This is a genomic window from Desulfococcus sp., assembly GCF_041737845.1.
In the GTDB taxonomy this organism is placed as follows: Bacteria; Desulfobacterota; Desulfobacteria; order Desulfobacterales; family Desulfococcaceae; genus Desulfococcus.
The window spans coordinates 57,672-113,250 of the sequence record NZ_JBGSQX010000147.1; the positions used below are offsets into that span (position 1 = coordinate 57,672).

At 61.4% G+C, this 55,579-nt stretch carries 53 protein-coding genes (1 of these 53 running past the window's edge); 31 read left to right on the forward strand and 22 right to left on the reverse strand.

Annotated features, from left to right (window positions below; all coding sequences use genetic code 11):
* Window positions 1-275: 275 nt before the first annotated feature.
* Both ACEW8N_RS18115 and ACEW8N_RS18120 read left to right on the forward strand, forming a co-directional pair.
* A complete protein-coding gene (locus ACEW8N_RS18115; RefSeq protein WP_373501263.1) occupies window positions 276-1,484 on the forward strand; it encodes a type II secretion system F family protein in 1,209 nt (402 codons plus the stop codon).
* A 24-nt stretch (window positions 1,485-1,508) separates the two neighbouring features.
* On the forward strand, window positions 1,509-2,837 hold the full coding sequence (locus tag ACEW8N_RS18120) for a nitrogen regulation protein NR(II) (RefSeq protein WP_373501264.1): 1,329 nt from the start codon (window positions 1,509-1,511) through the stop codon (window positions 2,835-2,837).
* A gap of 4 nt (window positions 2,838-2,841) precedes the next feature.
* Here the strand turns inward: ACEW8N_RS18120 and ACEW8N_RS18125 are convergent, their stop codons facing one another.
* Window positions 2,842-3,645, reverse strand: a complete 804-nt coding sequence (locus ACEW8N_RS18125; protein WP_373501265.1) for a hypothetical protein — start codon at window positions 3,643-3,645, stop codon at window positions 2,842-2,844.
* Window positions 3,646-3,915: 270 nt separating this feature from the next.
* On the opposite strand from ACEW8N_RS18125, the gene ACEW8N_RS18130 reads away from it, so the two are divergent.
* Window positions 3,916-4,548 carry a TetR/AcrR family transcriptional regulator gene (locus ACEW8N_RS18130; RefSeq protein WP_373501266.1) on the forward strand — a complete coding sequence of 211 codons (633 nt, stop codon included), beginning with the start codon at window positions 3,916-3,918 and terminating at the stop codon, window positions 4,546-4,548.
* A gap of 55 nt (window positions 4,549-4,603) precedes the next feature.
* On the opposite strand, the gene ACEW8N_RS18135 is transcribed toward ACEW8N_RS18130, so the two are convergent.
* The 10 genes from ACEW8N_RS18135 to ACEW8N_RS18180 all read right to left on the reverse strand — a co-directional run bounded on the left by ACEW8N_RS18135 (window position 4,604) and on the right by ACEW8N_RS18180 (window position 15,777).
* Window positions 4,604-6,253, reverse strand: a complete 1,650-nt coding sequence (locus ACEW8N_RS18135) for an AMP-binding protein (RefSeq protein ID WP_373501267.1) — start codon at window positions 6,251-6,253, stop codon at window positions 4,604-4,606.
* A 19-nt stretch (window positions 6,254-6,272) separates the two neighbouring features.
* On the reverse strand, window positions 6,273-6,842 hold the full coding sequence (locus ACEW8N_RS18140; protein WP_373501268.1) for a helix-turn-helix domain-containing protein: 570 nt from the start codon (window positions 6,840-6,842) through the stop codon (window positions 6,273-6,275).
* Window positions 6,843-7,153: 311 nt separating this feature from the next.
* Complete coding sequence (locus ACEW8N_RS18145; protein WP_373501269.1) at window positions 7,154-8,413, reverse strand: diaminopimelate decarboxylase; 1,260 nt, start codon at window positions 8,411-8,413, stop codon at window positions 7,154-7,156.
* Between the two features lie 38 nt (window positions 8,414-8,451).
* Window positions 8,452-8,928, reverse strand: a complete 477-nt coding sequence (locus ACEW8N_RS18150) for an Lrp/AsnC family transcriptional regulator (RefSeq protein WP_373501270.1) — start codon at window positions 8,926-8,928, stop codon at window positions 8,452-8,454.
* A gap of 148 nt (window positions 8,929-9,076) precedes the next feature.
* Entirely contained in the window at window positions 9,077-10,096 is a 1,020-nt protein-coding gene (locus ACEW8N_RS18155) for an HD domain-containing phosphohydrolase (RefSeq protein WP_373501271.1), read from the reverse strand.
* 45 nt (window positions 10,097-10,141) lie between these two features.
* On the reverse strand, window positions 10,142-11,299 hold the full coding sequence (locus tag ACEW8N_RS18160) for a S49 family peptidase (protein WP_373501272.1): 1,158 nt from the start codon (window positions 11,297-11,299) through the stop codon (window positions 10,142-10,144).
* A 25-nt stretch (window positions 11,300-11,324) separates the two neighbouring features.
* The gene (locus ACEW8N_RS18165) at window positions 11,325-11,828 is read right to left on the reverse strand and encodes a dihydrofolate reductase family protein (protein WP_373501273.1); all 504 of its coding nucleotides are present in this window, start codon (window positions 11,826-11,828) and stop codon (window positions 11,325-11,327) included.
* A gap of 16 nt (window positions 11,829-11,844) precedes the next feature.
* Window positions 11,845-13,302 carry a GTPase/DUF3482 domain-containing protein gene (locus tag ACEW8N_RS18170; protein ID WP_373501274.1) on the reverse strand — a complete coding sequence of 486 codons (1,458 nt, stop codon included), beginning with the start codon at window positions 13,300-13,302 and terminating at the stop codon, window positions 11,845-11,847.
* The gene (locus ACEW8N_RS18175) at window positions 13,292-14,890 is read right to left on the reverse strand and encodes a DUF2868 domain-containing protein (RefSeq protein WP_373501275.1); all 1,599 of its coding nucleotides are present in this window, start codon (window positions 14,888-14,890) and stop codon (window positions 13,292-13,294) included. Before ACEW8N_RS18175 ends, ACEW8N_RS18170 begins: the two co-directional genes overlap by 11 nt.
* Window positions 14,891-14,994: 104 nt before the next feature.
* Entirely contained in the window at window positions 14,995-15,777 is a 783-nt protein-coding gene (locus tag ACEW8N_RS18180; RefSeq protein WP_373501276.1) for an exodeoxyribonuclease III, read from the reverse strand.
* A gap of 246 nt (window positions 15,778-16,023) precedes the next feature.
* Between ACEW8N_RS18180 and ACEW8N_RS18185 the strand changes: the two genes are divergently transcribed.
* From ACEW8N_RS18185 to ACEW8N_RS18205, 5 genes are all read left to right on the forward strand, one after another.
* The gene (locus ACEW8N_RS18185) at window positions 16,024-17,346 is read left to right on the forward strand and encodes a hypothetical protein (RefSeq protein ID WP_373501277.1); all 1,323 of its coding nucleotides are present in this window, start codon (window positions 16,024-16,026) and stop codon (window positions 17,344-17,346) included.
* A 26-nt stretch (window positions 17,347-17,372) separates the two neighbouring features.
* Window positions 17,373-18,020, forward strand: a complete 648-nt coding sequence (locus ACEW8N_RS18190) for a DUF4126 domain-containing protein (RefSeq protein WP_373501278.1) — start codon at window positions 17,373-17,375, stop codon at window positions 18,018-18,020.
* Between the two features lie 159 nt (window positions 18,021-18,179).
* Window positions 18,180-20,915, forward strand: coding sequence for a pyruvate, phosphate dikinase (gene ppdK, locus ACEW8N_RS18195; protein WP_373501279.1), 2,736 nt, complete (start codon window positions 18,180-18,182; stop codon window positions 20,913-20,915).
* The gene (locus ACEW8N_RS18200) at window positions 20,912-21,871 is read left to right on the forward strand and encodes an aldo/keto reductase (protein ID WP_373501280.1); all 960 of its coding nucleotides are present in this window, start codon (window positions 20,912-20,914) and stop codon (window positions 21,869-21,871) included. Before ppdK ends, ACEW8N_RS18200 begins: the two co-directional genes overlap by 4 nt.
* 109 nt (window positions 21,872-21,980) lie before the next feature.
* Complete coding sequence (locus ACEW8N_RS18205) at window positions 21,981-22,265, forward strand: helix-turn-helix domain-containing protein (RefSeq protein ID WP_373501281.1); 285 nt, start codon at window positions 21,981-21,983, stop codon at window positions 22,263-22,265.
* Window positions 22,266-22,395: 130 nt separating this feature from the next.
* On the opposite strand, the gene ACEW8N_RS18210 is transcribed toward ACEW8N_RS18205, so the two are convergent.
* Window positions 22,396-23,391 carry a 3'(2'),5'-bisphosphate nucleotidase gene (locus tag ACEW8N_RS18210; protein ID WP_373501282.1) on the reverse strand — a complete coding sequence of 332 codons (996 nt, stop codon included), beginning with the start codon at window positions 23,389-23,391 and terminating at the stop codon, window positions 22,396-22,398.
* Between the two features lie 164 nt (window positions 23,392-23,555).
* Between ACEW8N_RS18210 and ACEW8N_RS18215 the strand changes: the two genes are divergently transcribed.
* On the forward strand, window positions 23,556-25,292 hold the full coding sequence (locus ACEW8N_RS18215) for a hypothetical protein (RefSeq protein WP_373501283.1): 1,737 nt from the start codon (window positions 23,556-23,558) through the stop codon (window positions 25,290-25,292).
* A 126-nt stretch (window positions 25,293-25,418) separates the two neighbouring features.
* Entirely contained in the window at window positions 25,419-25,688 is a 270-nt protein-coding gene (locus ACEW8N_RS18220) for a hypothetical protein (RefSeq protein ID WP_373501284.1), read from the forward strand.
* Between the two features lie 118 nt (window positions 25,689-25,806).
* On the opposite strand, the gene ACEW8N_RS18225 is transcribed toward ACEW8N_RS18220, so the two are convergent.
* Window positions 25,807-27,507, reverse strand: a complete 1,701-nt coding sequence (locus tag ACEW8N_RS18225) for an FAD-dependent oxidoreductase (RefSeq protein WP_373501285.1) — start codon at window positions 27,505-27,507, stop codon at window positions 25,807-25,809.
* A 320-nt stretch (window positions 27,508-27,827) separates the two neighbouring features.
* On the opposite strand from ACEW8N_RS18225, the gene ACEW8N_RS18230 reads away from it, so the two are divergent.
* Window positions 27,828-28,667: a cyclopropane-fatty-acyl-phospholipid synthase family protein gene (locus tag ACEW8N_RS18230; RefSeq protein ID WP_373501286.1), complete on the forward strand. Its 840-nt coding sequence runs from the start codon at window positions 27,828-27,830 to the stop codon at window positions 28,665-28,667.
* Window positions 28,668-28,678: 11 nt separating this feature from the next.
* Here ACEW8N_RS18230 and ACEW8N_RS18235 read toward each other — a convergent pair whose 3' ends face one another.
* Genes ACEW8N_RS18235 through ACEW8N_RS18245 form a run of 3 tightly spaced genes read right to left on the reverse strand, consistent with a single transcriptional unit; the run spans window position 28,679 to window position 32,105 of the window.
* Window positions 28,679-29,395, reverse strand: a complete 717-nt coding sequence (locus tag ACEW8N_RS18235) for a FadR/GntR family transcriptional regulator (RefSeq protein WP_373501287.1) — start codon at window positions 29,393-29,395, stop codon at window positions 28,679-28,681.
* Window positions 29,392-30,717, reverse strand: a complete 1,326-nt coding sequence (locus tag ACEW8N_RS18240) for a (Fe-S)-binding protein (protein WP_373501288.1) — start codon at window positions 30,715-30,717, stop codon at window positions 29,392-29,394. Before ACEW8N_RS18240 ends, ACEW8N_RS18235 begins: the two co-directional genes overlap by 4 nt.
* Window positions 30,718-30,719: 2 nt before the next feature.
* Window positions 30,720-32,105 carry an FAD-binding oxidoreductase gene (locus ACEW8N_RS18245; protein WP_373501289.1) on the reverse strand — a complete coding sequence of 462 codons (1,386 nt, stop codon included), beginning with the start codon at window positions 32,103-32,105 and terminating at the stop codon, window positions 30,720-30,722.
* A gap of 338 nt (window positions 32,106-32,443) precedes the next feature.
* Here ACEW8N_RS18245 and ACEW8N_RS18250 point away from each other — a divergent pair, with 338 nt between their 5' ends.
* From ACEW8N_RS18250 to rarD, 6 genes are all read left to right on the forward strand, one after another.
* On the forward strand, window positions 32,444-33,193 hold the full coding sequence (locus ACEW8N_RS18250) for a (Fe-S)-binding protein (RefSeq protein ID WP_373501290.1): 750 nt from the start codon (window positions 32,444-32,446) through the stop codon (window positions 33,191-33,193).
* The gene (locus ACEW8N_RS18255) at window positions 33,186-34,631 is read left to right on the forward strand and encodes a LutB/LldF family L-lactate oxidation iron-sulfur protein (RefSeq protein WP_373501291.1); all 1,446 of its coding nucleotides are present in this window, start codon (window positions 33,186-33,188) and stop codon (window positions 34,629-34,631) included. The genes ACEW8N_RS18250 and ACEW8N_RS18255 overlap by 8 nt, the downstream gene beginning before the upstream one ends.
* 19 nt (window positions 34,632-34,650) lie before the next feature.
* Window positions 34,651-35,298 carry a lactate utilization protein C gene (locus ACEW8N_RS18260; protein WP_373501292.1) on the forward strand — a complete coding sequence of 216 codons (648 nt, stop codon included), beginning with the start codon at window positions 34,651-34,653 and terminating at the stop codon, window positions 35,296-35,298.
* 77 nt (window positions 35,299-35,375) lie between these two features.
* Entirely contained in the window at window positions 35,376-35,867 is a 492-nt protein-coding gene (locus tag ACEW8N_RS18265; protein WP_373501293.1) for a universal stress protein, read from the forward strand.
* 92 nt (window positions 35,868-35,959) lie between these two features.
* On the forward strand, window positions 35,960-37,648 hold the full coding sequence (locus tag ACEW8N_RS18270; protein ID WP_373501294.1) for an L-lactate permease: 1,689 nt from the start codon (window positions 35,960-35,962) through the stop codon (window positions 37,646-37,648).
* Window positions 37,649-37,668: 20 nt separating this feature from the next.
* Window positions 37,669-38,568 carry an EamA family transporter RarD gene (gene rarD, locus ACEW8N_RS18275; RefSeq protein ID WP_373501295.1) on the forward strand — a complete coding sequence of 300 codons (900 nt, stop codon included), beginning with the start codon at window positions 37,669-37,671 and terminating at the stop codon, window positions 38,566-38,568.
* 18 nt (window positions 38,569-38,586) lie between these two features.
* Here rarD and ACEW8N_RS18280 read toward each other — a convergent pair whose 3' ends face one another.
* Window positions 38,587-38,988 (reverse strand): hypothetical protein, encoded by a 402-nt coding sequence (locus tag ACEW8N_RS18280; protein WP_373501296.1) that lies wholly within the window; start codon window positions 38,986-38,988, stop codon window positions 38,587-38,589.
* 148 nt (window positions 38,989-39,136) lie between these two features.
* Window positions 39,137-39,472 carry a thioredoxin family protein gene (locus ACEW8N_RS18285; protein WP_373501297.1) on the reverse strand — a complete coding sequence of 112 codons (336 nt, stop codon included), beginning with the start codon at window positions 39,470-39,472 and terminating at the stop codon, window positions 39,137-39,139.
* A 338-nt stretch (window positions 39,473-39,810) separates the two neighbouring features.
* Between ACEW8N_RS18285 and ACEW8N_RS18290 the strand changes: the two genes are divergently transcribed.
* From ACEW8N_RS18290 to ACEW8N_RS18325, 8 genes are all read left to right on the forward strand, one after another.
* Window positions 39,811-41,229 (forward strand): sigma-54 interaction domain-containing protein, encoded by a 1,419-nt coding sequence (locus ACEW8N_RS18290; RefSeq protein ID WP_373501298.1) that lies wholly within the window; start codon window positions 39,811-39,813, stop codon window positions 41,227-41,229.
* Window positions 41,230-41,425: 196 nt separating this feature from the next.
* Window positions 41,426-41,818, forward strand: a complete 393-nt coding sequence (locus ACEW8N_RS18295) for a response regulator transcription factor (protein WP_373501299.1) — start codon at window positions 41,426-41,428, stop codon at window positions 41,816-41,818.
* Window positions 41,815-42,666, forward strand: coding sequence for an ATP-binding protein (locus tag ACEW8N_RS18300; protein ID WP_373501300.1), 852 nt, complete (start codon window positions 41,815-41,817; stop codon window positions 42,664-42,666). The genes ACEW8N_RS18295 and ACEW8N_RS18300 overlap by 4 nt, the downstream gene beginning before the upstream one ends.
* Window positions 42,663-43,550 carry a 4Fe-4S binding protein gene (locus ACEW8N_RS18305; protein ID WP_373501301.1) on the forward strand — a complete coding sequence of 296 codons (888 nt, stop codon included), beginning with the start codon at window positions 42,663-42,665 and terminating at the stop codon, window positions 43,548-43,550. The genes ACEW8N_RS18300 and ACEW8N_RS18305 overlap by 4 nt, the downstream gene beginning before the upstream one ends.
* A 37-nt stretch (window positions 43,551-43,587) precedes the next feature.
* On the forward strand, window positions 43,588-43,971 hold the full coding sequence (locus ACEW8N_RS18310; RefSeq protein ID WP_373501332.1) for a NifB/NifX family molybdenum-iron cluster-binding protein: 384 nt from the start codon (window positions 43,588-43,590) through the stop codon (window positions 43,969-43,971).
* 16 nt (window positions 43,972-43,987) lie between these two features.
* Window positions 43,988-44,353, forward strand: coding sequence for a NifB/NifX family molybdenum-iron cluster-binding protein (locus ACEW8N_RS18315; protein WP_373501302.1), 366 nt, complete (start codon window positions 43,988-43,990; stop codon window positions 44,351-44,353).
* 115 nt (window positions 44,354-44,468) lie between these two features.
* On the forward strand, window positions 44,469-44,666 hold the full coding sequence (locus ACEW8N_RS18320; protein WP_373501303.1) for a DUF2892 domain-containing protein: 198 nt from the start codon (window positions 44,469-44,471) through the stop codon (window positions 44,664-44,666).
* Between the two features lie 123 nt (window positions 44,667-44,789).
* Window positions 44,790-44,981 carry a hypothetical protein gene (locus ACEW8N_RS18325; RefSeq protein ID WP_373501304.1) on the forward strand — a complete coding sequence of 64 codons (192 nt, stop codon included), beginning with the start codon at window positions 44,790-44,792 and terminating at the stop codon, window positions 44,979-44,981.
* 25 nt (window positions 44,982-45,006) lie between these two features.
* Here ACEW8N_RS18325 and ACEW8N_RS18330 read toward each other — a convergent pair whose 3' ends face one another.
* Both ACEW8N_RS18330 and ACEW8N_RS18335 read right to left on the reverse strand, forming a co-directional pair.
* Complete coding sequence (locus tag ACEW8N_RS18330) at window positions 45,007-45,852, reverse strand: ChaN family lipoprotein (protein WP_373501305.1); 846 nt, start codon at window positions 45,850-45,852, stop codon at window positions 45,007-45,009.
* Entirely contained in the window at window positions 45,849-47,969 is a 2,121-nt protein-coding gene (locus tag ACEW8N_RS18335) for a M1 family metallopeptidase (RefSeq protein ID WP_373501306.1), read from the reverse strand. The genes ACEW8N_RS18330 and ACEW8N_RS18335 overlap by 4 nt, the downstream gene beginning before the upstream one ends.
* Window positions 47,970-48,357: 388 nt before the next feature.
* Between ACEW8N_RS18335 and ACEW8N_RS18340 the strand changes: the two genes are divergently transcribed.
* From ACEW8N_RS18340 to ACEW8N_RS18350, 3 genes are all read left to right on the forward strand, one after another.
* The gene (locus tag ACEW8N_RS18340) at window positions 48,358-49,155 is read left to right on the forward strand and encodes a glycyl-radical enzyme activating protein (RefSeq protein WP_373501307.1); all 798 of its coding nucleotides are present in this window, start codon (window positions 48,358-48,360) and stop codon (window positions 49,153-49,155) included.
* A gap of 4 nt (window positions 49,156-49,159) precedes the next feature.
* Window positions 49,160-51,523 (forward strand): trans-4-hydroxy-L-proline dehydratase, encoded by a 2,364-nt coding sequence (hypD, locus tag ACEW8N_RS18345; RefSeq protein WP_373501308.1) that lies wholly within the window; start codon window positions 49,160-49,162, stop codon window positions 51,521-51,523.
* 95 nt (window positions 51,524-51,618) lie between these two features.
* Complete coding sequence (locus tag ACEW8N_RS18350; protein WP_373501309.1) at window positions 51,619-51,819, forward strand: FmdB family zinc ribbon protein; 201 nt, start codon at window positions 51,619-51,621, stop codon at window positions 51,817-51,819.
* A gap of 131 nt (window positions 51,820-51,950) precedes the next feature.
* Here ACEW8N_RS18350 and ACEW8N_RS18355 read toward each other — a convergent pair whose 3' ends face one another.
* The gene (locus ACEW8N_RS18355; RefSeq protein WP_373501310.1) at window positions 51,951-52,232 is read right to left on the reverse strand and encodes a transcriptional regulator; all 282 of its coding nucleotides are present in this window, start codon (window positions 52,230-52,232) and stop codon (window positions 51,951-51,953) included.
* Between the two features lie 246 nt (window positions 52,233-52,478).
* Here ACEW8N_RS18355 and nudC point away from each other — a divergent pair, with 246 nt between their 5' ends.
* From nudC to ACEW8N_RS18370, 3 genes are read left to right on the forward strand one after another with little or no spacing between them, the layout of a single operon-like run.
* On the forward strand, window positions 52,479-53,339 hold the full coding sequence (gene nudC / locus ACEW8N_RS18360; protein ID WP_373501311.1) for an NAD(+) diphosphatase: 861 nt from the start codon (window positions 52,479-52,481) through the stop codon (window positions 53,337-53,339).
* A gap of 52 nt (window positions 53,340-53,391) precedes the next feature.
* Complete coding sequence (locus ACEW8N_RS18365; protein WP_373501312.1) at window positions 53,392-53,679, forward strand: integration host factor subunit alpha; 288 nt, start codon at window positions 53,392-53,394, stop codon at window positions 53,677-53,679.
* Entirely contained in the window at window positions 53,676-54,398 is a 723-nt protein-coding gene (locus tag ACEW8N_RS18370) for a hypothetical protein (RefSeq protein WP_373501313.1), read from the forward strand. Before ACEW8N_RS18365 ends, ACEW8N_RS18370 begins: the two co-directional genes overlap by 4 nt.
* A gap of 15 nt (window positions 54,399-54,413) precedes the next feature.
* On the opposite strand, the gene ACEW8N_RS18375 is transcribed toward ACEW8N_RS18370, so the two are convergent.
* Window positions 54,414-55,579 carry the 3' portion of a sigma-54-dependent transcriptional regulator gene (locus tag ACEW8N_RS18375; protein ID WP_373501314.1) on the reverse strand. The gene runs 274 nt beyond the window's last position, so only the last 1,166 of its 1,440 coding nucleotides appear in the window; the start codon falls outside the window, past its right edge; the stop codon is at window positions 54,414-54,416.

The window sequence follows — 55,579 nt, forward strand, 5'->3', positions numbered from 1 at the left end:
TCTGCCCGCGGCGGCCGGGTGGAAACCGATGCCGGCGCCCCGCCGGTTGAAATTAAGGCTTCACGAATGCTAAAACTTATGTTATATGCAAAACGTCACAGAGTAATAATTGAGTTTATTTTAAAAATTTTAGCGACGACAACCCAACGCGCGACGGATTCCCCTAAAGGCACATGCATGCGGCGTGCCGCCCGCCGGGAACCGAGATCCACAACCCTATCGATCATCATCGATAATGGTGATTACCCATGTCGCCGTGGACACAAGGGGGCATTATGGCGAAATTTGTATGGACGGCCAGAAACCGGAGGGGCATCGCCCAAAATGGGCAGATTGATGCGGCGAGCCTTGAGGTGGCGAGGAGCCAGCTCATCAAAAAAGGGCTCAGCGATATCAAGATCAAGGAGAAGCCCAAGGATCTTCTTGATAATATTTCGTTTCTCCAGCCGAGCGTGACCAACAAGGACATTATCATCTTCTGTCGGCAGTTTTCGACCATGATCGACGCCGGCCTGCCGATCATTCAATGCCTGGAACTGCTGGCGGCCCAATCCGAAAACAAGACATTTGTCAACATTCTGAAGGAGGTCAAGGAGGATCTCGAAGGCGGGGCGACGCTTGCCGACGCCTTGAAAAAACACCCCAAAGAATTCAATGATCTGTTTGTCAACATGGTTGCCGCAGGCGAGGCGGGCGGTATCCTCGATGCCATTTTGAAGCGGCTCTCGGAGACCCTTGAAAAAGCCGAGCGGCTCAAAGCCAAGGTCAAGAGCGCCATGCTCTATCCCGCGATTACCCTGGCGGTTGCGGTCATCGTTGTCATCGTCATCATGATCTTCGTCATCCCCGTCTTTCAGAAGATGTTCGGTGAAATGGGGCAAGCCCTTCCCTCCATGACGATGATGGTGATCCACCTGAGTGAATTCACCAAGGACAACATCTTCTATATGGTTATCGCAGCCGGTCTTTTGGGTTTCATGTTCAGGAAATATTACGGAACGGACAAGGGGCGGCGAATCATCGACAGGTTTCTGCTGAAGCTTCCCGTGATGGGCAGCCTGATCCGAAAGGTCGCGGTGGCCAAGTTTACCCGGACCATGGGAACCATGCTGAGCAGCGGCGTCGCGATTCTGGACGGCCTGGACATCGTCGCCAAGACCGCGGGAAACAAAATCGTTGAGACGGCTATCTACGGCGTCCGGTCGAGCATCAAGGAAGGTCAGACCATGGCCGCGCCCCTGGCCGGCAGCGGGGTTTTTCCGCCCATGGTCTGCTCGATGATCGCCGTGGGGGAGTCCACGGGCGCGCTGGACTCCATGATGGTGAAAATCGCCGATTTCTACGATGAAGAGGTCGATGAAGCCGTGGAGCGGCTGACGGAAATGATCGAGCCCTTCATGATCTGCTTTCTGGGAGTTGTGGTCGGCGGCGTCGTCATCGCCATGTACCTGCCGATTTTCAGCATGGCCAGCGGCATCTCTTAGCCATCTTCCACAAAAGGAAGTCTGTTGGGCGCCAAGCACACCCTGAAAATTCGGCCTGAAGACCATGTCACCGGGGGCATGCGCATCAAGCTGAGATGGCTGATCTTTTTTCGGCTGCTCTTCACGCTCCTGCTTCTCGGATCCACGGTCATTCTTCACATCAGGGACGGACTTTCCTTCCAGGATCCGTCCCTGATCGTCTTGTACGGCCTGATCTGCTTTCTGGCTGTCGCCTCCCTCGCCTACGCCGCCCTGCTCAAGCGGCTCGACCAAACCACGGCCCTGGCCTATCTTCAGATCGCCGTCGACACGGTGGCCGTTACCTTCGTCATCTTTCTGACCGGTGGTTTTTCGAGTCTTTTTTTCTTTCTCTACCTGGTCGTGATCATGTACGCCAGCATTCTGCTCTTCCGGAAGGGCGGACTGATCATGGCGGTGCTGTGCAGCATTCAATACGGATTGCTGGTCGACCTCGAGTTCTACGGCGTCTTGAAACCGATGGGGATGCTGGTGAGCTTGACGGCGGCGAATTATGCCTGGAGCTACGTGCTCTACAAGGTCATGATCATCATGGTCGCCTGTTTTGCGGTGGCGTTCCTGAGCGGCATCATCGCCGAACAGGAGCGGAGTTCCAGGCGGGAGCTGGCCGCCATGGAGTCTTACACCAAGCGGGTGGAAAAAATGGCGGCCGTGGGGGAAATGGCCGCCGGCCTGGCCCACGAGATTTGCAATCCACTCGCCTCGTTGATCGGATCCGTCCAGTTGCTGAAGGACGAAGACCAGGACGGCCGCGGGCAGCGGAAACTCATGCTCATCGTCCTGCGCGAAGCCGATCGGCTGAGCGTGCTGGTCAACAATTTCCTCATGTTTGCGAAGCCGCCCGAGGGGCAGAGGGAGGTGGTCGACCTTGGAATCGTGCTGGGGGAGACAGCGGGCATGTTCGGCACCAGCAGTGCCTATGCCCAGCGGATAAGGATCTCCACGAGAATTGCAGCCGGCATCTGGATCGAAATGGACCCCGGGCAGCTCCGTCAGGTCTTCTGGAACCTCCTGTTGAACGCGGTGGAATCCATCGACGGCGAAGGAACCATCGAAATCGAAGCCCGGCAGGAGACGCGCCGGGCCGCCGTCGTGAAGATCCGTGATTCCGGCTGCGGCATCCCGGAAGATAAAATCGAATCCATCTTTGATCCGTTCATGACAACCAAGCCCAAAGGCACGGGACTCGGCCTGTCCATCGTTCACCGTATCCTGGAGACCCATGACTGCCGTCTGGACGTTGAAAGCGGAACAGATCAGGGCACGACCTTCACCCTCACCTTCAAGACCGTCGATCCCCCCACCCGATCCTGAGAATTTATCCCTGGCGGGACATCCGGCACAGATGTTTCACATGCGTAAGCATGTCGTGTATCCGGCCGCTGTTCCGGGCGTAATTGGCCTTGGCCTCCCGGGTGATCGCGTCCTGGACCTTTTCCAGGGGCGGCAGCTCGGGAAGTTCCTTGAGGTTGAGGGAGGAGAATTCGATGGGCTTGAAGGCCAGGTTCTCGTTGAGGAGGCAATGGTCTCCGTAATCGGTGCCCCCGCCGGTGACATATTCCTTGGTCTGGGTGGCCGGGTCGAACCTTTTAACGGCCTGAAGCACCTGAGTCGGCAGGCAACGGCGGTTGATGCGGTCGATCTCCTGGTTGATCAGCGTGCACAGGCTCTTCACCAGGCGATAGTCGGCGTCATGGGATGCGGTCTCCGGTCTGTCGTCCCGGTCAGCCGACGGGTTTCCGTGAAGGTAATTCTCGCAGGCGCGCCTGAGGGCGTCATATGCCCAGAGCACGAATTTGGCGTATTCGCCTTTTCGCGTCAGGGCGGAGGGGGTCCAGGCAGGCAGGGCGCAGTCGGTCACGCCGCCCGTTACGGTGAAGATCTCGGGGTTGATTCCGATCGACCGGTATAGGGCATGGGCCGCCTGCGGCGTCAGCATGAGGTAATTGAGAAAGGCGGCCTTCTCGTGGATGCGGGCCTCTTTTCCCCGGAGCCTGTCGGCAGTCTGGTGGAGGAACTTGATGCTCTCCTCAAGCTGCACCCGCTCCCCGAAAAAATTGTGGGCCATTTCGGTCAATACTTCGTCAGCCAATGATTCAGGAAAATCATCGTGTGACATCATTTTGGATATTTCCCTCCCTGACGCATGCTATGCGGCAAAATTATGCCATCGCCGGGCGCACCTTGCAGAGCGGCGCCTGCCCTTCATGGCTGGGCCTGACGGAATAAGATGGATTTAAGGAAATAACGCGTTACATTTTTTTCCACGCTTTTTTGGCGGCCTGTGCATTGAACATGGCTGTGGGCGTGTCTATTATTTAGCTTGACCAAATCGATAATATAAAATATATGAATGTATTTCAAATAAATATAATTCAGGAATGCGTCCAGAATGGGAATCAGGGAAAGAAAAGAAAGAGAACGGGAGAGACGGCGGCAGCAGATTATTGTGGCGGCCAAGCGCGTATTTTCGGAAAAGGGATTCAACAGATCCACCATGGAGGACATTGCCAAAGAGGCTGAATTAAGCCCGGGAACGCTTTATCTGTACTTCAAGAACAAGGATGAACTCTATGCGTCCCTGTCACTCCGGATTTTGCAGTATTTAATCATACGGCTCGAGCATGTCAACGGAAATCATGATTTAAATCCCGTTCAGAAGGTTGACGCCCTCAACGAAGCCATGTTCGATGTCTATGAATTCGACCCGCTGATCATCATCAACATGGCGCACCTGCAATCGAGCGAAACCCTCAAAAATCTCTCCGATGAACTCCTGGGAGAGATTGAGGCGCTTTCCAGAAAGTCCCTGGGCGCCATTGCCCGGATTTTCCAGGAGGGGATCGATCAGGGTGTCTTCATTGATGAGCACCCCATCGCCCTGGCCGATATCTTCTGGTCGATGTTTTCCGGCGTCGTTCTGTGGGAATCCAGCAAAAGCATCATCAACGACAACAAAAACTACCTGAAGGAAACCCTGAAAATCGCCTTCGAGATCTTTGCCCGCGGCTTAAAGAAGGTGTGACCCGGAACGCAGCCCCCCGGATCCGGCGGCCCTGAACCGCGATCCGCAGGCCCGTCTAATGGCGATCCGGAAACATCGCCACGGACATCTCCCGCAGGACGAACTTCTGAACCTTTCCGCTGGCCGTCATTGGATAATCGTCTACAAACCCCACATACCTCGGAATCTTGTAGCGGCTGATCCTCCCCCGGCAGAAATCCCGGACATCCTCGGGCTCCAGGCGGAAGCCCTTCTTGAGCTTGATGAAAGCGCCGATCTCCTCGCCGTATTTCGGACTGGGCACACCGGCGACCTGCACGTCGGCGATGCCTTCCATCTGGAAAAGAAACTCCTCGATCTCCCTGGGATAGATGTTCTCTCCGCCGCGGATGATCATGTCCTTGTGGCGCCCCGTGATGCTCAGGTAGCCGTTTTCATCCATGACGCCCAGGTCGCCCGAATGGAGCCAGCCGTCTTCATCGATGGCGTCGGCCGTCGCCTCCGGCATCCTGTAATACCCCTTCATGACGCTGTAGCCGCGGCAGCACACCTCGCCCTGCGTCCCTGGCGGTAAAACCGCGCCGGTCTTCGGGTCGACGATTTTGACCTCGATGCCCGGCAAGGCGCGTCCGACGGATTCCACGCGGCGGCGGATATCATCCTCGGCCCGGGTCTGGGTGATCACCGGCGACGCCTCGGTGAGGCCGTAGCAGATGGTGATCTCCTTCATGTACATCCGGTCGATCACCTGCCTCATGATTTCAATGGGGCAGGGCGATCCCGCCATGATGCCGGTCCGGAGCGAACTGAAATCGAACTTGCTGAAGAGCTTGTGCTGCAGGATCGCGATGAACATGGTGGGGACCCCGTAGAGGGCCGTGCATTTTTCTTGCTCCACCGATGCCATGACGTCCACCGGGTCGAACCCCTCCACAAACACCATGGTGGCCGCATGGGAGACCGCGCCCAGGACCCCCATGACGCAGCCGAAGCAATGGAAGAGCGGCACCGGGATGCAGATCCTGTCGGCCGGGGTGAACCGCTGGTTCTCCCCCACCCGGAAGCCGTTGTTGGCGATGTTGACATGGGTCAGCATCACGCCCTTGGGAAAGCCAGTGGTCCCCGAGGTGTACTGCATGTTGACCACGTCGCGGGGGGCCACTGCCTCCTGGCGCTCCTGAAAGGCCGCTTCGGGGGTCATGACGCCCAGGGCCATGATTTCCGGAATGGAATACATGCCCCGGTGCTTTTCCTGGCCTAAAAAGCAGACGCGCTTCAGGAAGGGAAACGCCGGGCTGGTGAGGTAGCCCCGCTCCTGGTGCTTCAATTCGGGCACCAGGTCGTAGACCGTCCCCACGTAGTCCGTGTCCCGAAACCCGTCGATGATGAACAGGGTTTCGGTCTCGGACTGCTTCAGGAGGTAAGCCAGCTCGCTCGATTTGTAGCTGGTGTTGACCGTGAGGAGTACGGCCCCGATTTTGGCCGTCGCGAACTGGAGCGCCACCCAGCAGGGAACGCTCGTGGCCCAGATGGCCACCTTTTCGCCCCGCTCGACACCGAGGGCCATGAGGCCTCTGGCGAAGCCGTCGACCAGCCGGCCGAAATCCCGGTAGGTCAGGCGGAACCCCCGATCCGCGTAGATGACGGCTTCGTTGTCCGGATGGCCGGCGACGGCCTGATCCAGCAGCCTCCCCAGGGTAATTTCCTTCACATCGCACGTGGTCATGAATGTTCCTCCGCAGCCGCTATTCTGGAAAATAGAGCACCGCATAGATGCTTGCGGCCGTGTCGCCCGCCGATCCAACATGATGGGGGACGACCGAATTGTAGTAGATGCAGTCGCCCGGCCCCAGCCGGTGGGTCTCCTTGCCGTAGACGATCTCGATCTCGCCGTCGACCACCACGATGAACTCCTCGCCTTCGTGGGAGGAGAGGGTTTTCTCCATGGCCGATTCCGGCAGGATTTCCACAAAGAAGGGCTCCATATGGCGGTCGGTCTTCCCGCGCCCCAGGGAATAAAACCGGGCGGCCGCCGGCTTGTCCCTGGCGCGAAGCATGCTGAGTTCCCCCTTGCGCTCCGATTTTCGGATGACGAGCGGATCGCAGCCGACCTGGTCATCCAGAAAGGTCCCCAGCCGGACCCCCAGTGAGCGCGCTATCTTCAACAGCGGTCCGAGGGAGGGGTAGAGATCCTCTTCCTGGACGCGCTTCAGGAATCCTATCGCAAGGCCGGTTCTTTCGGCGAGCGCTTCGATGGAGATCCCTTTCTGTTCCATGGTTTTCATGATTCGTGTGCCGATTTTGTCTGGATTCATGTCGTTCCTCCTGAAGAGCCCCTCATCGGACTGATTTTTGGCGCAAAGGCGCTGTCTATACCAGCGATCCATTTTGCGGAAAAGGAAAAAATGATGGATTCGCAAAAAGTCGATTTTCAGACGGTTTCGCAAAAAGGCCGAGATCAAGGCTTGCGAATCCCGAGGAATGAGGCGTACTGATAGTACGCCGCAGTGACGAGGGATGAAGCGCAACGCAGACATCGGCCTTTTTGCGAAAGCGTCAAAAAATGAAACCGGGCCGACGGATCCGCCGGGGGGCGGCCGTCGGCCCGTCCGGGAAGGAGCGTTTGCTAAAGGTGAAGGAGGTCCTGCGTGAAATCGAGGGTTGCGAAATAATCCTCGGGGGTCTCCGCCCGGCGGATCCTCTCCGTCGTCCCGTCGTCCCGGAGAAGCAGCTCCTGGGGCCTCAGCTTGCCGTTGTAATTGAACCCCATGGAATGGCCGTGGGCCCCCGTGTCGTGGATGACCAGAATGTCCCCTTCATCGATGGGCGGCAGGCTCCGCTGAACGGCGAATTTGTCGTTGTTTTCACACAGCGACCCGACCACGTCCACGACCTCGGTGCCGACCGCCCCGTCCTTGCCCAAAACGTCGATGTGGTGATAGGCCCCGTACATGCCCGGGCGCATCAGCGCGGACATGCAGGCGTCGACCCCCACGTATTTCCGGTAGATCTCCTTCCGGTTGATGGCGGTCGTGACCAGAACGCCGTGGGGGCCGCTCATATAGCGCCCGCTTTCCATGTAGAGCCTTGGCGCATATCCGTTTTTTCGCCGGAACCGGCCTATGCTTCCGGTGATCTCCCGGGCCATGGCCTCAAGGTCCAGGGGGGCGTCCTCCGGGCGGTAGGGGATTCCCAGGCCGCCCCCGATGTTGATGAATTCGAAGATGATGCCGGTCTCGGAATGGATCCATTCGATGAGGGAGAGCAGCATGTCGGCGGTCTGAACCATGTAGGCATGGTTGCGTTCGTTGGAGGCCAGCATGGTGTGAAGACCGAACCGCCGGACGCCCATCTGCCGGGCCGTTCGGTAGGCGTCCACGATCTGGTCGTGGCTGACGCCGTACTTGGCCTCGACGGGGTTGCCGATGATGTCGTTTCCCGTTCTCCTGGGCCCGGGATTGTAGCGGAAGCTGACCAGCTCGGGAAGCCGGGGGATCTTGGGCAGAAGGGTGATATCGTCTAAGTTGAGGATAGCGCCCCCCGCCTCCTGGGCGAAGCGGAATTCCTCCAGGCTCGTGTTGTTGGAGGTGAACATGATGTCGTCCGGCGCAGCCCCGACCCTGCGGCTCAGCATCAGCTCCGTGATGGAGCTGCAGTCGAACCCGAAGCCCATGCTCTTCATGATCTCGAGGATCCGGGGGTTCGGAAGGGCTTTCACGGCAAAAAATTCCTTGAAGCCGGGGGCTCCGGAAAAGGCGTTCTGAAGATCGCGGCCCGTGTCGCGCAGGCCGGCTTCATCGTATATGTGAAACGGGGTTCCGTAATGAGAGGCGATCTGCTCCAACACGGGAAACAGGCGATCTTTGAATGCGATGGACATTGGCATGGCAGGGGATCTCCTTTGCACGTAAGGATGGTTGTGCGTTATTCATCCGGCAGGATCCCCGAGATGGGAAACCGTGCCGTTTCTTTGTGGGTGGAAAGCACCGTCAGGGTGCGGGTCGACAGGATGCCGGGAATGGATCTGATTCGCTCCCGCAGGAGCGCGCCCAGCTCCTGATGATCCGCGGCGCGCAGTTTCAGGAGAAGGCAGTCCTCTCCGGCGACCTCATGGACCTCCTGCACCTCCGGCATTGCAGCCAGGGTATCGGGAATGGGCGTCCGCTCCGGATGGGGGTGTCCGTCGGTCTTGATGAAGATGAACGCGATGAGCCGGCGGTTGAACCGCTCCGGATTCAGCCGGACCTCGTATCCGTCGATGATGCCCTGCTTCTCGAGCTTGCGAATCCGTTCGAGCACGGCCGAGGGGGCCATGCCCACCTGCCGGGCCACCTCGACGTTGGGTATCCTGGCCTTTTCCAGAAGAATATTCAGAATATTTAAACTTATTTCATCTATCATTCTTAAAAAATCCTATTTTTGTACCATATGTTCTAAAAATTTGGGTTTGTCAAGAATATAATGCTGCGGCGCAGATCGCCGCGCCGATCCTGTCGGCCTGCGCCTGCTTCACGGGATCGGGGAGGGATCCAGGCCGCGGCCCGGGCGATCAGTTCGTATGGGGTGTCTGTGAACCGCGGGGAAAGAATTTGACGTTGAAGTCGAACCCGCGGGTTTCGAAGAGCGACAGGCAGATATCGACGATCAGCGGGTCGTAGATGACGCCGCGTCCATTTCGAAGCTCCGCCATGGCGGTTTCTGTGCCCAAAGCCTGCCGGTAGGGGCGGAAAGAGGAGATGGCCTCGGCCACGTCGGCCACGGCAAGGATGCGGGCCTCCAGGATGATCTCGCCGCCTGCGAGCCCCCGGGGATATCCGGATCCGTCGAGGCGTTCGTGGTGCTGGTGGATGGCCTGTGTGATCGGCCAGGGGAAATCGATGTTTTTCAGAATCTCATATGCCGTCTCGGGATGCTGGCGGATGATGGCGATTTCATGCTCCGAGAGCCGCCCCGGCTTGTTGAGGATGCTCGCGGGGACGTTGATCTTCCCCAGGTCGTGGATGGCGGCGGCCATACGGAGGCCCTGGATGCATTCCCAGCCGAGGCCGAGTTCGGTGCCGATCACGCGGCACAGTTTGGCGACGCGCCGCTGGTGCCCCGCGGTATACGGGTCCCGTTTCTCGATGGTGAGGGACATGGCCTGGATGATGCCGCCCATGGCTTTCCTCAGTCGCTCGCTGCTCTCGACCAGTGCCGTCCGGGTCGTCTTGAGGATGCTTGCATCGGTGAAGCTTTCGATGATTCCGGTGAGGCGGCCTGCGTCGTCCTTCAGGGCGCTTACCATAACGTTGCAGGTGGAAACGCTGCCGCACTTGCAGTGCTGTTCTTCATCATAGGGGATCCGGTCTTCCCCCCGGGAGATTCGGTTCAGGGGGCAGGCGATTTCATGGCAGAGGGGGCCGGTGAAGAGATCGAAGCACTTCTTTCCGATTGCCTGGCGGTCGTCAATCTTCCACAGGGCTGTAAACGTCCGATTCATGTAGCATATGTTGAACTCGGGGTCGATGATGATGATCCCGCTGGGCAGCGCGTCCAGCAGCCGTTTCCAGTCGGAGTGTATTTCGACCATTGCATCCTCCTCCGTCGGCATCAGCCGACGCTGTCGCCGCGATCGTTATGGGCGGGCGCGGCCGCCCGCGCCGTATTCAGCGCAGAGCGCTGCAGGGTCGCCGTAGTAGGCCATGGGCATGCGGCCCGCACCTAAACAGATCTGGCGCCGGGCGGCCGTCCGGAATTCCGCTTCGCTGGGTTTTCCGCCGGCTGATGAAAACAGAAGGTCCTGCCACAGCTTCGTGGGTGTCCGGCGGGGCCTTGCCAACTGGAAATCCCCGCCGACGCCGGCCATCTCCGCAAGCTTGGTGATGGCGGCATTCCGGCTCAGGGTGCCGTCGATCAGCCCCAACTCCTGGGCCGTTCGGTTGTCGAAAATCTGCGCCCCCATCCGGTCGCGGACGGTGGTTTCAGGGATCTTGCGGTTTTCAGACACATGGCGCACAAAATTCTCGTACTCGATGTCGGCCCCCTGCTGGAGGGTCCGGATCTCTTCATCCGTGGCGCGGCGGAAGGGGTTGCCCAGGTCTTTCCCGCGGCCGGCGGAGATGATCGTGTGTTCGATGCCGCCCCGGGTGACGATTCCGCCGCCCAGGATCCCCCCCTCGGTCGCCGTGGGCTGGTCAAAATAGGTGAGGGCCGCCCCGATCACGCCGATGCTGCCGATATAGCTGCCGTAATCCGCGTAGATCGCATCCGCCCCGACCATGGCCATGATGCCCCCTGATGCGGACAGACCCTCGATGAACGATAGGACGGGCTTGCCGGTCGATTTCTGGAACGCCTCGATGCCCTCGTGGATGGCCATCGATCCGAAAATCGTGCCGCCGGGGCTTTGGACATGCAGGAAAACCCCCTTGACCTGATCGTCTTCCGCCGCCTTTTCCAGGGCCTTCTGGATGGAATAGCCGTAGGTCGCGTTGAACCACCCCATGGGCGACTGGCCGAGCTCCTGGGGCGGGCTGCCCAGGATGACCCCTTCCACGGGCAGACTGATCAGGATGTTCTGGCTCCCGTTTTTTCCGGAAATGAAGGTGTAACTCTGGTCCTCCGTTGAAACGATACCCGTTATGTCCTCTCGTGCGAGCATGGACCCCACGCCCAGTCCGGCGCTGATGAAAAAGGCTCCAAACAGAAACAGAATGACGAGAAAGCTGATGAAGGCGAAGAGGGTCATGCCGAAGATCTTGAGGGGAATCTTCCAGAATTGTGTGACGTCCATGGTTTCTCCGTTGGTGCTTCGAGGGTTATTTGATCACGCGGTATTCCAGACAGACCAGGTCCGTACCGAGGCGCCGGACATCCATGAGCTTTAGGTCCATTGCGATCTCCTGGGTGAAAAGCGAGAGCCCGTATCCGAAGATGGTGGGGGAGATGGTGACGATGACCTCATCGATCAGGCCGGCCTCCGCGAAAAGGGAGTTGACCAGGGCGCCTCCGGCGAGAATGGCCTCCCGATACCCTTCCTTCTCCAGAACCTCCAGGACCTCCCGGGGAGACGCGTCCGTGAACCAGAGGTTTTCCCATTGGGAGACGCGGCGCCTGTCCCGCGTCAGAACGATGTTTTTCCGGCCGGGAAGGGGCATGCCGATCGTGTCGTAGGTCTTGGAGCCCATGATGACGGCGCCTGCCCGCCGGGTGATGGACACGAAGAGCCGTTTGTCCTCCGGTCCGGTCCAGTCCGGAAAATGATCCGGGGTCTTGCCGATCTTGCCGTCGAGGGTAATGGCCATCAACAGGATCACCTTCATGGTATTCTCCGTCCTCTTATTTTCTGTCATTTCCAAACACCAGCCCGTAAGGCCGTTCGCTCCGGGAGATGCCGTTCAGAATGTTCATGATGAACGCCTTCATCGCCTGTCTCCGGGCATCGTGCCGGGGGTCCTCGCCGCCCTTGACCGCCTTGAAGAAGCCGGTGCAGATGCGCTTGGCCGAGTCGTCCCATTCCGTGGCGAAGCCGGCTTTGGTAACCGCTTTGGCATGCGATTCCCGGGAGGCCGGAAGGCCCCGCCGGCCATGCGCCCAGTTGATGACATGGGAGTAGTAGATGAGAGCCCGGTCTAACAGGATATAGAAAAACTGGATGTTTCCCAGGGGACCGACCTGGATCTGGAGGCCCCCCAGATTCATGCCCACCACCTTGGTTTTGGCAAGCTGCTCCGCGCCGCCCAGGGCGGCCCATCCCGCGCCGGCGAGTCCGCCGATGGCCGAGAAGATGCCGAAGGTGAGCCCGTGGGCGGCCAGGTCCACCAAAGCACCGACGGCCGCGCCGCCAAGACCGGCCGCCGTGATGAGCTGTGTTGGCGTGAGTCCCAGGAGCTGCCATGTCCGCTCGTTGAACAGCTCCTCATGGAGGATGGACTGGGGCGGCAGGTCGACGCTGAAGATGTTGTGCTTGAAGAGCCGCCGGATCTTCCGGTGGGCCTCCTGCTCCATGTCGGCGATATCCTGGTTGTACTTTTCCTGGAGCGCCTTTCTGGCCGCCCCCTCGTCGGCATTCTCGGTGAAATTCCGTGAAATCGCGTGGGTGAGGCATTTCTCGAGCAGGGCGCAGAGGATCTCCGCCGTCCGGGAGTTGCGGTATTCCCAGTCTTTCTTGAAGGCGGAGATGACGGTTTCCAGGGCCGGCTGCCAGTCCTGGTCGATGTTTTTGAGGTTTTCGAGGAGGCTGATCCGCTCGGCATAGGTGGCCTTGTGAGCGTTGAAGACCCGGATGGCGTTGAAGTGCTTCCTGAACTCGCTTTTCCACTGGTCGATGTAGCCGGTCTCGTTTTCCTTGCAGTTGATGATGGCCATGCGGGGGCGCCCGGTCAAGCGCAGAATCTCCATTTCCGCCCTGTCGACGCCGCGCAGGGGGCGGGACCCGTCCACCACATAGATGATGCCGGCGCCGCGCTCGACGGGGAGGAAGAGCTCCACGTCGTCGCGGAAATCCGGACGGTCGGCGTGGACCTGGCGGAACACCGCCACCATATGGGTGTCCGGGCCCGCATAGCCGCGCATCCACTGAAGGGTCTGCTTGGGATTCTGGAATCCCGGCGTGTCGATGAACCGGATGACCTCCCGGCCGTCGATGGTCACCGGGAAGGTCTGGCATTGAATCGTCTCCCCGGGCGTCGGGCTGATCCTGACGCTGTCGTCCTCGGCCAGGGTCGACACCACCGAGGATTTCCCTTCGTTGGGGTGCCCCACGATGGCGAATTCCGGGACGGGGCTAGGCTTCATGGCGCACCAGCCTTTCTATCCGGAGGAAGGGATCTCCCAGGGACGCGATCTTCTGATGCCATATGTTCCAGTCTGTCTCCATGACCCGGGTGAAGATGGTGTCGGGGGTGGGCCTGCCGATGAGGCCCAGTTGAATCCTGGCGCGCTCGCCGACGGCCTGGCGGAGGCTCCGGATAAAGGCAAGGTCCTCCAGGATGGGCGGCTGCCAGGCCTCCCTGAGGAGGAAGACATCGACCCGCCCGTTCTTGCGGGCCGCTTCGGCCAGGTGCGCAAGGAGGGTAAGGTCGCCGGTCTCTTCCGCATCCACCTTGAGGGTTTCCCGGATCCGCGATCCGAATACCCGTGAAATCAGGGCCTCGAGTTCATCCGGCCCGCAGTCGTCGAAGAGGTCTTCGGGGATCAGTGCCACGAGCCGCCGCTGCGGCATCGCTCCGTCCGGGGGTTCCGGCGCTCCTGCCGGAGGCGCCGGGGCCGTCTCCGACGCTTCCGGGCGCTCCGGCTGGGGCCCTCCCCCGGTGTCCAGCAGGGGGGTTTCCATCCGCTGAATGAGCTGATCCGGAAGGCTGTGGGAGAAATCGAGTCCGGCCAGGGCACTCGATTTGAAAAGGATCCCCATGGCCAGGAAGATGAGCCTGGGGATCAAGCCGTAAAACAGGACGGCGAGGCACAGGAAGGGCCACCACGAAACCAGGTCCTGGGTGGCCAGGTGATAGATGCCGTCCTTGAGGACCATGTGGCTGCCTTCGATCTGGGTCAGCGTGGGGTGCGAGATATGGGGCGGAAGGAACCACGACCACGGCAGGGCGACGGCTTCCACCGCCCGGTGGACCATATCGGCGCTGAAAAGGACCGAAGACTGCCATCCAAAGGCGACGTCCGTGCCCAGGACCCGGAGCAGGGTCGCGCCCAGGACCCCCGCGTTGAAGCTGATGCCCATTGCCTGGGTCAGGATGAAAAAAGGCCAGTAGAACAGGCTGCCGTAGATCCGCCGCCTGCCCCGGATCAGGCCGGTGATCGCCTCCAGGCTCATCCGGCTCCGGCCGGACATTCGGCCCGCGGCCTCGCGTCGGAGCCGGAGGGTGAGCGAAACAAGGATGGCGCTCAACAGGGAGGCCATGGCGGAAGAGGGCGCTTTCCTGCGCCATGCCAGGCGGATCAGCGCCCCGGCAAGGAGCAGAGCAATGATGAAAAGCTGTGTTCCCACCAGGAGGCTCAGGTAGACGGAGACGTTGACCGGGCTGGTCCCCGCGTACCGCAGGAGGGAAAACGCCAGGCCCCCCCCGCTCACGACCCCGAAAACGGCCGCGGCCAGGACCAGAAGCCGGTACATTTCGCCGAAGGCATCCCCGGGAAGAAAGGCATCCACGGTTCCCTCCCGCAGGGATGCCCGGCGGCGGTCCAGCCACTGCCGGAGAAGCCACCGCCTGGACACGGGTTTTCCCGGGGCTGTCCGGGGCAGGATGTGCCGGACATAGATCTCCCTGTCCCGCAGGGCATTGGCCCTCCGGGTCGTTTCATCGGCCGTTTCATCCTCGTGGAAAAAATACTCCAGGTCGATGAGGTCGGAATAGCGCCATGGTGTTTTCATCATCACCGAATATATACGAAGAAAGGGTCAGTGGCAAGGTTCGCAAGGCACCCGGGATGCCGCCCGATGAAACAGGGTCCGCCCCTTCCTCGCATGCCGCGCCGTCACCGGAGGACCGTCAGGCGGATGGGGCAGTGATCGGACCCGAAAACGGAATTGTCGATGGCCGCGCCCTGGATTCTGCCGGAGGCGATCATGTTTTCCGTGGTGAAAAAATAATCGATGCGCCAGCCGGCGTTTCTCTCCCTCGCCTTGAACCGGTAGGACCACCACGAGTATTCGACCGTCTCGGGATGAAGGTGTCTGAAGGTGTCGACGTAGCCGCCGCGGATGATCTCGTCGATCCGGTCCCGCTCCACCCGGAGGAAGCCCGAGGTGTTTTCGTTGGCCTTGGGGTTTTTCAGGTCGATCTCGTTGTGGGCGGTGTTGTAGTCTCCGGCGATGATGAGGTTTCTCCCCGCAGATTTCAGGGGGGCCAGATAGTCGAAGAAATCCCGGTAGAAATCGAGCTTGTACCGGAGCCGCTCGTCGCTCATCTGGCCGTTGGGGAAATAGACGTTGAAAAAGACGAAGTCCCCGAAATCGAGTTCGAGGATGCGGCCCTCGTCGTCGTAGCGGGGAATCCCGATCCCCTCCCGCACCCGGACCGGGGGGATGCGCGTATAGACGCCGACGCCGCTGTAGCCTTTCTTTACCGTGGAAAAGGACCACCAGGACTCGTATCCCTCGATATGCCGCATTTCGTCCGTCAATTGAGACGCCTGGAGCTTGGTCTCCTGAATGGCCAGCAGGTCGGGGTCCAGCCCCCTGAAGATGGCCGGGAAATCCTTGTTCCATACTGCCCTCAGGCCGTTGACGTTCCATGAAATCAATTTGAGTACAGCCATGAAAAGCCCTCGCTTCAGAGATTCAGGGAAAAGGCGGAAGGTCCGAAAAAAACTACCATGATTTTACACTCAAAACAATCATGAGAATGATCTTTTGCAAAACCGTGCATCATATTCTTGACAGATTCGGCGTACTTATGTATGAAACAATATTAAATTAGTTATAAAAACAGTGGGTTTTTCGCAATACGGTCGAGCGTGAACACGGCGCCTGAAAAAGGCGATGCGGGGGTACGGGTGAAACAGATGAAAATCGGCATTCGGAAGGAAGACAAAAGTCTATGGGAGCGAAGGGTTCCGTTTGTTCCCTCGGATTTGAAGGCCCTGCGGGACAAAGGCCTCGATATCGCTGTGCAGTCGAGCCCGGCCCGGGCGATCACGGATGACGAGTTCCGCGCCGAGGGCATACCGGTGCAAGACGACCTCGCGGACCGGGACCTGATCTTCGGCATCAAGGAGGTCCCGAAGGAGGCCTTCCTCGAAGGCCGGGTCTACGTCTTTTTCGCCCATGTCATCAAGGGGCAGCCCTACAACATGCCCATGCTGAAAACGATGATGGAAAAAAAGATCACCCTCATCGACTACGAACGGGTCGTCGATGAAAAGAACCGCCGCCTCATCTTCTTCGGGCGCCATGCGGGCCTGGCCGGCATGGTGAACTCCCTCTGGTCCCTCGGGCAGCGGCTGGCCATGGAGGGGATTATAACCCCCTTCGCCGAACTGAGGCAGGCCAGGGATTACCGCGATCTCGATGACATCCGGGCGCATATCTCCTCCGTCGGGGAAAAAGTCCGGGCCGGCGGGATCCCCGCAGCCGTGCACCCCCTCATCGTGGGGATCACCGGGTACGGGAACGTGTCGGCGGGGGCCCAGGAGATCCTGGACATCCTGCCGGTGGTGGAGATCGCCCCCGGGGATGTGAAAAAAATCGCGGGGGACATCATGCTTCCCCGGGACCGGATCTACAAGGTGGTCTTCAAGGAGAGCGACTGCGTCCGGCCCAGGGACCCCGGCGCGGCCTTCGACCTCCAGGAGTACTACCGCCGCGGCAAGGAAACCTACGAGAACGATTTCGATCGATTCCTGGACCACCTGACCCTTCTCGTCAACTGCGTCTACTGGGATGACCGGTACCCCCGGCTCGTCACCCTGGAGGCCGTGAGGCGCCTCTGGGGGGATGGAAAACAGCCCGGGCTGCGGGTGATCGGGGACATCAGCTGCGATCCGGAAGGGTCGATCGAGTGCACGGTGGACGCCACGGACCCGGGGGATCCGGTCTACGTCTACCTGCCGGAAACCGGCCGCACCGTCACAGGCTTCATCGGGCACGGGCCCGTGGTCATGGCGGTGGATATTCTGCCGACGGAGATCCCCCGGGAATCCTCCGCCTATTTCAGCGGCGTTCTCCGGGGAATGGTCGATGCCCTCGCCGGGGCGGACTACACCGCCCCCTTCGCGACCCTGGCCCTTCCGCCAGAATTGAAGCGGGCCGTCATTCTTCACCAGGGCCGCCTCACCCCCGCCTACGCCTACATCCAGAAATTCCTGCAGGCGCTCCAGGGGCGATGAGAGGACATTTTTAAAAGGAGGACAAGATGGAGGCATATGAGGAGATCACCCGCGCCATCGCGCTGTCCATGGGCGCCGCCTGGGCCAGCGGGATCAATCTCTACGCGACGATCCTGGTGCTGGGCGCCCTGGGGGCCACCCAGAACATCGTCCTCCCCGAGCATCTGCACATCCTGATGAATCCGCTGGTCATGACCGGCGCGGGTCTGATGTTCGTGGCGGAGTTCATCGCCGACAAAATCCCGGGCGTGGACACGGGGTGGGATGCGCTTCACACCTTCATCCGCATTCCCGCCGGGGCCGTTCTGGCGGCCGGCGCCGTGGGGGACGTCACGCCCGCCCTGTCGCTTACCGCGGCCATCCTGGGCGGCGGCATCACCGCCGGGGTCCACGCCGCCAAGGCCGGTTCCAGGGCGCTCATCAACACCTCTCCCGAGCCGTTCAGCAACTGGGCCGCTTCGATCTCCGAGGACGTCATTGTTGTGGCCGGCATCTGGACGGCATTGAACCACCCCCTGGTGTTCATCGGCTTTTTCATCCTGTTTGTCTGCCTCATAATATGGCTTCTCCCCAGGATCTGGCGGGGGCTCAAACGGGTTTTCGCGGCCATCGGCCGGCTGTTCGGGAATCGTGGGCCGGAGCGGGCGGACAGGGATTCGCAGGGAGGGCTGTGAGGCCGAAAGCGGAAGGAAGGAGCCAAAACGGTTGATCCTTCCCGTCGATCTTCAGCCGATGGGTCTTCAGCCCTGTTGCTGCAGGGAGGGGATGCCAAAGGCAGTTTTTCAAACCAAAAAGTAAAATACATATTTAAATATGATTAGAGAGGAGATTTGGTGGAAAAAAAATGGGTCTATCTGTTTGAGGAGGTTGAAGGGGCGGAGAAGCATGCCGGAGGCACCTGGGACGGCGTCCGCGGCCTCTTGGGAGGAAAAGGCGCCAACCTGGCCGAAATGATGCGCATCGGCGTTCCGGTGCCGCCGGGATTTACGGTGACGACTGAGGCCTGCAACGCCTATCTGGCGTCGGGGGGCAAATTCCCCGAGGAACTCTGGGAGCAGGAGATCGCTGCGTTGAAGATCATCGAGGAGAAAACCGGCAAGGCCTTCGGCGACGCCGCGAACCCGCTCCTCGTCTCGTGCCGGTCCGGGGCCAAGTTTTCCATGCCCGGGATGATGGACACCGTCCTCAATATCGGCCTCAACGACGAGACGGCCCAGGGAATGGTCGCGCTCACCGGCGATGAGCGGTTTGTCTACGATGCCTACCGGCGCCTGGTGCAGATGTTCGGCAGCGTGGTCATGGGGGTGCCGGACGATCTTTTCGAGGAGGTGATCACCGAGGCCCGCATGAAAGCCGGCGCGGAGACCGACGCCGAGCTGGACGCCCAGGCCTGGAAAGAGGTGACCCGCGAGTTCCGGTCCATCTGCCGCCGCCAGAAGGGATACGACTTCCCCCGGGATCCCTTCGAGCAGCTCCGGCTCGCCACCGAGGCTGTCTTCAAGAGCTGGAACGGCAAGCGGGCCGTGGACTACCGCAATGCGGCGGGCATCGCCCATGACCTGGGGACCGCCGTCAGCATCGTGACCATGGTCTTCGGCAACATGGGCGACGACTCCGCCACCGGCGTGGCCATGACCCGGAACGGATCCACCGGGGAGCGGCAGATCGAGGGGGACTACCTCACCAACGCCCAGGGCGAGGACGTGGTGGCCGGCATCCGTCTCACCAAGGACATCTGCGAACTCAAGAAGGAGATGCCCGCGGCCTACGCCGAATTCGACGAGGTCGCCCGGAGGCTTGAAAATCATTACCGGGAAATGCAGGACGTGGAGTTCACCATCGAGAAAAACAAGCTCTGGATGCTCCAGACCCGGGACGGGAAACGGACCGCCCAGGCCGCGGTGCGCATTGCCGTGGACATGGCCGAGGAGGGGCTCATCTCCCGCGAGGACGCCGTTATCCGGGTGACGCCGGAGCAGGTCGATTTTTTTCTGCACCCCCAGTTCGACCGGAAGGCCGTGGCCGCGGCCAAGGCATCGGGCGGATTCCTGGGCCGGGGGCTGAACGTCTCCCCCGGCGCCGCCTGCGGCGTCGTGGCTCTGGACGCGGACCTGGCCGAGAAGTGGAGCAAGGACGGAAAGGACGTCATCATGGTCCGGCCCGAAACCAAGCCGGACGACGTTCACGGCATGCTGGCGTCCAAGGGGATTCTGACGAGCCGCGGCGGGCGCACCAGCCATGCGGCCCTGGTGGCCCGGCAGTTCGGCAAGCCGGCCGTAGTGGGGCTTTCGGAGCTCATGATCGACATGAACCGCCGCCAGATCCGAATCAAGGATGAACTCATCCACGAAGGGGACATGATCTCCATCGACGGCAACGTGGGCGAACTCTACCTGGGGAAACTGACCACCACGGTGCCGGATATTCGGGACCCCTGGCTCATCAAGCTGCTCTCCTGGGCCGACGAGTTCAAAACCCTGGGCGTCTGGACCAACGCCGACTACCCCAAGGACGCCCTGCGGGCGAGGGAATACGGCGCCGAGGGCATCGGCCTCTGCCGTTCCGAGCACATGTTTTTTGAGCCCGAAAGGCTCCCCTACGTCCTCAAGATGATCATGACCGACCTCCCCATCGAGCGGCGCGAGGCATTGGAGGCGGTGCTGCCGTTCCAGCGCGAGGATTTTGCCGGGCTCTTCCGGGCCATGGACGGCCTGCCCGTGATCATCCGGCTTCTGGACCCGCCCCTCCACGAGTTCCTGCCCAACCACGTCAGTCTCCGGCGGGACCTGAGCGACATCAAGATCCGGCTCCAGCATGCCGACAGCCTGGAGAAAATCGACGAACTCCTCCAACAGTTCAAGGAGAAGGAGAAGCTCCTCAAACGGGCCGATAGCCTCCACGAGGCCAACCCCATGCTGGGCATGCGGGGGGTCAGGCTGGGCATCCTGGTGCCCGAGATCACCACCATGCAGGTCCGGGCCATCTTCGAGGCGGCCTGCATCGTGGCCAAGGAGGGGGTGGAGGTCTATCCCGAGGTCATGATTCCCCTCACGGCCCATGTCAACGAACTGAAGGTGCAGCGGCAGCGCCTGGAGGAGGAGGCCCGGCAGGTGATGACCGAAAAGGGCAGGATGATCGACTACAAGTTCGGCACCATGATCGAGCTGCCCCGGGCGGCCCTGACCGCCGACCAGATCGCCGAGTACGCCGAGTTTTTCTCCTACGGCACCAACGATCTGACCCAGACCACCTACGGCATCTCCAGGGATGACGCCGAAGCGGGATTCCTGATCGAATATATCGAAAAAGGCATCCTGCCGGACAATCCCTTTGCCACCATCGATGAGGACGGCGTCGGTCAGCTTATGAAGATCGGCATCGAAAAGGGGCGGAGCGTACGCCCCGACCTGGAATGCGGCATCTGCGGCGAGCACGGCGGGGACCCCGCTTCCATCGCCATCTGCCACAAGCTGGGGCTGAACTACGTCTCCTGCTCGCCCTTCCGGGTGCCGGTCGCCCGGCTGGCGGCGGCCCGAGCAGCCATCATGGAAAAGCGAGGAAACCTATGAAATTCATTCCGCTGGGGAAGACCGGCATTCAGCTCAGTGCCGTCATCATGGGCACCTGGCAGGCCGGCAAGTCTATGTGGGCGGGCATCGAGGACGACGAAACCGAGCGGGCCATGGCCGCGGCCTTTGACGCGGGCATCACCACCTTCGACACGGCCACCGTATACGGCGACGGCCATTCGGAGAAGATCGTGGGCAAGGCCCTCCGCCAAGTCCGGCAGCAGGTGGTCATCGCCACCAAGGTCTTTGCCCATGCCCTGGCCTACGAGAAGGTCTTCAAGGCCTGCCACAAGTCCCTCCGGGACCTCGATACCGATTACATCGACCTCTACCAGATCCACTGGCCCGCGGGCTCCTTCGGCAGCAAGGAGGTCCCCGTCGAGGAGACCATGCGGGCCCTTTCGGAGCTGAAAGCCCAGGGAAAGATCCGGGCCGTGGGGGTTTCCAATTTTTCCCGGGAGCAGATCATTGCGGCGGAGGCCTTCGGCGCCGTCGACAGCTACCAGCCGCCATACTCCCTCTTCTGGCGTCACATGGAGGAGACCGCCATCGCCTACTGCCGCGAGAAGGGCATTACCGTGCTGGCCTATTCCCCCATGGCCCAGGGGATCCTCACCGGGAAGTTCGGGAAGGAGCCCAAATTCGAGAAGGGCGACCACCGGTCCAAGAACATCCTGTTCCAGCCCGAGCACTACGACAGGATCCAGAGGGCCCTGGCGGCCCTTCAGCCCATCGCCGACCGCAACAACCTGACCCTGGGCCAGTTGGCCCTGGCCTGGGTGATCGCAGGCAAGGGAACCTGCGCCATCGCCGGCGCCCGGAACGCCGACCAGGCCGTCCAGAACGCCAAGGCCGGAACCGTGACCCTCCCGCCCGAGGAGCTGGCCGAGATGGACCGCATCGGCCGGACCGTCACCGACCACCTGGGGAATGATCCGGTCATGTGGCAGTGGTAGGGGGGCGGGTTGCCTGCAAGTTGCTTTCCCACAGCTCCCGAGTGCTACTGGGGGAGCTGGAGCGCAGTTTCATTGAATTGGCGAACAAACGAATGAGGGAGATAACGACATGAGCGGGAAAAACGAACATTGCGGCTCGGCGCTTGAGGACTTTCTGAAAGAGGAAGGCATTTGCGAATCCGCAAAAGCGGAGGCTGTTGCCCGCGTGATCGCATGGCAAATCGCGGAAGAAATGCTCAAGAAAGGCATTACCAAAACGCAAATGGCAAAACAGATGCACACAAGCCGCGCACAGGTTGGCCGGATTCTCAAGGCCAAGGGAAATGTGACAATCGAGACGCTTTCCCGCGCCGCCGCGCTTGTTGGCCGAAAAATCCATCTTGAATTGATATAAAGGCCCAAAAGCCGGTTTTTTCCTCCATCCCGCAGGGGAATAACGATGGAGATGAATAACCCCGTCCACCCCGGCCTTCTCGTCAAGGAATGCCTTGACGACTTGCCATTCAGATTCTCACAGACATGCCTTACAACATCACCGATGCCTCAATCGCCTGCAGCACCTTGTCGTGCAGGCGGCCGTTGGTGGCCAGGATGCCCCGGTGGCCTTCGAGGGTCCGGCCGGACGCAAAGGACAGGGCATTGCCGCTGAAGTCCGTCACCCGCCCGCCGGCCGCCTCCACGATGAGGGCCCCGGCGGCGTGGTCCCAGATCTTTTCCCGGTATTCCGTTCCCCGGGGCAGGCGCAGATAGATGGATGCGCCGCCCGAGGCCACGGCCGCGTACTTGGCCTGACTGTCCATGCGGCAGGGCGGGGCCGTGACGCCCAGGCGTTCGCAGATCTTCTGGTGGGTCTCGTGGTCGCTGTGGCCGCTCTCGAGGGATTCGCAGAACCGGGCCAGGGCCGGGTCGAGCGTCTCGTCGACCCGGATCGGCAGCGCATTCAGGGCGTGGCCCGCCATGTCTCGGTCGCCGATGGGTGCGCTGAAAGCGCCGCCGCCCGCGACGGCATAAAAGAGGGCGCCGCCCGATTCCGCGCCGCCGACGCTGAAATTGGGGCATCCTAGGACCCCCAGCACGACGCGCCCGCCCTCGACCAAAGCCAGGGCCACCGCATACTGTTCCCCCCGCAGAAAGCCCTTGGTGCCGTCGATGGGATCGACGGTCCAGAACCGTTTTGAAAAATCCACCTCGCCCGCGCCGCGGTCGATGGCCTCAAGAACAGGGCTCTCTTCCACAGGCCCCGCCTCCATCGCCACCAGTTCGTGGACCTTCCGCCGGAGAAAATCGTTTTCGCGCAGGATGGCCGCGTCCTCCTCCCCCACGATGGGATCATTGGGGAAGGCCGCGCCCAGGGCGAGGCTGATGATGGCCTGGCTTCCGAAATCGGCGATCGTGACCGGAGACCGGTCCTTCTTGCTGACGGACTCGGCGTCCACCAGGGTCTGCCGGGCGCCCCGGCAGAGCCGCGCGGCCGCGCTCACGGCCGACAGGGCGATATCGAGTTCTTTCTGATACATCATGCTCCTTGGTCCCGGCTCAGGGAAAACCGGCGTAAATGGATTGACGGAAACGGGGATGCTCGTATAGTCTCTGCCGAACGTTGCCATCATGGCAGTAATTTGGATTTCCATCAAGTCAATTTGAAGCGTTATCACCCATGCGGCCACGGGAAAGGACCCTGACAGTGAACCGGTATTCAAGGCGTATCGCCGCCGCCTGCATCGCGGCGCTTTTCATCATTTCTTCCGGCGCGGTTTCCGGACAGGAGACGGATAAGAAAAAAACCGCCGCGGCTGCCCGGCCCTCGGTTGCAGCGGCCAAGGACACCGTGACCATCGAGACCCTCAACACCCTGATCCTGAACCGAAAGGAGATCACCGAGCAGATCAAGGTGATGAAGCACGAGCGGGACCTGGCCAGGAGCGAGGAGGAGAAGACGGCGGCCAACGCGGCCCTCGATCAGCTCCGGATCAAACTTGCCGACATCGAATCGGATCTGGAAAGCATCGCCACGGGCGTGGACATGGAAAGCTTCCTGTCCAAGCCCAGGGAAAAGATCGACTGGAAAGAGGAGCTGCTGACGCTGGTCACGCCGCTGTTGAGTGAGCTGAAACGGGCCACCGACCGTCCGCGGCAGTTGGAGAGGCTGAGGGGCGAGATCCAGTTCCAGACAAACCAGTTGGCAACCATCACCGGCGCGCTCCAAAACATCGACGCCCTGCTGGAAACAAAGAGCCGGGGGGATGCGCGGCTCAAAAGCGCCATGACGGAGATCCGAAAGAGCTGGGTGGAGCGGGAGCAGCAGATATCGGATCGGCTCAAGGTCAATCAATACCAGCTCGATAAACTGCTGAGCCAGCGGCAGTCCCTTTTTGAATCCTCACAGGAGGCCGTGAAATCCTTTTTCAGGAGCCGGGGAAAGAATTTTGTCTTTGCCGCCATGGCCTTTCTCGTCACCTTTATCATCATGCGCTCCGCCCACCGCTTGGTTTACCGGTACAGCCCCATCCACAAGGCCGGCGAGCGGACCTTTTTCATCCGGGTGACGGATGTGGCCTATCATATCCTCACCGCCGTCGGCGCCACCGGCGCCCTCCTGTTCGTCCTGTACACCATGGGAGACTGGCTCCTGCTCAGCTTCGCCATCATCTTCATCCTGGGCATCGCGTGGACGGCCAGGGCGGGAATGCCCATCTTCTGGCGGCAGGTGCAGCTCATGCTGAATCTGGGCACGGTCCGGGAGAACGAGCGCATCATTTTCAACGGCGTTCCCTGGCGCGTGGTCTCCCTGAACGTCTATGCAATGCTGGAGAATCCGGCCCTGAAGCCATGCCGGCTTCGGGTGCCCCTCCGGGACCTGCTCGACCTCAACTCCCGAACCTTCGACGCGGAGGAGCCCTGGTTTCCCTGCAATATCAACGAGTGGGTGATCCTGTCGGACGGCACCTGGGGGCAGGTCGTCAGCCAGACGCCCGAGATGGTCCAACTGGCCCCCCGCGGCGGCAGCCGCATCACCTACCAGACCCCGGATTTCCAGGGCATGAGCCCCAGGAACATCTCCCGGAATTTCAGGATCAAGATTATCTTCGGGCTGGATTACGCTCTCCAGGCGGCCATCACGCGGGAGATTCCCGAAAGGCTGGAGGCGATCCTCAAGGAGAAGATGTCGGAAACCGGCTATTTCCCGGACATGATTCAACTCAAGGTCGAAATGGCGGCAGCCGGGGCGTCTTCCCTGGATCTTGCCATCCTGGGCGATTTCGCGGGGAAGCTGGCTCCGTACCACAACATTTTGGAGCGCCTCATCACCCGGATGATCGTCGAGGCCTGCAATGAAAACGGGTGGAACATTCCTTTTCCGCAGGTGACCGTTCACACCCAGGAGCCGCTGCGTCTGGAGACAGGCGCATCCTTGTCATGAGATAATTTGCGCATTATATTAGATGACATCGGCGGAAATGAGCATCCCCCGCCGCGGGGCATGCCGCCCCGCACCGCGGCCGGATGGACCGCATCGGCGACCACTTCAACGGAAAGGATGAACGCCATGATTGACAAAGCCCAACTGTGTGAGAAAATACGAAAGATCTATCCCGACATCGGGGAGTGCGGTATCGACGTCAAGGTCGAGTACGACGATCAGCAGAAGGCCTGGGTCGTGGATCTCAAGAAAGGCGGCCATGAGCTCAAGACCTTCCTCGAGGACAACGACGCGGAAAAGTGCCTGGACGGGAAGCAGTGCGTGAGCTTGGGGATCGAGATCGCGCAGCTCAAGGCCAATGTCGAACGGATGAAGGAAACAGACGGGAGATCCTGATCGGAAGGCGCGGCCGTCATGTTGCGCAGAAGGCTGTGAGGCATCCTGCGGACCACCGGAATGCGGCGGCGGCAGGGTGCCTCTTCATTTTATGATGCCGAGGCGCGCGAAAAAAGCGTTACATTCCCAGGTAATCGAGTTCGAAGGGCCACGCCTCGTGGCCGCCCTCCATGAACCATACCCGGTCGAATCCCGCCGCCTGAAGGATTCGCTGGGCCTCGTACCCCCGCAGACTGATCTTGCAGAAGGTGATGATATCCGTGTCGCGGGGGATTTCGTTCAGGCGCTCCCGGAGCTCTCCCAGGGGAATGTGGACGACCCGTTCGTAGGCCATCTTGAGCATCTTGTTCTCGTCGGGCTCCCGGACGTCCAGGAGGATGACCTCTTTCCGGTCCATGCGCTCCTTGGTTTCGTATACATTGAGGCATCGGGCTATCCCGTCCATCTTGTTGCTCAGCACGTGGGCGCAGACGGCGATGGGGTCGATGGGCGGGCTGAACGGCGGCGCGTAGGCCAGGTCGATATCGGCCAGATCTTCCAGGGTGCCGCCGTAGTAGATCGTGCTTGCGGCCACGTCCAGGCGCTTGGCCCCGTCTCCTGCGCCGGCGACCTGGACGCCCAGGACCTTGCGGTCCCGCTTGTCGGCCAGCATCTTGATCAGGAAATACCTCGCTTTCTTCATGTAGTGGGGCCGGTCCGGACCGCCCCAGACGATGGAAGCGTAGTCGATGCCCAGCCTGCGGGCCATGGTCTCGGTGAGGCCGGTACGGCCCACGGTGTAGTCGAAGGCCTTGACGACGCCGGTGCCGTTGATGCCCGGAAAGGGGGTCTGGCAGCCGGCAATGTGGTTGGCGATGGTCCGTCCGTGCTTGTTGGCCGTGGAGCCCAGGGGCACGTACATGGGCTGTGCCACGGTCTTGTTGATGAAACGGTTCACCACGCAGTCGCCGCCGGCGTAGATGTCCGGGTCGCTGGTCTGGCAGTTTTCGTTGACCAGGATGCCCCGATCGCAGAACAGTCCGGCCGCTTTCGCCAGTTCGTCATTGGGGCGGGTCCCCACGGCCACCACGACGCAGTCGGCGGGTATCGCGCGCCGGTCGGTCCGGACCGACGTCACCCTGCCGGCCTCGTCGCCATCGAGCCCCACGACCCGTTCGCCCAAAACCAGTTCGACGTCGTTGTCCTCCAGGTGGGTCTGGACATAGGCGGCGATATCCTTGTCGAGAATGCCGGGCAGGATCTGGTCGACCATCTCGACCATGGTGACGTTCAGGCCCCGCTGGATCAGGGCTTCGGCCATCTCCATGCCGATGAGGCCCGCGCCGACCATGACGGCGGTTTCAAGCCCCTGTGCCTTGATCTCCTCCACCAGGGTCCGGGCATGCTCGGGATGGGTCATGAACCAGACGTTCTTGAGGTCGAGGCCTGGAATGGGCGGCCGGAAGGCGGATCCGCCGGTGGCCAGGACCAGCTTGTCGTAGGGCAGCTCAGACGTCTCTCCCGTCTCCAGGTGCTTGACGGCCACGGTTTTTTTATCCCGGTGGATCCGGATGGCCTCGGTCCGCGTGATTACCTTGAATCCCTTGGTCCGTTGAAAAAAATCGGCGGTGCGCGGAAGCCCGACCTGGGTGTGGGTGAGGGCGTTGATGTTCAGGAACTCGCCCTCCACGTAGTAGGGCAGCCCGCAGGCACCGTAGGAGATCAGGCTGTCCCTCTCGATCATCGTGACGTCCGCATCCGGACAGAGCCGTTTCAGGCGCGATGCCGTTTTCGGGCCGCATGCAACGCCGCCGATGATCAGGACACGTAACTGAGCCATGAGGTGTTTCCTTTCGTCTGAAGTTTGTGTGATCTGGGCCTTTGGCCATGAAGACCCTAAAATGCGAATAGTCTCTTATCTATGATCCATACAAGGATCTCCCCCTCCTTGTCAACCGGTTCACCTTGAACGATTTTCAAAAAGTTTTCAAGGGGCACCCGAGGCCCCTGGATTCCCATACCGGGCGCTGCCGCCCGGGCGGATGGAAATGATCTCGGATTATCGGATTTTTTTCCAGCCCCGGTGTGCTATAGTGCGCTCCCGCGGATGCGGGCAGGACCGCTTTCCGATGTTACGGTATCCTCAAAGAAGGGAGCGAGATGAAAACCTACGAACAAGCCATCAAGGATCATTACAGCCGGGAAAACCTGAGCGACAACATTCGAAAGGCCCTTGTCAGGACCGGCGAAACCGTGTCGTCCCACGCCGACACCGAGGCATTCGACGAATTTCACATCCGGGGGCGGGAGGCCACGCGGGCCCTGGCGGATCTCGCGGGGCTCACGGCGGGGATGCGCGTCCTCGATCTCGGGTGCGGCATCGGGGGCCCCGCCCGGACCCTGGCGGCGGAGTACGGGTGTGTGGTGACCGGTGTCGACCTGGTGGAGGAGTATGTCCGGGCCGCGGAAATGCTGACGGCCCAGGTCGGCCTGTCGGATCGCGTCGACTTCCGGCACGGCGACATGGCGGCCCTGCCTTTCGACCCGTCGAGCTTTGATGCCGTCTGGACCGTGCACACCACCATGAACGTCGAAAACAAGACCGACCTGTTTGCGGGGATGGGGCGCGTCCTCAAACCCGGCGGGCTGCTGGTGCTTTACGAGGTCTGCGCGGGCGCGGCCTCCCCGCCCTATTATCCCGTACCGTGGGCGAGCGACGACGCCATCAACTTCCTCGTCTCGACCGATGAACTGAAGCGGCTTCTGGGGGCTTCGGGCTTCTTGGAACTCGCGTGGCAGGATGTTTCGCAGGTCTCCCTGGACTGGCTGAATCGTGCGATCGCCGCCCGGAAAGCCGCAGGCAAGGGCGCCGGGCCAGCGAAGGTGGGGCTGGGCGTCGTGATGGGGGAAACCGCCGCCCAGAAGAGCGGCAATATGGTGCGGAACCTCGAGGAGGACAGAATTCGTTTGATCCAGGGAGTATTTCAGCTTGGAAGCTGAATCGGTCCCGCCTAGACCTCGCGGTTGAGTTTCTTGAAAAAATCCATCACGAAGGTGATGTGGGTTTTCATGGCCGCGAACGCCGCTTCCGGGTCCCGGTTTTTGATGGCCTGGATGATGGCGACGTGTTGTTTGAAGATCTGGTCGATGTTGGTGGGCTCCTCATAGAGGTACCGCAGGTTTTCCTTGATGCCGATGAAGAGGAAGTCGAAGAAGGTCTTCATCAGGTAGATCTGCACCGGGTTCTTGGTGGCATAGGTGATGGCCATGTGGAACGATACGTCGGCCTCGTTTCCCAGCTCACCGTTCCGGATCTGTTCCTCCAACTCGGAAATGCTTTTTTCGAGAAAACGGATGTCTTTTTCATCGGCGCGAAGGGCCGCCAGGGCGGCGGCATTGGTCTCCAGGCCCATCCGAACCTCAAGCAGGTCCGTGAGGGAGGCATCCTGATTCTCCATGGCCACCGCCAGGGGGCTTCTGTTGATAGCCTCGGTGCCGCGAACAAAGGTCCCCTGGCCCTGCTTCTGTTCCAAAAACCCCATCACCACCAGTTTCCGGATGGCATCCCGGACCGAGGTCCGGCTGACGCCCAGGGCGTCGGCCAGATCCCGTTCCGGCATGATCTGTTCGCCGGGTTTGAGTTCTCCTCGGAAAATGAGTTCTCTCAACTGCTCGAAAACCTGGTCGGATATCCGCTTGGGCTTGATCGGTTTCAGTTCAATCTTCATGGTGCTTTCAATCGCTCCGCATAGATTTCAATGGGATGCCTGACGGTAATCCGATCCCCGGCCTGCGACAGCGCGTCGGAGATCTGGAGCATGCAGGCAGGGCAGCCCGTGGCGATCGACGAACAGCCGGTGGCCACGATGTTATCCCGTTTTTGCCGGCCGATCTTAGATGAAATCCCATAATACTGCAAATTGAAACTGCCGCCCATGCCGCAGCACCAGTCCGACGATGCCATCTCCTTGAGCTGGTAACGGGGATTTGCCCGGATCATCGCCCGGGGTTCGGCCGAGACGCCCAGCGCCTTTTTCAGGTGGCAGGGGTCATGATAGGTGATCACCACGGGAGGCTCTCCGGCGTCTGCCCCGGTGTCGGCGGCCGGGGGGGCAAGGCCCACGATATTGACCATGAACGCATTGATATCCATGGTTTTTTCCGCAACCCGCTCGACCTTGTGCAGGAACCCGTCGCCGCCGCCGCCCGCGGCCTCCGCCATGACCGGCCAGACCTCCCTGATGGTGGAGGTGCAGGTGGCGCAGGCGGTGACGAGATAGTCGAATTCACCGGGGTTGAACCGGTCGAGATTGTGGTTCAGGAGGTTTTTGAAGGTCTTCATGTCCCCGGATGAGGCGGCCGGAATCCCGCAGCAGGCCTGGTTTTCCGGCAGGAAGATCCCGACGCCGTGATGGGTGAGCACGTCGACGGTTGCCTGGGCGATATGGGGAAAGATCTTGTCCAGGAGACACCCCACGTAGAAAGCGGCCCTGACCCCCGATTTTCCGGGCCGGGTCTTCATGGACGGCACCATCTTGTGGAAAGGCGTATCCGCAAGGTTTTTGAAGTGGCGGTCCCCCAGGAGCGGCGAAATGATCCGGGCGCAGGAGGTCCCGACAACATCGTTGACCGGCTTCGTGAACACCTTCTGGAATTTGGCCCCCCATTCCCCCATTTTGTCGAAAAGCTGGGGATGGGCCAGCATGCCCCGGAGCACCAGCTTCTTGGCCGGCGGCAGGCCCATGTATCCGGTCAGGATGGCGCGGGCCTTCATGAAGATTTCCAGGACGCTGACGCCCGAGGGGCAGTTGGCCGCGCACGACCCGCACAGGAGGCACTTGTTGAGGCGTTCGTAAACCCCTTCCGGGTCCTGGAACATCTCCTGCATCAGCCCGTCCAGGAGGGCCAGTTTTCCCCGGGCCACGTCGGCTTCGCGCCCGGTCTGTTCGTACAGGGGGCAGACCGACTGGCACATGCCGCACCGCATGCAGACCACGAGCTGGTCCTCCAGGTCCTTCATCAGACGGGTGAGTTCTTTCATATCGGACATGATCAGCCTCCTATCACCTTGCCGGGGTTGAGGATGTTCTTGGGGTCCAGGGCCGCCTTGACGGCCCGGGAATAGAGGATGGTTGCGAGGCTCGTCTCCTTTTCCAGAAAACACGATTTGGCGATGCCGGTGCCGTGCTCGCCCGAAAGAGTGCCGCCCATGGCCAGGGCCTTGTCGAAGATGGCCTCGATGGCGGCCTCGACCCGCGTCCATTCCTCGGTGTTGCGCTTGTCCGTCAGGATGGTGGGGTGGAGGTTCCCGTCCCCGGCGTGGCCGAAGGTGCCGATCTCCAGGCGGAATTTTTTGGCGATGTCCTGCATGGCCTGGACCATCTCGGGAATCCGGCTGCGCGGCACGGTGGCGTCTTCCAGCACCAGGGTCGGCTTGAGCTTGGCCAGGGCCGACAGGGCGCTGCGCCGGGCCGCCCACACCTTGTCGCGCTCGGCGTCGTCCCTTGCCACGCGGATGTCGGTGGCGTTCAGGCGCCGGCAGATCTCCTCGACCCTGACGGCGTCCTCCTCGACCATGGCCGGGTGGCCGTCCACCTCGATGAGCAGGAGGGCTGCGGCGTCGGTGGGAAGCCCGGCGTGGCTGTAGCTCTCCACGGCGCGGATGGTGAAGTTGTCCATGAACTCCAGGGTGCAGGGGATGATCCGGGCCGCGATGATGGCGGCCACCGCCTCCGAGGCCTTGATCATCTCGTCGAACACGGCCACCATGGCTTTCCGGTGGGCCGGGGGCGGGATGAGCTTGAGGGTGATCTCGTCGAAGACCCCGAGGGTCCCCTCGGAGCCCACCATGAGGCCCGTGAGGTTGTAGCCGGTGGCGCATTTGACGGTCTTGGAGCCCGTCTTGACGATCTCCCCCTTCGTGTCGAAGAATTTCAACCCCATGACGTAATTCGAGGTCACGCCGTATTTGAGGCCCCGGAGCCCCCCGGCGTTCTCCGCCACGTTGCCGCCCAGGGTCGAGACGGCCTGGCTGCCGGGGTCCGGCGGATAGAAGAGCCCCTTGGCCTCGGCGGCCGCGGCGAACTTGGCGGTCACCACCCCCGGCTGGACCACGGCGTACATGTCGGCCTCGTTGATCTCGAGGATCCGGTTGAGTCCGTTGGTCAGGATCACGATGCCTTCCCGGGAGGTCGGAACGGTTCCGCCGCTCAGGTTGGTGCCGGCTCCCCGGACGGTGAGCGGCAGGCCGTTTTCGCCGCAGAGTGCGACGACGCGTCCCAGGGCTTCGCTGTCCGTGGGGCGGGCCACCAGCGCGGGAATGACCGGTTTGACCACGGCGGCATCATAGCTGTAGGTCATGAGGTCCGCGTCGTCGGTGAATACGTTGTCGGCACCCACGATATTTTTGAATTCTTGGGTCAGGGCGGGAGTAAGCATACAGTCGGCCTCCTTTAGGCTGTCGTGCGTCCGGTGGACGCCCAATAAGGTTTATGCAGCATACCAATAAGGGAGTTAACTTATGGTATTACCAGATACATAGAACACCAATGCTGGTTTATAAAGGATGATTGAAGATCCGATAACCTATTTTACATGTTGAATAACATTCACATTCTATTATTTCAAGTATTTTTTTCTTGACAAGGAAAAAAAGGTATTTTATTAGTGGTCATACCTTTGATCAAAATAACCTTTGAGGAATGGAAAGGGCGGTCGACAGGGGTAATCGCCCAACCAGCCCCGGGTGTCATCATCCCAAGCATGCAGGAGGAACGATGCGTCAATATCCCCCCAAACCGGAAAAAATCTATTTCTTCGGCACCTGCCTCATCGACATGGCCTATCCCGAAGCGGGGATGGCCGCCATCCGACTCATCCAGCGGGAAGGGGTGGAGGTTGTCTTTCCCCGGGGGCAGTCCTGCTGCGGCCAGCCGGCCTACAACTCCGGATTTCCCGAGGAGGCGCGTCGGGTGGCCGAGAAGCAGATGCAGATTTTCCACAAACCCTATCCGATCGTGGTGCCGTCCGGCTCCTGTGCGGGGATGATGCGCCATCACTACCCGAAGATCTTCAAGAATGATCCCGACAGATCCCGGGTTGAGGCGTTTTCAGAGCGGGTTTTCGAACTGACGGAGTTTCTCGTCCATGTCCTCGACATCCAGTTTGAGGACCTGGGGGCGCCGGTCACCGTGACGTGGCATTCCTCCTGCCACGCCGCCCGGGAGATGGGCGTCATCGAGGACAGCAAGTCCCTCATCCGGAAGCTCAAAAACGTCACCCTGGTGGCGCTTGAAAACGAGCACCAGTGCTGCGGGTTCGGCGGCACCTTCGCAGTCAAGCAGCCGGAGATCTCCAATGCCATGGTGGCGGACAAGGTTGACGACATCCGGACGACGGGCGCCGCCGAGGTACTTGGGGGTGACTGCGGGTGTCTCATGAACATCACCGGGGCCATGGCCCACCGGAGGATACCCGTCACCGGCCGGCACATCGCCGAATTCATATGGGAGCGTATCCATGCCTGACACGAAGATTGACACGAAGATCGACACGCAATTCGATTTCAAGGCCAATGTCCGTAAGGCGTTAGCCAACAGCCAGCTCAGATCGAACCTCAAGTTCGCCATGGGGAGCATGACCGCCAAGAGAAAGGCGATCTTCAGCGACGCGGAAGCCTTCGAGGCGCTCCGGGCCCAGGGCAGCGCCATCCGGCGGCGGGCATTGCTTCAGCTTCCCGAGCTCCTTGAGCGGCTCGAAAAAAAATGCACCGAGAATGGGATTCGGGTCCACTGGGCCGACACCACCGACGAGGCCAACCGGATCGTTCTCCAGATTATCCAGGACCACCATGCCACGCGCCTGGTCAAGGGCAAGTCCATGGTCTCCGAGGAAATGCACCTCAACCATTTCCTGGCCGACCACGGCATCGAGTCCCTTGAAACAGACCTGGGGGAGTTCATCATCCAGCTCGACGGGGAGACACCGTCCCACATCATCGTCCCGGCCATCCACAAAAACCGGCAGGAGATCGCCCGGACCTTCCACGAGAAGATCCCCGGAGCGCCTTACACGGAGGCCGTCGAGGAGCTCAACGCCATCGCCCGGAAGACCCTGCGCCGGAAGTTCTGTGAAGGCGAGGTCGGCCTGAGCGGGGTCAATATGGCCGTTGCCGAGACCGGCACCCTCTGCCTCGTCGAAAACGAGGGCAACGGCCGCATGTGCACGACGGTCCCGCCGGTCCACATCGCCGTGATGGGGCTTGAAAAGGTCGTGGAAAAACTCTCGGACGTGCCCCCTCTCCTGCGGCTGCTCACGGGCTCGGCCACCGGTCAGATCATCACCACCTACGTCAACATGATCACGTCGCCGAGAAAGCCCGGCGAAAAGGACGGGCCCCGGGAGATCCACCTGATCCTCCTGGACAACGGGCGGTCGAAGATCCTGTCCGACGAACAGCTTCGCCAGACCCTCCAGTGCATCCGCTGCGGCACCTGCCTCAACCACTGCCCGGTCTACACCCGCATCGGCGGCCATGCCTACGGGTTCGTATATCCCGGGCCCATCGGAGAGATCCTGACGCCCCAGATGGAGGGGCTTGACAAGACCGGCGCCATCCCCACGGCCTCGACCCTCTGCAACGCCTGCGAGGAGGTCTGCCCGGTCAAGATCCCCATCCCGGACCTGATCCGCCGGCTCAGAAACGAAAGCTACGACCCCGAGGGATCGGTCCGCGGGCACGGGTTCAAGCGGACGCTTGCCGAGGCCGCCGCCTGGAAGGCATGGGCACTGGTCAACCGCCACCGGGGACTCAACGCCCTCGCAACGAAACTGGCCGCCGTTTTCGGACCGGTCCTGCCCCGCATCGGCCCTCTCGGGGCGTGGACCCATGGGCGGACCCGGCCGGTCTTCGCCGGAAAGAGTCTCCATGACAGGGTCAAAGAGGAGGGGATCAAGAATGCCTGAAAATTCAAGGGAACGGATATTGCAAAGATTAAGAACAGCGGTGAGCGGCCGGCGGGACCTTCCGCCCGTTCCCGCGCTCCCCGAAACGCCGCCCGCAAGTCGGGAGGAAAATCTCGAACAGTTGAAAACCCGGATGACGGCGATGCGAAGCGAGGTGTACGTGGTTCCCAAAGCGGATCCCGGCGCCCCGTGGACGGATCGCCTGAAGGCGATCCTCGCGGAGAAGGGGCTGAAGCAGATGCTCTACGCGCCCGGGACGCCCGTGGGGGACGCCGTGAAAGCGGCCTGGGCCGCCGGGGGCGAGGGTCTTCCCGCCTTGAGGCCGTATGACGCGGCGGTGGAGACCTTCAAAGACGAGCTCTTCGCCATCGATGCGGGCATCACCGGGACCGCCGGCGGCATCGCCGACACCGGCGCGCTGATCCTCTGGCCCGATGAGAAGGAGCCCCGCCTGATCTCCCTGGTGCCGGCGGTCCATATCGCCGTCCTCGATGCCGACCGGATCTACGAGACCCTTTCCGAGGCCATCGAGACAGGCGCCTGGGCCGACAGCATGCCCACGAACGCCCTGCTCATCTCCGGGCCGTCCAAGACGGCCGACATCGAACTGGTTCTGGCATTCGGCGTCCACGGTCCCAAGGAGCTGGTGGTCCTGGTGCTGACCTGACAACCGAAGAATTTCGGGGAAGGCCGGCCATCCCCGAATGAAGTGAAATATCAACCCTGATTCTGCAAGGGAGAGAGATGATGCTGCCCCGCATTCAAAAAATACTGCATGCAAGCGACCTGTCCGATAATTCCCGGTATGCCTTCCGCTATAGCGCGGCCCTGGCCAAAAGCTTCGGCGCCGACATCACCGTGATTTACGTCATCGACGAGCTGTCGGGCACGGGAAAAAGCCTGCTTCTGGACTACCTCGGCGAGGAAAAATGGAAGGCCCTTCAGGAGCACAAGAAAAGCGAGTACCAGAAAACCATCCAGACGCGGCTGAAGGAGTTCTGCAGCGAGGTCCAGGAGGATCTGACGGATTGCCGGGTCGCTTTGAGCCGGACGGTCATCCGGGACGGCAACCCGGCCGAGGAGATCCTCGCGGAGATCGCGGAAGGGGATTACGATCTGGTGGTCATGGGTACCCACGGGCGCGGCATGGTCTCCACCGCCCTCATGGGGAACACGGCCAGAAGGGTCGTCCGCCGGTCCATGAAGCCGGTGATGGTCGTTCGACTGCCCGAATAGCGGCCGCGGCGCGGCCTGCCGGAACGGCATCTTGAACATTAACCTTTTTTATTCTATGTGGAGGATCCATGAGTTTAGGATTTCAATCTTTTATGGCACTGCTGCCCATCCTGTCGGCAGCCGTTCTTCTGGTCGGTTTTCGATGGCCCGCAAAACGGGCCATGCCCATCTGTTATGCGGTAGCCGTGGCGATTTCCCTCCTCTTTTGGCAGGTGGACCTGGTCCGCGTCATCGCATCGACGATCCAGGGACTCTTCATTACCGCGGACATTCTGTTTATTATCTTCGGTGCTATCCTGCTCCTCAACACGCTTAAAAATTCGGGCGCCATCAGCGCGATCCGGACAGGCTTCACCCAGATCAGCCCGGATCGTCGGATACAATTGGTGTTGACGGCCTGGCTGTTCGGTGCCTTCATCGAAGGCGCTTCCGGATTCGGCACCCCGGCCGCCATCGCGGCCCCCCTGATGGTGGCGATCGGCTTTCCGGCACTGTGCGCGGTCATGATCGGAATGATGATCCAGAGCACCCCCGTAACCTTCGGCGCCGTGGGAACGCCGATTCTCATCGGCGTCAAGGGCGGCCTGGAAAATCCCCAACTGACGGCCCTTCTGGCCCAGGCGGGCATGGACTTCAGCCAGTACCTGCAACTGATCACGGCGTCCTCTGCCATTCTGCACGCCATTGCCGGAACCTTGATTCCCACCTTCATGGTGGTCATGATGACCCGTTTCTTCGGCAGGAACAAATCCTGGACGGAAGGGTTGTCCATCTTGCCGTTCTCCATTATGGGCGGCCTTGCCTTCACCATCCCTTACGTCTTGACCGGAATCTTTCTCGGCCCTGAATTTCCCAGCCTGATCGGCGCGCTCGTCGGCATGGCCATCATGACGACCGCCGCCACAAAAGGATTTCTGGTGCCCAAGGATATCTGGGACTTTCCGCCCCGGAAAGAATGGGAATCCAGTTGGACGAGCAAAATGGAGATCAGCCTGGATGCCTTGACATCCAAAAAGCCCATGAACCTGACCCTGGCCTGGATTCCATATCTTCTCGTGGCCATCATTCTGGTGCTGACCCGGCTGGGGCAGCTTCCCCTGGGCACATGGCTCAAAAGCGTCAAGTTCCCCTGGCCCGACATCCTCGGTACGGGGATCAGCGCATCGTTTGTACCCCTTTACCTGCCCGGCTCCATTCTTTGCTTTGTGGTATTGATCACCTATATTCTCCATAAGATGAGCTGGACTGAACTCCGGTCCGCCATCGGTGAATCCAGCAGCATTCTGCTGGGCGCCGGCTTCGTGCTCATTTTCACGATTCCCATGGTCCGGGTCTATATCAACTCCGGGATCAACGAAGCCGGCTATTCCAGCATGCCGCTGGCCATGGCCGAATGGGTGGCCGCCACTGTGGGGAAGGTCTGGCCCCTTTTCGCACCGTTCATCGGCGCTCTGGGCGCATTCATCGCAGGCAGCAACACCGTCAGCAACCTCATGTTCAGCCTCTTCCAGCATGGGGTCGCCCAGAATCTTTATATCTCCGGCGTAGTGGTCGTGGCGCTCCAGGCCGTGGGTGCGGCCGCCGGGAACATGTTCTGTATCCACAACGTGGTGGCGGCATCCGCCACCGTGGGGTTGTTGGGCCAGGAAGGCAACACCCTTCGCCGAACCATCATTCCGACCCTCTATTACTGCACGCTGGTGGGAATCATGGGGCTGCTGGTCATTTATGTCCTGGGATACCACGACCCCCTCAATGCTCATTTGCTGACTACCCGGTAGACGGCACGCAAGGGGCGGACATGGGGATTGACGAGGATCAAAATCGTCGGCGGGGCGTCCGCATCGGCATCGCATCGGGCGCCTCCGCCTTTCTGATCTGGGGCCTGAGCCCCGCCTACTGGAAGATGCTGGCGGGCGTACCGGCCCTGGAGATCATCACCCACCGGATGGTCTGGTCCTTCGTCTTCCTCCTGCCCCTGATCCTGATTTCAGGTCGGCGGGGCGAGTTCACATCCGTTTTGACGAACCGGAAAACCATGGGGGTGCTCCTGACCACCTCCCTGCTCGTGTCCGTCAACTGGCTCATCTATATATGGGCCGTCAATACGGGGCATGTGCTCCAGGCGAGCCTGGGGTATTACATCAACCCCCTCGTCAATGTCCTTCTGGGGATGGTCTTCCTGAAGGAGCGTCTCCGGCGGCCCCAGGCCCTGGCCGTCCTCACGGCCCTGGCCGGGGTCGTCTGCCTCGGGGTTTCCTACGGCCAATTCCCGTGGATTTCCATCTCCCTTGCGGTCTCTTTCGGATGTTACGGACTGGTGCGAAAGGTGGCCGCCGTCGGCGCCCTCGTCGGACTTGCCGTGGAGACCCTGCTCCTCTCCGTGCCGGCCCTTTTCTACCTCGTGCATGTCGGCCTGGAGGGCCGGGGGGCCTTTCTGAGCCGCGGCCCCGGAATGGATCTCATTCTCATGGGGTCGGCCCTGGTCACCGCCGTGCCGCTCCTGCTCTTCACGACCGGAACCCGAAGACTGAGCCTTTCGACCGTCGGCTTTCTCCAGTACATCGCCCCGACCGGCATGTTCCTCCTCGGGGTGTTCGCCTACGGCGAACCGTTCTCCACGGCCCAGATCGTGACCTTCAGCCTCATCTGGACCGCCCTCGCCGTCTATTCCGTGGACGCCGCGACCCACTGCCGCTGATAAAACCCTTTCCGCGCCTCACGGGGAGACGAGCGGTGCGATCACCGCGCCGATCAGGACGAGCAGCAGGGCCAGACCCGCAAATCCGGCAGCAATCCTGAGGTTCACAACCCTTGCGAGGGGAAGGGTATAACTCCCACTGTCGCAGTTGTAGCGCAGATTCCTGAAAAAATGGATAAAAAAAGCGGCGATCAACCCCCCGATCACCAGGACCGCTGCAGGGGCGGGGGAGGGGTAAAGGAGGAGAAAACGGGCGGGAAGGCCCATCCACTCGATGACGGCCGCGCTGAGGCCAACGGCCAGGCATCCGAGCGCAGTCCCCAGGAGAATGCTGTAGAACATGACCATCGAGATCAGGACCCAGTTGAGCAGAATCAAGCGCATCCAGTCTTCGATCCGATGCTGTGGATCACGTGCCATGGGGAAGCCTCCTGTGGTTTCGGCGCCGACGCTTCCGGAGGATGCCTCGCGGTTCGCGGCAAAACGCCTTCCTGCCGGGGAAGCTATGAATCAACGGGGCGCCGCGCAACCCGTCAGGGTGCGCCGGCGCCTTTCCGGGAGGGAATCCTCACGGCGCCCGCACTCCCGCAATGACCTCCGCCAGACAGGCGGTGAGCGTTTCCCGGGATTGCAGGCCGATGAAGCGCCGCACCTCCATGCCGTTGATAAAGACGACCAGGGTGGGCACGCTGCGGATCCGGAGCGCCTCGGCCGCATTGCGGGAACGATCGAGATTCAGGCGGGCGACGGACGCCTTTCCGTTCAGGTCGTCGGCCACCCCGTCGATGATGGAGGCCTGGGCCCGGCAGGGGGAGCACCACGAGACATAGTACTCCACCAGCACGATTCCGCGGTGAACAATGCTTGCGTGGTGTTCGAAGGAGGAAATGTCCTGAACTTTCATCAACACCTCTGGGTGAGGGGGCGCCTGCAATCCTTTTCCGCACTTCTTCAAGGAATATGCCATGACGTGCCCCGGGGAATGGATTCATGTTCCCGGAGATCCAAATCGGAACGGCGGCGCATGGGGACCCGGCGGGCGAGGATACGACGCGACGCCGGTTGGAAGAGATGGGGCCACGAAAAGGGAATTGACAACAAAGTCGATCGTTACTAATTAAGTTGACGTTCAGATAACGTTACCGTAACGCAAATACACACCGGAAGAGGGGCGGCCGGGAAAAAAATGAAAAGAATCATGTTTCACAAAAATATAGACGAGGATAAAGGAAGACGCGCGAGATGACCGTTTCCAGGACCGATCCGTCGACATCCCCGGACCCTCGCATCTCCAGCCTGGTCCTCGAGTCCATGGCCGACGGGGTCTTCACCCTCGACGAGAAGGGGCGGATCACCCTCTGGAACCCCGCCATGGCGCGCATCTCGGGCTATCGCGCCGAGGAGGCGCTGGGCCGGGGCTGCGGACTTCTCTGCTTCAGCCACTGCCTCGGGAAAAAAAGCCCGACCAGCTTCAAGGAATGCGGCATCTACGAGAAGGGCAGGGTGGATGCGCAGGAATATGTCCTGCGTCACAAGGACGGCCATGACGTGCCGGTTCTCAAGAGCGCCCGGCTGGTGCGGGACGAGAACGACCGGGTCATCGGCGTCGTCGAGACGGTGACGGACCTGACGGAGCTGCGCACCATGCAGCATCAGGTGGCGGCGGTCTCCCGGCGCCTGGGAGAACTCCACCAGTTCGGCAACATCATCGGCAAAAGCCACGTCATGCGGCAGGTGTTCGACGCCATCGAGGCCGCCGCGGCCAGCGAGGCAACGGTCCTCGTTTCCGGAGAAAGCGGCACAGGGAAGGAGCTTGTGGCCGGCGCCATTCACTACAACAGCATCCGGGCCGAGATGCCCATGGTTACGGTCAACTGCAGCGCCCTATCGGAATCCCTCCTGGAAAGCGAACTCTTCGGCCACGTGAGGGGGTCGTTCACCGGCGCCGGAAGGGACCGCAAGGGCCGGTTCGAGGAGGCCGACGGCGGAACCGTGTTTCTCGATGAGATCGGCGAGGTCAGCCCCCTCATCCAGGTCAAGCTCCTCCGGGTGCTCCAGGAGCGGGAGATCGAGCGGGTCGGCGAGTCGAAAAAACGGCGGATCGACATCCGGATCATTGCAGCGACCCACCGGGACCTCTTCGACCGGGTCCGGCGGGGGGAGTTCCGGGAAGACCTCTATTACCGACTCAAGGTCTTCCCCATCCAGGTGCCGCCCCTGAGGGCGCGGAAGGAGGACCTGCCGCTTCTGGCCGGCCATTTCATCGGCGTCCAGAACAAGAAGACCGGCAAGGCGATCCGGAGCATCTCCGCCGAAGCCATGCGCATCCTCATGGACTGCGCCTGGCCCGGAAACGTCCGGGAGCTCGAAAACGCCGTTGAGCACGCCTTCGTCCTCTGTTCCGATGCCGAGATCGATGTGTTCGACCTCCCCGTCGAAATCCGGCAGGTCGAATACCGGCCGTTTCCATCCCCGGATCCGGCCCCGGCCGGGGCCTTCCGGGGTCGAAGGGAAAGGCCCACCCGCGAGAGCCTCCTCGATCTGCTTCGCGACTGCGGCTGGAACAAGGCCGAGGCGGCGCGGCGCATGGGCATGAGCCGGACGGCCGTCTGGAAGTACATGAAAAAATATGACATTCCCTTGAAGGCCGATGACCGCTGATCGGATGTTTCCCCGCCGCGCGTCCCTCTTTTCCCTTTCCCGCCCCGATCCTGTCCCCGCCGGAACCTTGCCTCCGATTTCCGTGATTGTGGCACGCCGTTTGCTTTACCTCAGGTGTTCACCTTGCCGGCGACATGGCGGCGGCCTAACGCACGCCGCAGGTTCTGTGCCGCCGGCTTCAGACGGGAGGAGATACATGATGGAGATACTGGCGGTGGGCCCGGCCGCATCCTTTGCGGAAATGAGCGATGAGATCGGGCTCGCAGGCGGCGCCTCGATCGAATTGACGGCGTCCGGGGCGGAGGCACAGGAGATTTTATCGGAAAGGAAGGTGGATCTGGTCGTCATCGACGAGACCCTGAAGGACATGACCGGATTATCGCTGGCCCGGCAGGTGGCCTTCCGGAACCCGATGACCGCCGTGGCCCTGGTCAGCCCGCTTTCCCCGGAGGACTTTCATGAAGCCACCGAAGGGCTGGGGATCCTGGTGCAGCTTTCGCCCCGGCCCGGTCGGCGCGAATCCCGGAGCCTGCTCGAAACGCTCGACAGGGTCATGCGGATGACCCGGACCGCGGGGGCCACGCCATGATCATCAGCGTTGCCAGCGGAAAGGGCGGAACGGGAAAAACCACTGTTGCGGTCAACATGGCGGTTTCCATGGGCGCAGGCGTCCAAATTCTGGACTGCGATGTCGAAGCGCCCAATGCACACCTGTTCCTGAAGCCGACGATAACGGAGACGACACCGGTTTTCGTGCCGGTTCCTGAAATCGATGAGGTCAAATGCACCCACTGCAAAAAATGCGCGGAGATCTGCCGGTTCAAGGCCATCATCGTCATCGGCGAAACCGTGCTGACCTTTCCGGAAATGTGCCACAGCTGCGGCGGCTGCATGGCCGTATGTCCCGAGTCGGCGATCACGGAAGGCGGCCGCGCCATCGGTGAGATCGAGAAGGGCACGGCCCGGGAGATCGCCTTCGTCCACGGCCGCATGCGGGTCGGCGAGGCCATGTCGCCGCCGCTGATCCGCGAGGTGCGCGCCTGCCGGGATCCGGAGCGGATCACCATCATCGACGCCCCGCCGGGGACCTCGTGCCCGGCCGTGGCGGCCATGAAAAGGGTCGATTTCGTCCTCCTGGTCACCGAGCCGACGCCTTTCGGGCTCCACGACCTGAAGCTCGCGGTGGGCGCGGTACGGATCCTGGGCATTCCCTGTGGCCTGGTGATCAACCGGTCGGATATCGGCGATGACCGGGTCAGGGAATATGCGGCCGAGGAAAATATCCCGGTGCTCCTGGAGATTCCTTTCGACCGGAAAATTGCCCATGCCTATTCGAGAGGGATCATGATGGTGGATGACATGCCCGAGTGGAAAAACCGCTTCAGGGAACTTTACCGCAGCATAGCGGCGTGCCTCGGACAGGGGGGCGGACAATGAAGGAACTGGTGGTCATCAGCGGCAAGGGTGGAACGGGAAAGACCAGCCTCACGGCATGTTTTGCGGCCCTGGCCGAGAACAAGGTCCTGTGCGACGCCGACGTGGATGCCGCGGACCTTCATCTGCTTTTGGCACCCGAGGTCCGCAGGACGACGGACTTTACCGGCGGGAACACCGCCGTCATCGTTCCCGACCGGTGCACGGGATGCGGCACCTGCAGGGATCTGTGCCGGTTCGGGGCCGTTGCCGAGGTTTCCGGGACATTCGTGATCGATCCCATTGACTGCGAGGGCTGCGGGGTCTGCGTCGATCTCTGTCCGGAAAAAGCCATCGACTTTCCGGAGAACACCTGCGGCCAGTGGTTCGTTTCCGACACCCGGTTCGGGCCCATGGTCCATGCCCGACTGGGCCTGGCCGAGGAAAATTCCGGCAAGCTGGTTACCCTGATCCGTCAGGAGGCCCGGTCCATGGCCGGGAAAGCGGGCCTGGGCCTCATCATCACCGACGGCCCGCCGGGGGTCGGCTGCCCGGTCATTGCCGCCATCGGCGGGGCTGCCGCCATCCTGATCGTTACCGAGCCCACCGTATCGGGGATGCACGACATGGACCGGGCCGTCCGGCTGGCGATGCATTTCAAGGTGCCGGGTATGGTCTGCGTCAACAAGTACGATCTGAACCCGGATAAGACCGCCGAGATCGAAGGCCACGCCGAGCGCCTCGGCATGTCGGTGGTGGGGCGGATCCCCTTCGACCCGGCCTTCACCCGCGCCATGGTCGTGGGACGGACCATCGTCGAGTACGACCCCGAAGGCGAGGCTGCATTGATAGTAAAGGAGATCTGGCGGAGGATCGCCCGGTCTCCGGCCATGATGGACAACGCATGATGAAAAAAAACGAATTTTCGAAGGAGAATCATTGATGATGAAAGAAGGCAGAATTGCGGTGCCGTCGGTGGGAACCGGCGGAATAGACGGGAAAAGAGCAGGCCATTTCGGGCATTGCGACGTATTCACCCTGATCGATGTGGCCGAGGGCCGGATACAGTCGGTATCCACCCTGGCCAACCAGGAGCATGTGCAGGGCGGCTGTATGGTGCCGGTCAACCTCCTGGCCGGCAACAGCGTCAACGCCCTGATCGTGGGCGGCATCGGCATGCGGCCTCTCATGGGGTTCCGTCAAGCCGGCATTGATGTCTACTATGATGCCGAGAGAATCGATATCCAGCCGGTGGTCGAGGATTTGATTGCGGGGACCCTGCCCAGGATCGATGAGAGCCAGGTCTGCGGAGGCGGTGGCGGCCATTAACCGAACGGAGCGCATCATGAGAATCGCTGTCACCTCCAAGGGAACCGACATCCATGCGGCGGTCGACCCCCGGTTCGGACGCGCGGCCTACATCCTTATCGTCGATTCGGAAAGCCCCGATGTCGAGGTCATCGACAACCGGAAAAACGCAGACGCCTTCAAGGGTGCCGGCATCCAGGCGGCGGCCGGGCTTTCCGACCGGAGGGTCGATGTCCTGCTCACCGGCTACTGCGGCCCCAACGCCTTTAAAACCCTCCAGGCCGCAGGAATCCAGGTAGCCAATGACGCCAACACCTTCGGTACCGTTGAAGAAGCCGTCGAGGCCTTTACCCGGGGCCGGCTCCCGTTCATCAGCGAGGCCAATGTCGACGGCCACTGGTAAGGAACAAACCGGCCGGACAGAGAAGGGGAGTGCACGGGGCGGCGACAGATCAAGATCCTGTCGCCGCAGGCCCCGCTGACCTCCCCCGACATTCTTAATGCCAAGGAGGTGACTCATGACCATCAACGACTGGATCCATGTCATCGCGGGAACGTTTATTCTGGTGAGCCTGGCACTGGGAACCTGGGTGCATCCGGGGTGGTATTTTTTTACCGCCTTTGTGGGGCTCAATCTCTTTCAGTACGGCTTCTCCAAGTCCTGCCCCATGGTCTACGTGCTTCGGAAGCTCGGGGTGCCCGAAAGCCGGGGCTGAAGCGGTTTTTTTCGAAAAAAACCAAATATCGCATCAACCCCCTTTACCGGGACAAATTTCGGATTAAATTAGTATAAGATATCCAAGATGAGAGAAATGACGCTAAAACAAGGAGGTGCCCTCATGGATGGCTTAACGATCAACGTCAAGAACACGAACCTGGCGGTCATATCCAAGCTGCTGAACAGCGCCTGCGCCAAATACGAGTGCAGCGTCACCTATAATCCCGAGAACAATTCGGTCCACTTTTCAGGGGATGACAGCCTGAGGGCGATCGTCATCGAAGATACCATGAACCTTTTCAGGAACAATTGACACGGCTTTGCGCCATGGCCTGCCATCAGGGCGATCTGAAAAGGTAATCGGCATCGTCCCTGCCTTGGGGACCGGAAACCAGGCTTTCGGGAAGCTGCGGCAGCATGACGGTCAAAGGCAGGCTGCTTCGCTTTCGAATCTGCGCCGGGATGCCCATCTTCTGGGCATGCCCTTTTCCCGTCACGACGACCATGAGGGATTCGGGCCGGCTGAAGAGGTACTCCAGCGCATGTACAGCCATGGACTTGTCCCAGACGAGCTGGGCTTCGCAGAAATAGGTGAGATTAAGCCGGCCGTGACCATGGAGCCCAAAGGATTCCTTGATAAAATGCATGTACTTTTCATCCACATGGCAGGTGACCATGGGCAACGCTTCCTTTTGTCTGCCGTCAAGGGACTGGAAGCCGCTTCTGGCCACCTGACGTGTGATCCCCTTTGACACGTTGAGACCCACCACGGGAATCCTCTTCTCCCTCGCGTAGGTCAGGATCCCCCCATACAGCGGCCAGGGAAAGTTCCAGTTGTCGTCATAGACCGGCCGGAAGTCCTTGAGGGTTATCTCCCCTTCGACCCATCGGTCCAGATCCGCCTGGCTGTCCTTTCGAAACATCTCCATGCCGATGGCCACCTTCGTGCCCGATTCGTGGAGCGCCCGGATGATGCTCAGCTGGACCTCATGGTGCGCCTGCTGATCGTGGACCTCTCCGACGAAGAGGATCCGGTTCTTCTTCAACTCGGGGAGAAGGTCGGAAAGGGGCATCTCCCTGCCCGTTTCGATGTCCATGATGCGGGTTTCGGAAGCCGATACGATGCAGCCGCACAACAGGGCGGCGGCGAGCACCAGTCCGGCGAGGGAAGGGTTTCTTTTCATGGCTGCCTCCGGTAGGAGCGGGTTTCGATCTGGAATCGGTGAATCAGGGGGCTTTCGGTGACCGGCCATATGCCTTTCTGCCGGTTCTTTTCATCCTTGAAAGCCAGGTAGCTGTATTTGCCGTAGTGGGGGATCTTGCGGAGGACGGCCTCGGCCGGGCCGTCGGGGGCCGAGAACAGGGCGGCGACGCGACCCTCCGACACCGGGTGGGGGAAGACCATGAAGACGGCATGGTTTTCCAGAGAAAACGCCTCGGGGCCGAGGACAATGGTCTTGCCCTCGATGGCCGCCGCCCCGGGCACGCCCCGGAGCAGCCCGGGGTCCCGCGGGATGCCCATGAAAATGAGATCCCGGTTGCGCACGGCCTCCGGCGTCAGGCGGCCTTCCGCCACGACGTCGGCATTTTCCAGGCCCAGGGCCGCGATGAGCAGCCGGGCCCGGGCCGCTTCCTCCGGACGCCTCTCCGATACGACCGCCGTAACGGCGTCCGAGCCCCGGAGGCTGTTGACCGACGGGGGGATTTCCTCGGGATAGAGCCTCCGGAGGATGTCCGCATCGGGATCGACCATGACCGCCTCGGGGGTCCCGTCCTCACCGCGGGCTCCGGAACCGGCCGGAACCTCCACCGCGAACGCCGCTTTTTCCCCGTCCATGTCGACCATGACCCGGGTTTCTCCAGCCGGGGTGAGCACCGCGACCGGAACCCGGACCCGATACCACGGCGCCGCCTGACGCAGGGTTCCGGTGACGAGGCGGCCGCCGTTTTCCTCAGCCAATGTCACCCCTTCCAGAGAGAGCACTGCGGCTCCGGGCCGGTCCAGCCACTGATGGAAGAAGGGTTCCAGGGAGCGGCCGTGGACCTCTTCGAAAACTGTCCGGATCTCCGCCCACGAAACCGTCTGAAAGAGGTAGGTCCTGTAGAGGGTTCTGAGGGCGTTCCAGAACGCGTCGTCCCCGACCTCGCGGCGGAGCATGTGGAAGACCATGGCGCCCTTGTCGTAGCCGACGACCTTGGTCGGCGGGTCGGTGCGGCCGGTAAAGGCGCCGAGGGGAAAGTCGTTTTCGGGGCGGATGATGTCGGCGTAGTTGCGGAGGAGCTGGCGGCGGTACGCCCTGCCGTCCTCGGCGGAGATCCTCTCCTGGTAGAGATAATCCGAAACATAGCTGGTGAGGCCCTCGCTCCAGTTTCCGAGGGAGGCATCGACGCCCACGCCGTTGCCCCACCAGCAGTGGGCGATCTCGTGCCCGAGGCTGGTCTCCTTGATGAAGGGAAGGTGGAGCACCTGGGTGCCCAAGAGGGTGTAGGAGGGAAAGCCGTATCCGGTGGGAAAGAAATTTTCCACCACCGCGAACTTCTCAAAGGGGTAAGGCCCGAAAAGATCTTCATAGAGGCGGATGAATCGCTCGACGGCCGAAAGATAGTCCGCCGACAGATGGCGGCTCCCGGGGAAAAAATAGGTGGCAACGGTGATTTTCCCCACGGCGGCCTCCCTGACCTCGTAGGGTCCGGCCGAAAGGGCGATGGGCTCGGTGACGCGGCCGATCTCCCATGTCGAGAGGGTCAGGCCGTTTTCGGTCCGGATGCCCGCTGATCTGCCCGCGGTGACGGCGACCATGCCTTCGGGGGCTTCGACCTCGAGGCGAATGGCGGTGCCGGGGCCGTCGTCCACGGGATACCAGGCCGCGCCTCCCAGGAGAAACACCCCTGTCTCCGAGATGGTGCCGGTGACGCCGTAGCCGGGGTTGTCGGTGTTGACGGGCATGACCGGCGCAGGATCGTCGAAGACGCCGTCATAACGGACGGCCACGGTGATCTCGCCGCCTCCCTCCCCTGGCGGCGGGAAAAGCTCCAGGCGGCCCGACCGGTGGCGGTATTTTACAGCCCGGCCGTTGACCTGGACGCCTGCGACCCGTATTCTTTCAGAGAGATAGAAGGTGAGGTTCCGGTCGCCCGGCGAGGGGAGGGTGATCGTGTCGGCGCCCGAAAGCCGATGCTCGGAGGGGAAGATCCGGACGCGGAGGTCGTGGCGGATGGTCGGCGGCGTGTTTTCGGAGGCCGTCTTTTTGGCGTCGCACGAGAGGGCAGCAAGCCCGAGAGTCAATACCATAATGACCATCGCCATTCGCCGCACACAGTGTAAAGGATTCAGCATCATGAAGCTCCTCAGAAAATCCGGCATCGGTTTCAACGGTGAGTAATGATGGATTCGCAAAAAGTCGATTTTCAGACGGTTTTATAACAAGGTCGAGATCAAGGCTTGCGAATCCCGAGGAATGCGGCGTACGGATAGTACGCCGCAGTGACGAGGGATACGCGTAACGCAGATATCGGCCTTTTTGCGGAACCGTCAATAATGGTTGGAAGATAATCTAAAAACAAGGGATGTCAAATTAAGTTGAGGTGTTAAGGAGGGCCTGGATTGCGAATTGCCCGGGAATCATGGTATGCTCATGCTTCCTGCGGCGGCACGCGTGAAAACCGGAGCGCATTGGAACGGAGACCCGATGAAGGGGACGATCTTCAACATCAAAAAATACGCCATCCACGACGGACCGGGCATCCGGACCACGATTTTCCTGAAGGGGTGCCCCCTGTCCTGCCCGTGGTGCCACAACCCCGAGGGGCTGCGGCAAGGTCCGGAATTCCTTGGGAAGGACCTTTTGCGGAGCGGCGGGGGCCGCGTGGTGAAAACCGGGATCATCGGCCGCGAGGTGGATGTCGCTGCGGTGATGGGCGACATCGAAAAGGATCGGATTTTCTACGACGAATCCGGCGGCGGTGCGACGTTTTCCGGCGGGGAGCCCCTGTTTCAGGCGGCGTTTCTGCGGGCACTCCTTGCGGCCTGCCGGGAGCGGGAGATCCACACGGCCGTCGACACCTCGGGGTACGCGCCCCCGGAGGTCTTTTCGGAAATCCTGGCGGCGGCGGACCTCTTCCTGTATGATCTCAAGGTGATGGACCCGGCCCGGCATCTTGAACTCACGGGCGTCCCGAACCCATGGATACTCGAGAACCTGAAGGCCCTGGACGGAAGCGGCAAACCGGCCCTCCTCCGGTTTCCGGCCATCCCAGGGATGACCGATGCCCCGGACAACATCGCGGCCGTCGCGGCTTTTGTTCGGGATCTCAAGAGCATACGGGAGGTGTCCATCCTTCCCTATCACCGCACTGCGCAAGGGAAATACCGCAAACTCGGCGCCGCAGACAGGATGGGCGGAGCCGAGGCGCCCTCACCGGCCGTGATCGACCGCATCCGGGATGGGTTTGCATCATACGGCTTCACCGTCACCGTGGGAGGATAACGTCATGACCGAACGTATCAGTTGGTTGCGCCGAGAGAGCCTGGCCGCCCGGGAGCGCCTGTCCGGGGAGCGGGCCCTTCTCGTGACGGCGTTTTATCAATCCGGCATCGCCCAGAAGGCATCCGTCCCCATGCAGCGGGCCCTCAATTTCAACTATCTCATGGAGCACAAATCCCTGTGGCTGGGAGACGGAGAACTGATCGTGGGGGAGCGGGGGCCCGCGCCCAAGGCCACCCCGACCTATCCCGAGATCTGCCTCCACGGCGAGGCCGACCTCGAGATCATCCACTCCCGGGAGAAGGTCTCCTTTGCGGTGTCGGAGGAGACGAAGGCGGCCTACCGGGAGACGGTCATCCCTTTCTGGACAGGCAAATCGATTCGGGAGAAGATCTTCGAGGAGGTCCCGGACGACTGGGAGGCCGCCTACCGTGCGGGCGTTTTCACCGAATTCCAGGAGCAGCGGACGCCCGGCCACACGGTCCTGGGGGAAAAGCTCTTCCGGAAGGGGTTTCTCGATCTGAAGCAGGAGATCGCCCGGGCCATGTCCAGCCTCGATTATTACGGGGACCCCGGCGCGTTCGCCAGGAAGCAGCAGCTCGCGGCCATGGATGTCGCCGCAGACGGCATCATAGCCTATGCCAGCCGCTATGCGGCGCTGCTGGACGAGCGTGCGGCGAAGGAGGCGGATCCCGAACGCCGTGCGGAGCTCGCACAAATGGCCGGTATCTGCCGCCGGGTGCCGGCCGACTCGCCCCGGACCTTCTGGGAGGCGCTCCAGCATTACTGGTTTGTTCACCTGGGGGTCATCACGGAACTGAATCCGTGGGATGCCTTCAACCCCGGCCGGCTCGACCAGCACCTCTACCCATTCTTCCGGCGGGAGACGGCCGCGGGGACCCTGACCGGGGACCGGGCCCGGGAGCTGCTGCAGGCCTTCTGGATCAAGTTCAACAACCATCCCTCTCCGCCCAAGACCGGCGTCACCGCGAGGGAGAGCAACACCTACACGGATTTTGCCCTCATCAACCTGGGCGGGGTGAAGCGGGACGGGAGCGACGCCGTCAACGACCTGACCTACCTCATCCTGGACGTCATCCGGGAGATGCGGCTGCTCCAGCCGAGCGCCATGATCCAGCTCAGCAAGAAGAGCCCGGACCGGTTTCTGAAGCAGGCCCTGAGGATCGTCCGGACCGGCTACGGGCAGCCGTCCATCTTCAACACCGACAGCATCGTCCAGGAACTGGTCCGACAGGGAAAGGGGATCGAGGATGCCCGGGAAGGCGGCGCCAGCGGGTGCGTGGAGAGCGGCGCATTCGGCAGGGAAGCCTACTTCCTGACCGGCTATTTCAACATCCCCAAGATCCTGGAGCTGACCTTCCACAACGGCGTCGATCCGGCATCGGGGGAGATGATCGGCATCGAGACCGGGCCGCCTGCGGATTTTGCCGATTTCGAGGAGTTTTTCGAGGCCTTTTCACGGCAGCTCAGGCATTTCGTCGACATCAAGATCAAGGGGAACAATATCATCGAGCGGATTCACGCCGCCTGGATGCCGGTGCCCTTCCTGTCGCTCCTTATCGACGACTGCATCGAAAGGGGAAAAGACTACACCGACGGCGGCGCCCGGTACAACACCTCCTACATCCAGGGCGTGGGGCTGGGCACCATCACCGACGCCCTGGCGGCGGTCAAAACCCATGTGTTCGAGCAGAAGACCTTGGCCATGGCGGATCTCCTCCGGGCGTTGAAGGACGACTTCACGGGCCATGAGGCCCTGAGGGATGTGCTGCTGAACGAAACGCCCAAATTCGGAAACGACGACGACGAGGCCGATGACGTCATGCGCCGGGTTTTCGAACTTTACCACGGCGCGATCAACGGTCGCCCCAACACCCGGGGCGGCGTCCACCGCATCAACCTGCTGCCCACGACGGTCCATGTCTATTTCGGCGGGCGCATCGGGGCGCTGCCCGACGGCCGGAAGGCGGGCGCGCCGCTCTCCGAGGGCATTTCCCCCGTGCAGGGGGCGGACCGCCGGGGGCCCACGGCCGTGATCAAGTCCGCCGCCAAGATCGACCACCTCCGGACCGGGGGGACCCTTCTCAACCAGAAGTTTCTCCCCCAGGTGGTGGCAGACGATACCGGCATCGACAAGCTGGCCCACCTGGTCCGGGCCTATTTCAAGCTGGACGGGCACCATATCCAGTTCAATGTGGTGGACGCGGAAACCCTGAAGCGGGCCCGGGCGGCCCCCGACGATTACCGGGACCTCATCGTCCGGGTGGCGGGCTACAGCGATTATTTCGTCGACCTGACCCCGGAGCTGCAGGATGAGATCATCCGGCGGACGGCCCACGACGGGTTATGAGGTCACGGCCGCCGTCACGGTAAAAAAACTTGCCACGGGGCCGCCGATCTGCTACATGGACCCCTTCATGACCGCATCACGGGAGGAGTGTTGAAATGCCGTACTACGAGTTTGAATGCCCATCGTGTGGAAAGCTCGCCGAAGCCCTGGTGAAAATGGGCACTGAAGAGGTCCCCTGCCCCCAATGTGGCGGAAGCGCCAAGAAGATCATGTCCTGCTGTTCTTTTTCCCTCAAGGGCGGGGGATGGTACGCCGACGGCTACGGCTCGTCAAAGCCTTCGCTCCCCAAGAAATAGATTCCATTCGAGTCCCAAGGCATCCTTTGCGTCCACCCGGCCGACCCATCCTGAAACCCGGAAGCGGGCGCCCGGGACGCCGTTCTCCGGAACCCTGCGCTTCGATCTCGGGCGGCGATAACCAAAGCGCCCTAAGCGATCGAAAACCGGGGTGAACGGATCCGTTCGCTGCGGCACACAGGACATCGCCCCGGCTTTTCAAAGCGGGAGCGGTCCCTGAACGCGAACCCGCAGGCGATGCAGGCGGCCGGAACGACCGTGAGCCTCCGCTTCCGGGGCGCGAGGGTTTTGGCGATGTGGGGCAGATGCAGGTAGACCTCTTTTTCCTGAATCCTCAAGTGCTGGGACAGCTCATGGGCATCATATTCTCCGGTCAGCAGGAGATCGATCATTTGTTCGCGGATGGTCGGCATCTTTTTTCCTCTTCGGCCGGCGCCAAACGATGCGAGAAGCGCATCTTTGATCGCGGCGGGGTCGGCAGGCGGCGCTTTCCCCCCGGCCGCAGCAGGCCGTAGGGAACGGATCCGCCCATTGGATAACAAAATGAGCACCCGACCGCAACTTCTCTTTACAACCTATGGTAATTTGAGTATAAAACAATATCCTTCCATCACAATGAGACTTGCCCTGCCAGTCTCATCGTGTTTTTGGGGACATGCATGGGCGACATCTCCAATACGATGATTTTTGAGCCGTCACTATCCTTTGTCGCGGGAACCCTGTCGGAAGCAACGGCGCTCTGGTTCCTGTTTCGCCAGGACAGTCTTCTGGTGGAAGCGGGGGCGGACACCGCGCGGATACCCCAGTCGCCGACGCCGGCTTCGCTGGACCTGCATCTGTCCCGGATCCTGCGCCTGGGCGCCCTTTCCGGGGTGCCGTGCTATGCGGGTAATCTGGCGGATGACGCCCCCTTGCCGGACGGCATGGCGTTTGTGAACCTGCGCCAACTTTTCGGACGGTTTGACGAAGTCGTTTATGGTCTGGCGGGAACGGCGCTTCAGACGGTCCGGTGGGACCGCACCCATCGGTATTGCGGCCGGTGCGGCGCCGAAACCCGCCTCATGCCGACCGAACGCGCAGCGATCTGCACAACCTGCGGGGTGACCAACCATCCCCGCATCTCCCCCGCCGTCATCGTCGCGGTGATCCGGGAGGGGCGGATTCTGCTCGGGCGATCCGGACGCTATCCGGGTCAACGGCTTTTCAGCGTGCTGGCCGGGTATGTCGAGCTGGGAGAGACCCTGGAGGCCTGCGTCCACCGCGAGGTCATGGAGGAAGCCGGGATCCGCATCCAAAATCTGAAGTATTTCGGCAGCCAGCCATGGCCCTTCTCTGGGTCGCTCATGGTCGCCTTCACCGCGGAGTGGGCGTCGGGGGAGATATCGATCGATGGGGAGGAAGTCATGGAGGCGGGCTGGTTCGGGCCTCAGGAACTGCCGCTGGTGCCCGGTTGGGGAAGCGTCGCCGGCAGGCTGATCGACTGGTTTAAACATCACAACCCCCATGGAGATTTGACGTGATGGATTCCAATCTCGGGGTTCGTTGCCGTAACGGCGGAGGAATCAGAAACGAATGACTTTAACCAAGGCATCTATCATCGAGGAAGTCCAGAACCAGTTACGGTTCTCCAAAAAAGAGGCGACGGACCTCATTGAATCGCTGCTGGAGATCATGAAGCGGACCCTGACCGGCGGTGAAGACGTCCTCATCAGCGGTTTCGGGAAATTCTGCGTAAAAAGCAAAAAGGAACGCCGGGGCAGAAATCCCGCCACCGGAGACGACATGCTGCTGTCGCCCAGGCAGGTGGTCACCTTCAAGTGCTCGGGCAAACTGAGGGAAAGAATCAACGAGGGCTCATGAGCGGGCCTGCGGATCTGACGGCGGGGATGGAAGACCCCGCTCCCGAAAATGCGCGGCGGGTCGTGGAGGCCCTGATGACCGGGGCCGCCCTGAAGGCAAGGGATGTCGCGAAAGCCGTTTCAAGGGCCTCGGGCAGGGAGGTCACGGCGGCGGCCGCATCCGGAACCCTCGCCAGAATCAGCGATCCCTCCCGGAGCGATCTGGGCAATTTCATCCGGAAGCACAAGGCGGGCACCGCCTGGGTCTACGCCATGGCGCCGGCGGCCCTGGCCCTGACACCGGCCCAGGCCTATGACCTGACCCGCAAGACTGGCGCGGGCCGCTACACACTGGTTCAGGCGCTTCGGGAGCACCCCGCTCTCCGGAAGGAGATCGACCGGGCCGCTCGGCCGGAAACGCCCCAGCCGGTGTTTCGCATCCTTCGGCAGGCGGCCGAAGCCGGCCGGCCCTTCGGCGGCGTCGCCGTGAATCCCCGGATGGATCGCCCCCCGGCGGAGCATCCCATCGAGCTGTCCGTCCGCTGCTCCAGCCGGTATACCCTGTCCATCGCATCCTCCCTCAGGACCCTCGTGCTGCTGTGCATCGCAGCGATACTCACCGTGGCCGCCTGCGGCATGCTCGTATACGCCTTCCTGCTTCCGGCGTCGGTCCTGGCCGCGGCCGCGGCGGCCGGATGGCTGGGATGGCGGCGCTCCCGGAGGAATGCGGATTCCCCGTAGGCCCCCTTCGGCGCATCATTCGTTTTTGGCGATGGTTTCAAACCCGATGCCGAATTTTTCGATTTTCGAGTGGAGCGTGGGCCGGGAAACCCCCAGGAGCTTGGCGGCCAGGCTTCTGTTGCCGCTGGTCATGTTCAGGGCCTCCCTTACGATGAGACCCGCGAATTGATCCATGCAGGTTTCGAACAGGTTCTCCTTCCCTTTGGTCTGGAGGAGGGACCGGACATACCGCACCAGCATATCGTTCGCATCCCTGCGGTTTTCCGATTCCGCCTGCCCCTTCTCGTTAAGCGCCTGGCTGATCTCCTCGGCCGAAATCGGGGTGCCCCGGTTGAAAATCAATGTCTTTCGAATGATATTGGACAACTCACGGATATTTCCAGGCCAGTGATACGCCAGCAGGTTCTCCACCGCGGCCGGGGAGATGCCCGGGTTTTCCTTCCCTTCTTCACTTGAAAATTTCAGCAGGAAATAGTTGACGAGATCGGCGATGTCGTCCTTTCGATCGCGGAGGGGCGGCAGCCAGATGGTCACCACCTTGAGCCGGTAGTAGAGGTCTTCCCTGAACTGGGCGTCCGAGATCGCCGCCTCGAGGTTCCGGTTGGTTGCCGCGATGATCCGCACGTCGGTGGGAACGGTGTCCCGCCCCCCGAGCCGCTCGATGCTCTTTTCCTGAACCAGCCGCAGGATTTTGGATTGGAGGTTCAAGGGCATGTCGCCGATTTCATCCAGAAAAATGGTTCCGCCATGGGCCTGTTCGACCTTGCCGATGCGGCGGTGGGAGGCCCCTGTAAACGCGCCTTTTTCGTACCCGAACAACTCGCTTTCAAGCAGGGTTTCGGGGATGGCCACGCAGTTGATGGCGAGGAAAGGCTTGTCGCTGCGGTTGCTGTGGTGATAGAGGGCGCGGGCAACCAGCTCCTTGCCGGTGCCGGATTCCCCCCGGATGAAAACCGTTGCATCCGTGGCCGCGACCCTGCCGATGACTTTGTAAACCTCCTGCATGGCGGCGCTTCTGCCCACGATGGCGTCCTGCCCCGTATCATCCGGGGGCGCGTTCATCTTGACCCGGGACCTCATGAACCTGCCGGCCTCCAGCCCCTTCTGGATCGTTGACAGCATCGCCGGTATGTCGAACGGCTTCAGGATATAGTCGAAGGCGCCCATCTTGGTGGCCTCTA

What these genes read in the sequence shown, in the direction of transcription:
- ACEW8N_RS18280 (WP_373501296.1), bottom strand. Translation starts at nt 38,988, where the DNA reads ATGGCACGTGATCCACAGCATCGGATCGAAGACTGGATGCGCTTGATT.
- ACEW8N_RS18150 (WP_373501270.1), bottom strand. Translation starts at nt 8,928, where the DNA reads ATGATAGATGAAATAAGTTTAAATATTCTGAATATTCTTCTGGAAAAG.
- ACEW8N_RS18370 (WP_373501313.1), top strand. Translation starts at nt 53,676, where the DNA reads ATGAGCGGGCCTGCGGATCTGACGGCGGGGATGGAAGACCCCGCTCCC.
- ACEW8N_RS18315 (WP_373501302.1), top strand. Translation starts at nt 43,988, where the DNA reads ATGAGAATCGCTGTCACCTCCAAGGGAACCGACATCCATGCGGCGGTC.
- hypD (WP_373501308.1), top strand. Translation starts at nt 49,160, where the DNA reads ATGACCGAACGTATCAGTTGGTTGCGCCGAGAGAGCCTGGCCGCCCGG.
- ACEW8N_RS18265 (WP_373501293.1), top strand. Translation starts at nt 35,376, where the DNA reads ATGATGCTGCCCCGCATTCAAAAAATACTGCATGCAAGCGACCTGTCC.
- nudC (WP_373501311.1), top strand. Translation starts at nt 52,479, where the DNA reads ATGGGCGACATCTCCAATACGATGATTTTTGAGCCGTCACTATCCTTT.
- ACEW8N_RS18310 (WP_373501332.1), top strand. Translation starts at nt 43,588, where the DNA reads ATGAAAGAAGGCAGAATTGCGGTGCCGTCGGTGGGAACCGGCGGAATA.
- ACEW8N_RS18290 (WP_373501298.1), top strand. Translation starts at nt 39,811, where the DNA reads ATGACCGTTTCCAGGACCGATCCGTCGACATCCCCGGACCCTCGCATC.
- ACEW8N_RS18135 (WP_373501267.1), bottom strand. Translation starts at nt 6,253, where the DNA reads ATGACCACGTGCGATGTGAAGGAAATTACCCTGGGGAGGCTGCTGGAT.
- ACEW8N_RS18255 (WP_373501291.1), top strand. Translation starts at nt 33,186, where the DNA reads ATGCCTGACACGAAGATTGACACGAAGATCGACACGCAATTCGATTTC.
- ACEW8N_RS18365 (WP_373501312.1), top strand. Translation starts at nt 53,392, where the DNA reads ATGACTTTAACCAAGGCATCTATCATCGAGGAAGTCCAGAACCAGTTA.
- ACEW8N_RS18330 (WP_373501305.1), bottom strand. Translation starts at nt 45,852, where the DNA reads ATGAAAAGAAACCCTTCCCTCGCCGGACTGGTGCTCGCCGCCGCCCTG.
- ACEW8N_RS18320 (WP_373501303.1), top strand. Translation starts at nt 44,469, where the DNA reads ATGACCATCAACGACTGGATCCATGTCATCGCGGGAACGTTTATTCTG.
- ACEW8N_RS18175 (WP_373501275.1), bottom strand. Translation starts at nt 14,890, where the DNA reads ATGAAAACACCATGGCGCTATTCCGACCTCATCGACCTGGAGTATTTT.
- ACEW8N_RS18270 (WP_373501294.1), top strand. Translation starts at nt 35,960, where the DNA reads ATGGCACTGCTGCCCATCCTGTCGGCAGCCGTTCTTCTGGTCGGTTTT.
- ACEW8N_RS18130 (WP_373501266.1), top strand. Translation starts at nt 3,916, where the DNA reads ATGGGAATCAGGGAAAGAAAAGAAAGAGAACGGGAGAGACGGCGGCAG.
- ACEW8N_RS18210 (WP_373501282.1), bottom strand. Translation starts at nt 23,391, where the DNA reads ATGATGTATCAGAAAGAACTCGATATCGCCCTGTCGGCCGTGAGCGCG.
- ACEW8N_RS18245 (WP_373501289.1), bottom strand. Translation starts at nt 32,105, where the DNA reads ATGCTTACTCCCGCCCTGACCCAAGAATTCAAAAATATCGTGGGTGCC.
- ACEW8N_RS18165 (WP_373501273.1), bottom strand. Translation starts at nt 11,828, where the DNA reads ATGAAGGTGATCCTGTTGATGGCCATTACCCTCGACGGCAAGATCGGC.
- ACEW8N_RS18155 (WP_373501271.1), bottom strand. Translation starts at nt 10,096, where the DNA reads ATGGTCGAAATACACTCCGACTGGAAACGGCTGCTGGACGCGCTGCCC.
- ACEW8N_RS18180 (WP_373501276.1), bottom strand. Translation starts at nt 15,777, where the DNA reads ATGGCTGTACTCAAATTGATTTCATGGAACGTCAACGGCCTGAGGGCA.
- ACEW8N_RS18230 (WP_373501286.1), top strand. Translation starts at nt 27,828, where the DNA reads ATGAAAACCTACGAACAAGCCATCAAGGATCATTACAGCCGGGAAAAC.
- ACEW8N_RS18225 (WP_373501285.1), bottom strand. Translation starts at nt 27,507, where the DNA reads ATGGCTCAGTTACGTGTCCTGATCATCGGCGGCGTTGCATGCGGCCCG.
- ACEW8N_RS18300 (WP_373501300.1), top strand. Translation starts at nt 41,815, where the DNA reads ATGATCATCAGCGTTGCCAGCGGAAAGGGCGGAACGGGAAAAACCACT.
- ACEW8N_RS18145 (WP_373501269.1), bottom strand. Translation starts at nt 8,413, where the DNA reads ATGCCAATGTCCATCGCATTCAAAGATCGCCTGTTTCCCGTGTTGGAG.
- ACEW8N_RS18190 (WP_373501278.1), top strand. Translation starts at nt 17,373, where the DNA reads ATGGAGGCATATGAGGAGATCACCCGCGCCATCGCGCTGTCCATGGGC.
- ACEW8N_RS18350 (WP_373501309.1), top strand. Translation starts at nt 51,619, where the DNA reads ATGCCGTACTACGAGTTTGAATGCCCATCGTGTGGAAAGCTCGCCGAA.
- ACEW8N_RS18125 (WP_373501265.1), bottom strand. Translation starts at nt 3,645, where the DNA reads ATGATGTCACACGATGATTTTCCTGAATCATTGGCTGACGAAGTATTG.
- ACEW8N_RS18295 (WP_373501299.1), top strand. Translation starts at nt 41,426, where the DNA reads ATGATGGAGATACTGGCGGTGGGCCCGGCCGCATCCTTTGCGGAAATG.
- ACEW8N_RS18250 (WP_373501290.1), top strand. Translation starts at nt 32,444, where the DNA reads ATGCGTCAATATCCCCCCAAACCGGAAAAAATCTATTTCTTCGGCACC.
- rarD (WP_373501295.1), top strand. Translation starts at nt 37,669, where the DNA reads ATGGGGATTGACGAGGATCAAAATCGTCGGCGGGGCGTCCGCATCGGC.
- ACEW8N_RS18325 (WP_373501304.1), top strand. Translation starts at nt 44,790, where the DNA reads ATGGATGGCTTAACGATCAACGTCAAGAACACGAACCTGGCGGTCATA.
- ACEW8N_RS18335 (WP_373501306.1), bottom strand. Translation starts at nt 47,969, where the DNA reads ATGGTCATTATGGTATTGACTCTCGGGCTTGCTGCCCTCTCGTGCGAC.
- ACEW8N_RS18240 (WP_373501288.1), bottom strand. Translation starts at nt 30,717, where the DNA reads ATGTCCGATATGAAAGAACTCACCCGTCTGATGAAGGACCTGGAGGAC.
- ACEW8N_RS18170 (WP_373501274.1), bottom strand. Translation starts at nt 13,302, where the DNA reads ATGAAGCCTAGCCCCGTCCCGGAATTCGCCATCGTGGGGCACCCCAAC.
- ACEW8N_RS18235 (WP_373501287.1), bottom strand. Translation starts at nt 29,395, where the DNA reads ATGAAGATTGAACTGAAACCGATCAAGCCCAAGCGGATATCCGACCAG.
- ACEW8N_RS18115 (WP_373501263.1), top strand. Translation starts at nt 276, where the DNA reads ATGGCGAAATTTGTATGGACGGCCAGAAACCGGAGGGGCATCGCCCAA.
- ACEW8N_RS18340 (WP_373501307.1), top strand. Translation starts at nt 48,358, where the DNA reads ATGAAGGGGACGATCTTCAACATCAAAAAATACGCCATCCACGACGGA.
- ACEW8N_RS18285 (WP_373501297.1), bottom strand. Translation starts at nt 39,472, where the DNA reads ATGAAAGTTCAGGACATTTCCTCCTTCGAACACCACGCAAGCATTGTT.
- ACEW8N_RS18160 (WP_373501272.1), bottom strand. Translation starts at nt 11,299, where the DNA reads ATGGACGTCACACAATTCTGGAAGATTCCCCTCAAGATCTTCGGCATG.
- ACEW8N_RS18355 (WP_373501310.1), bottom strand. Translation starts at nt 52,232, where the DNA reads ATGCCGACCATCCGCGAACAAATGATCGATCTCCTGCTGACCGGAGAA.
- ACEW8N_RS18200 (WP_373501280.1), top strand. Translation starts at nt 20,912, where the DNA reads ATGAAATTCATTCCGCTGGGGAAGACCGGCATTCAGCTCAGTGCCGTC.
- ACEW8N_RS18205 (WP_373501281.1), top strand. Translation starts at nt 21,981, where the DNA reads ATGAGCGGGAAAAACGAACATTGCGGCTCGGCGCTTGAGGACTTTCTG.
- ACEW8N_RS18185 (WP_373501277.1), top strand. Translation starts at nt 16,024, where the DNA reads ATGAAAATCGGCATTCGGAAGGAAGACAAAAGTCTATGGGAGCGAAGG.
- ACEW8N_RS18220 (WP_373501284.1), top strand. Translation starts at nt 25,419, where the DNA reads ATGATTGACAAAGCCCAACTGTGTGAGAAAATACGAAAGATCTATCCC.
- ACEW8N_RS18305 (WP_373501301.1), top strand. Translation starts at nt 42,663, where the DNA reads ATGAAGGAACTGGTGGTCATCAGCGGCAAGGGTGGAACGGGAAAGACC.
- ACEW8N_RS18140 (WP_373501268.1), bottom strand. Translation starts at nt 6,842, where the DNA reads ATGAATCCAGACAAAATCGGCACACGAATCATGAAAACCATGGAACAG.